Source organism: Streptococcus sp. SS4 (assembly GCF_030440125.1).
Classification (GTDB): Bacteria; Bacillota; Bacilli; order Lactobacillales; family Streptococcaceae; genus Streptococcus.
The window spans coordinates 57,672-112,488 of the sequence record NZ_JAQFJM010000007.1 but is presented as its reverse complement, the minus strand read 5'-3'; the positions used below and the strand labels follow the sequence as shown (position 1 = coordinate 112,488).

The window sequence follows — 54,817 nt, the reverse complement described above, 5'->3', positions numbered from 1 at the left end:
ATGATAACATGAAGTCAAGGAGTTCTTATGACTATTAAAGATAAACTAGCTCGTTACGAGCCGAAGCCACTAGGGGAGAAAAGACGCTATGCGGTGCTTTTACCCCTGATATATGATGTAAAAACTGATAAGTATCACATTCTTTACCAAGTACGAAGTGAGTATATTTCTCAACCAGGTGAGGTCTCTTTTCCTGGTGGGCGTGTCGAAAATGGTGAGACTTTTCAGGAAGCTGCTATACGAGAAACTTGTGAAGAATTAAACCTAGTTCCTGATCAAATTGACATTTGGGGAGAGCTTGATTATCTGATTCATCAGGGGAGAACCATCCATTGCTTTGTTGGAAATATAAATATAGAAAATTGGGAGGATATTCATCCAAATGAAGAGGTGAAACGGTTGTTTACAGTTTGTGTTGACACTTTGTTGACAGAGGAACCGATTTATTATAAAGTTACTTCTACCTTGAGTGATGCGAAAGATTTCCCATTTTTCCTGGTAAAAAATAGAGAAAAATACAATTTTGGGTATAGTGAACGTCATATTCCTTTTTACAGAAACTTGACAGAGAATATATGGGGGATGACAGCTATGTTTACACATAGATTTACAGATATTTTAAAAGGCTTAGAGTAAAAATAAAAGATCAACGGTAATATGTTGATCTTTTTGTTATTAGTTAGATTGTTTACAAGGTGTTAAAAAAATAAAATCTATTTCTGATATAGGAGTTTAGATTATTGATAAATAATATAAAACGCAATCAACTTTTAAATTGATTGCGTTCTGTTTAGTTTTATTCTTTTCCATAAAGGTAACGACTAGCAATTAACCAAGTAGCAATATACATTATCACGTTAACCAAAAATGCGACAACGATGACTATATTCCAATCATGGGATAAATTAGTAGTTACAATCCCCATAATTGTTGTACCAAAAAGTCCACCAATCTGTTTGTTTGCGTTTAGAGTTGCACCAGCAATTCCAGATAATTCTTGACCAGCAGCTTCCATAAGAATGGTTGTAGTTGCTGGAGTTAACACCCCGATACCTAGACTCATTAAAGAAAATAAAGGAATTAGGATGTATAGTTGAATTTCATGAAAAAGAACTCCAATTCCAAAAATTCCTGCTGCTCCTACAATGGCAAAAATAATTGAGACAGTAGCGAGGCTTCCCACGGAAAATCGTTTTACAGCACGTGCGTAAAATAAATTACCAATAATTAAGACAATCATTCCTGGTAGAATGAGGAGTCCAGAAACCATTGAGGAAAGGTTTAAATAAGTTTGAAAATAGAGTCCTAGCACCAAAACAATGCCATATAGTGAAATGTTAACTACTAAACCTAATAGATTAGAGACAATAAACTTAGCATTTTTTAATAGTTGGTGGGGAACAATAGGTGCTTTACTTTTTTTATCGTGGACTACTAAACCAATAGCAAATAATATAAATAGGAGAAGAAACAATAAAAGATTTGAGTTACTATAACCATATTGATTCCCTTCAACAAGGTAAATAACTAGACTTCCGATAGTTGTAACCAGAAATATATTACTAAAGATGTCAATTCTGGTCTTTAGATTGGCAATATTATTTTTCACGAGAAGTAATATTGAAATTACTGTCAAAATTCCAAATGGAATATTGACCAAGAAAATACCCCTCCATCCGAAGTAGTTAATAATTAGTCCACCAATAAAAGAACCAGTACCGGTTGCAACAGAAATAATTGCTGTCCAGATTCCTAACATACGTGCTCTTTTAGTAGAATCGGGGTATGAAATGAATAAAAGTGCTAATGAACTTGGCATGAACAAAGAAGCACCGAAACCTTGAATGAATCTAAGTATAATTAATGTTTCAATATTTGGTGAAAAAGAGCACCCTAACGAGGCAAGTGTAAAAATTGTCATTCCAATTAATAAAATTCTTTTAGCACCATATTTTGTTGTTAAATTTCCTGAAAGTAGGAGCAAAGACCCTAAAGCTAGTGTATAGGCATTAATAATCCAAATGGATTGCTCTAATGAGACGCTCATAGCTGTTTCAATATGAGGCACTGCAAGAACAACTCCAGTTGTATCTAGGACCGCCATAATGTATCCTAGCGAAAGAATAAAAAGTAGATAAGCTGGTGCTTTTGTATTTGTTTTTTTCATCAAGCTTCCTCCGTTATTTCATCAAACCAATTTTCATTTATCAATCAAAAGCAATATGTTTAACTTTCTGAAAATATTTTACTTGAGTATATCCAGTACCAAAGTATCTTCCATCAGGACTACCGAGAATATCTTCAATACGGTCAAACTTAGTTATAATATCCATAGGAATTTCTCCCTTCAAGTGATATAATTAACTTATCATGTAATTATTTATGAAACAAGAAGGGAAAAAAAGTATAGTAACTATCAAAAAAGGAGGAAACGAATGGAGACTTGCAAGATGCAACCTTTGAAAAAAACAATTTGTCCAGCAAGAAGGGTCTTGAATTTACTAAAGGGTAAATTTACTCTTGAGATTTTATCTGAAATTATTGATGGTAATATACATTATGGTAGTCTTCTGCGTAGTGTAGAAGGTATTAATCCTAGAATATTAGCGCAACGGTTACATGATTTCGAGCAAGAAGGCATTTTATCAAGAAAAGTTTTACCGACATCGCCTCCACAGGTTGAATATAAAATGACAAAAAAAGGTATTGCTCTAAGAAGCATCGTTGAAGAAATGAAAAAATGGGAGCAAACTTATAGTAATTAGATTGAATTTACATAATTTATTACTAATATTTTTCTATAAATAGAAAATGTAATTCTGAAAGATTTGGTAACCTTGTTAATCAAGGCAACGTAAAACACTAGTTCAAATGTGTGACTAGATTTTTTTGGCTCTATAATTTTTGTCTTGGGTAAAACCATAGGTAAGAACAGTCAAAATAAAAAATCATCTAAATAGTTGTGTGAATTTTTGGTATAGATTAGCTCGATTCAATGATTTTAGGGTAAGATTCACACCATTCAGATGAAATAAGTTGAGATTGATTGGAATAACGCTTTCAGAAAAGTGTATAGACCCTTGATATTAAAGGCTTTTGATTTTCAGTCAAACAGAAGTTGTTAAAACCAGAACTAAAAAAGCCCATAAAGCAAGTTGATTTTCAAAATGTTAAAAGACGCTCTAGTTTTATGACTAACTAGAGCGTCTTTTATTTGGTTATCCTATTCAATTTTTCAAACCTAAAAAGGTAGAGAAAAAAGTAGAGATTTCATTAATTTATGCTGCAATATACTGAAATTCAAAAATTTAAGAATCGCATAAAATCAAGGTTTCTCGTCTTAACTGACGTGTAGTGAATAACTACTTAACCTCAGTAAGGAATACTTAAAATCTATTTTAGTTGCTAGAAACCTTATTAAATCAACGTTTAAGGGTTGTTGATTTTGATAAAACTATCAAAGGTTGCCAAAAAGGTTGCCACAGATTTAAGAGGTCAGCTCAGCTATTTTGTTTAAATAGATATCGACCGCCTGTGTTTGATTCTTGGGAGCAAGTTCAGCATAAATGTCCATTGTAGTCTTGATTGATTTGTGTCCCATCCGAACTTGTAATTCTTTCCAATTCATTCCAGCATTCAACATCATGGATGCGTGAGTGTGGCGGAATAAGTGAAAACCATAATCTGGCAGACTAGCTTCACGCAATCGCTTTTTGAGTGTTGCACGTTCGTTTCTGTCGCACATATAGTTACCATAAATAGTAGGAAAGATTAACTTACTTTTTGGAAGATTATTTTTCTTGAAATAGAGATTCATTTCATCGTGGAAATTTTGAAGCTCTTCAATGATTTGGTACGGAACAGCTATTCGTCTGTTAGCTGAATCAGATTTTGGTGTGTTTTTACAAACGACTTCGCCTTTCAAACCTAATTTTGGTTTTGCATTTTTCCAAACAAGTGTTTTACTAACTAGTATTTCGGAATTATCAAAATCAAGGTCATAGATAGTCAATGCTAATAGTTCATTGATTCTCATACCTGAAGCAAGTAAACTATCGCAAATAACTTTAAATCGGCGATTAGCCCTAGTATTAGTCAGACTATCAACGATGCTTAACCAAGTAGATAAATCCTCATCATGAAGGACCATAATACGTTTTTGGTTGCTTTTGGGCTTTGGCGGGATTTTGATAGACTGAGCGGGGTTAAATTTGAGTTCAAAATGTGTTATTCCAAAATCAAAAATATCACTTAATTTATGGGCAATAGCTCCAAAATCTTTAGCTGAACCCTTTTCAGCTCTCTTTATACCTGCATCCACAGATTCTTTAGATTTTTTTGCTAATTGGTTGATCCAAGTCTGTATATCTGACGAGGTAATTTTTTCAGGTTGATACTTTCCGAATCGTGGTAGTATATAGGTGTCAAGATAGTTTCTAACTCGGTTCAGTGTATTATCTGAACTAACCCATGTCTCATAATTTGAAAACCAAAGTTCTGCTAAGTCTGAGAAGGTAGCAACATTGAAAGTTTCTTTCCTTGTTGAGTCATTTTCTTCAAAGTCAATTTTAGCTTGAATAATTTTACGGTCTAAAGAACGTAAGGTTTTAGCGGTAATAGTTGTTTTGACTGGTTTTCCAGTTTTAGAATCAAGTCCTAAGTAGATACTTTTAGCTGAATAACTAATTTCGCCATTGTTCTTTATTCTCTTTAAAACACTTTTCCCTTTATGGATAATTTTTTCTGTATTCATGGTTGCTCTCTTCAATCAATCGAAGAATGAAAAAAGCTAAAATAGATTGTATCGCTCACTTTCTTTTTTGATACTCTTATTTTAGCATATTTCGCTTCTAGTCACAGCTTAGAAATTCGATGACATCACTGATACTGTAATATACTGTTCTAGTACCCTCAATGGGTGGTTCTAGTCGCTTTAGACCCTTGTTTTCCCACGATTTAAGAGTATTGGGAGAAATGCTCAGTAGGGAAAGAAGTTCTTTTTGCGTATAGATACCTGACTTACTTTTTTCGTTATTTAAGTGCTTCAGTAATTCAATGATGCTATGAAGCATGTGTTCAATTTGCTTTAATTCAAAATAATTTTTGGACATACTAGTCTCACTTTCTTTACTGCATGGAATATGAGATAATGGCAATAGGGGTAAGCTACTGCCTATCTCTTCTAATCTGCAACATCACTCTTTTGCTTCTTGGCGGAATCTTTAGGAGTGATGTTGTTTTTTTGGTAAAAGATTTGGAAGGCATCTTCAAAAAAATCTTCATAATTAAGTTTCTCAAGTTTCCTACCAAATTTATTTAACCATATCCTTACATCTGGGTTGGGAGTGTAGTTGGTCTCATACTCTTGAATTAGTCTAATGATAAAGTGATTACGGGCTTGTGTTCCCCAGACTTCTTCAATTTTCTTCAAAAGAGGGTAGAAACCGCTACCTTTCATCAAATATGAAATCGTTGCGAGTAGGTCGTTGTTTCGAGAGTTCAAAGATTCAAGTTCTGGAAAGCTCCCGAATCCTTTAAGCAAGTCACTAGTGAATGGTAAAGACTGACCAGTCTTGGTGTCATGAAAACAATACTTGTCAATCATTTTATTAACAATGAGCTTGCTCAAATCTTGAGGGCTATCAATATCAAGAAGTAAGGCTAGTATTTGATTGCTATAAGTTCCTTTGTAAGAAGCTTCCATACGGATCCAAGAATTGCAATACTTAGTTAAGTGCATATAGCGACCTTGATTATCTAATTGTTCCTGATACTTGTTATAGATACGCAAAAGAGCACTTACATTCTTTTTCTTACTTCCTACGTAGACGGTCTGAGCCTCGCCGTTTACTTCTTGAGCGCTGACATTGGAAACATTTTTACGTCCTTTGTGATTGGTAATGATATATTGCTTGTCTTTTAGTCCTTGATAAAGACTATTTACTGACATTGGATAATTAAAGTAATCAACAGCAAGGTCGATACGTGATAGACGCAGATCATAGTAGTCAACATACAGCAGTTGTGCTATATTGTGGACGTCAATCAGTTCACTATAATAGTCTTGATAGGTGGCTTTATAGTGAGATAAAGCTGATGCTGAAAATTTTAAGATGATACCCATAATAAAATTAGTTTGATGCCATGCAATCGCAAAATAATAGGGGAGATGCTGAAAGGTAAAGCCGTCTGTATAGCCTGCTGGTGGCGTTTTTAAGGGAGCATATTCTCCAAAAAGAGCTGGTAAAGATAATTTTTCTGCTATTGTCTCAGCAAGTGATAAAGCTATCTGCTGCCAATTATCTGGGTACTCTCCTACAGTGTCTTCTGTAGGTTTAATAACAAACGTTACTTCATCAACACTAGTCATAATAACTGGATTATGGTCATTGTCTTTTTGAAGATATTTTTCAATGGCATTTTGATAAATCATAATTTACCTCTTTCTATCCGTCTAAAGTGTGATAGTTAACTGGGCGATCAGTTTTTGTTTTAGCTAACTTTTGTTATACTGAATAGCGAAATTCCTATATTTTAATTATTCCACTATTTCAAGGAATAAGCACCCTAAGTTTTATCAAGTACGAAAAGACTTGATTTGAGAGCTTTTTAAAGTAGAGAGAAGTTCTTTCCCTAAAGTGGGATTTCTAAAGCAAAGAATTTAGGTGACAATGGAACGGGGGTTATTACATGTCCCCCGTATAACAGCCAGCTAAAGCTGGCGAGGCTGTAAGCCTGTTCCTCCGCTTTGAGGGCTACGGGGCAACAGCCTCTTCGTCAAGAAAATAGCGGTCTGAACGTTCAACGGCTTCCCGAATTAGTTTTTCTAAGGGGGGCATGTTGTAACTTGGCACAAGTATATGGCGACTTTCTTGACCGTCAATCTTCATGTAACCGACACCTCTGGAGTTGTTTCGCAGAACATAATCTTTTTCATCAGAGAAGAGCATGGCAACTGTCTCTTTAGATAATTTGCCTAGTGCGATAACTGTACCTATGGAATCACGAGATAATCCCAAACTTGCTTTATGGGCATCTTGTTGGGAAATAATGACGTAAATCAAAAAGGAGCGTCCTAGTTGGATAAGGCGAGTATAGTCTTTAATGGCTTGTTCACGTTCTTTTTTATCGAGGCTATTTTGCCACGCATTGAACTCATCAAAGCAAATCACGACAAATTCTCTGGACTTATCAATCCCCTTTTGTCGGTTTTCAAGAATTGATAATGCTAAAGTAAGGAGCTCAGAGACTTCTTCAAAACGCTTAAAACCTTTACATCCGTCTAAAAAGGCAAAATCCGAGTCAGCCTTGTAGTCGCCGATTAGGAACGTGGCTCTTGGGTAGGTGTGAGCAAAGCGAGCCAATAATATTTTAGTCGCAAAAGTCTTACCTGACCCACTGGAACCTACCAAAAGAGCGTGGGGTACACGCTCAACAGGTATATCCCAGAAGAAATGGTTCCCATAATCAGCTAGATTTTTATCAAGAAAACATTTCATCTGTTAGTCCCTCTAATTTGAGTTATAAGAAAAGTAGATTTCTAAATTCAAGTAATACTGATTGTTATACCGTAATCGTTTTCCGAATTGAGGGCTTACAATTAGCATTTGCCCTTTATCTGACCAAGTTCCATAGGTAGCAGACTCTGCTAAGTATTTACTAAACTGTGCTAAAAAAACCTGACTAAGATAATTCATATCCTCGGCTTCAAGTTTCTTCCCGATCATAATAGGGAAGCGTACTAGATGACTGTCTTGATTTGGTGAGCTAGTTAAATACTTGACATAACGGCTGTCAAAAAGTAATTTATTTTTTGATACACTACTTGTCATCTCAATTACTTGTTCAAGGTCTTCTATGATTACAGGCAGGTTTAACCGCAGGATTGTGGCTTGTTTTTGCTTCTCCTGAATGTCGCTAATCTTTAGCATCAGATAGAGAAATCCAGCAAATAAGATAATTAACAAAGAAATAATACTCATAAAAGTTCCTTTCTAAAGAAAGGGGAAAATTTTCCCCATTTCTTAAACCAGTTCAATAAAAGCAGACTTAGCTTTTACTGAAAGCGCAGCACGATTTCCATTGGTATAGGCGTTGATAGAAACATTCTCAAGAACAATTTCTACTTTCTCATCAAATAAAGATGTAAAGTCCGATACATTAACTGTATCAACTTTGATATTGGTTTGACTAAAGCGTCCCTCTGGGGTACGTGCTCCAATAGTTAGTTGGGTTTGTCCAGTGTTGAGACCAGAAGTAAAATCCTTTACTTCTGATGCACCGATTAGACGCCCCTGAATTGTAGTTTGTGTAGCCTCCATAAGCCACCTCTTTCTAACCCGTTTGGGTAAATAATAATGTGTGATAGCTATCTCACAATATTATTGTAGAAAATTAGACGATATTTTGTTACCTAACTTATGCCTTTGACTAATACATCTTGCTATAATAACTAAATGAAAGGGACTAACTTATTTTAAAAGAAAATGAAAGCGTTTTACCCTAAGCTGTGTAACATCTATTGAATTATTTTGACTTTGTATGTTAAGATGAAGCCATATATTTGACTAGGAGATATTTTTATGAAAACAAAAATGGAAGAACGTATGTTAGTAACTGTTACTTTAAACCTAATGCACCGATTAGAAGATTTTCAAGCTTTTAAGGAAAAAGAAAATATTAGTGGCGACTATAATGCTAAAATACTTTATATTGTTCGATATTTTCATGTATCTGATAAAACAGTAGAAAATTTGTTATCTGGAAAATATGTATCAAGGGCAAATTACTTAAGTATTTTTCCATCATTTGATTCTGAAACTTCAAATGAAGCTAATACACTGTTGGAAAATCTGGCTGAACAAATTACTAAAGAAATTGAAGAGGGAAATGAAGCGACTATAAAAGAAGTCGATGAAATCTTGTCTAATAAGCTAGATAAGCTTGACATGAGAGTGTTATCGAGGGAACTATTTTATGAATCAATGGAAAAATCTATTCAAAGTAGTTTAAATAGACTAAATAAACCAAGTAAAGGAACACAAGTTTCAGATTATTCTTGGAGTGTCTGGAATAGTTTCTTTTACAACTATATTTCTGAAAGAGATGACCTGTATCAAATCTTTTCTAAGTTTGACACTATATCGAAGTCTTTAGACTATCTCCCACTAGTTGAGAAGATTTTTGAGACAGAAGATAATCTTAGAGTTTTTGGCAACGTAGCTGAACGATTGGATTTCTTTAAAATGGTTGATGAATATGAGGATTGGGATAATTTAGAACAATACATAAAGTCAGTTCAAACACGAAATGGATTTGACAACTATCTAGAATAATACACACAAAAAGCCAAGTCGAAATGACTTGGCTTACTCTACTTGTTTTATGATACTTCTGAGAGCTTTTATTATCGGCTCTCTTTTTTCTTTGGGAAGATGTTCGATGTCTTCGATAAGTTGGTTAAATTCTGTCTCTCGTTGTTGCATTTCTACGTTAAAAAAGGTGTTAACATCAACATCTAATGCCTGCATAATCTTCTCTATAGTGTCTACCTTGACGTTTAGCTGTTTGCTTTCTAAACGGTAAATATAATTAAAACCAAGCTCAGCTTTTTCTGCTAGATACTCCTGTGTGAATCCTTTTTCCAGTCTTAGGTGTCTGATTTGCTTAGCTACAAATTCTTTTAAGCTGTTATTGTTAGTCATGGTGTCACCTCACTAACTATCATACAGATTTTTCTGTGAGAGTTACCACCTACAAAAGACTGAATTTATTTTTAAAACATATCACAAAAGTCTGTTTTTTATGATACAATCATATTGAAACAGTCTTTTAAGACAGTTAACTAAATAAGGAGAACGTTTATGTTTAAGAACGAAGTTAAAGGTCATGGAACAATTAAGAAGTTGCGTACGGGTGCAGTTGTATCTGTATTGACTCTATCAGTACTAGGTGGGGTATCTGTTGTAAACGCAGATGAAACAACCTCAACTGATGCTACTGTAAGTAATGTTGAAGTAGTTGCAAAAGATACTGCAGCTGAAACAACACCGGTAGCACAGCCTACAGAAGTTAAGGCTGAAACGGTAGCAGAAACACCTGTTGCTCCAACAGTAACCGCAGATCAAGTTGCTAACGCTAAAGTCGTAGCAAACCAAGCTAATCAAGCATTGAACGCTCAAGCTGATGTTGTTGCTAGTGCTGAAACAGCGGTAACAGAAAACAACAACACTGTATCTGATTTGGGTAATCAAATCACAGAAGTTGAAAAGATTACTCCTGAGGTAGTTGCCGAAGCTAAATCAGATCAGGCTAAAGCTAAGGAAACTCTAGATCAGGCTACGAAAGCTACGGCAAGTGCTGAGAATAGTCTTACTGATGCTACTAGCAAAGAAGCAACTCAAAAAGGTGTAGTTGCCAAAGCTGAGTCAAATGTTGAAAAGACTGCAAGTGCAGTTGCAGATGCTGAGAAGAAAGTAGAAGCTCTTTCAGCTACAACAGATACTGCTAAATTGGATCAAGACGTTAAAGATTTGACTGCAAAAGTCGCAGAAGATACTACTAATGTAAAATCTGCTAAGGACTCTCTTGAGGCAGCTAAGTTGTCTGTAAGTAACAAAGACCAAGCAATCAAGGATCAAAAATCTGTTGTAACTACTGCTGAGGGTACTGTTGAAAGCTCTTCTAAAGCGTATGATACTGCTAAAGGCAACCAAGAAGGTACTCAAACAGCTGAAAATTCAACTAAATCTGCTCTTGACGAAGCTAAGAAAGGTAAAGTTGTAACAGAAACTGTTAAAGCAGGTGAAGTTACAACTGTAACAGCCGATGGGGTATATTTGAACAAAGGTGTTGCTTATTCAAACTTTACAGAAACTAATGGTATCGTTACAAGCCAAGCTTATTTGGATGCAATCAAAGCCCTTGCTAAAGGTACAGGGTCTGTCCAAGCCGTTAAGGATGCAATCAAGAAGGGTGACGAAAATGGTAACAACCTAGCTATCGTGTCAGCTCCTACTTCATCTGCATATAATTCATGGGTTAAAAACATGGATTTCAACTTTGCTAACACAGATTCAGCAACTAAGTTGGATGTTAACAATTTGTCTGACAGCCAGTTGACTGACTTGGCATTGTTCTACACTGCTTTGCTTAACGACCTTCGTTTCAAAGTGGGTACTAACTTGGTAACTGTAACCGATCAAAGTGTCGCTGAAGCTAAGAAGACAGTAACATCTATCTTTGACAAGTTGTTCCCAGCTTACAAAGGCATGGATGGAGCTCAACTTGAAGCTAATGGTTTTTGGAATTCTATGTCAGACCCTAAGAATCCTTTGAAGTACACTGGTGTAAGCTTGCAAGATACAGTTAAGGGTATCGACTCTGAAGATACAACTGTTATTGGTCAAAAACCTGCTAATAATGTCAGCTATACAAACAATGACGGACGTAAACAGACTATGTTCGACTTGAAAGCTAAGATCTTTGCTAACTTGGGTAACCAACTCTATGGTACTTCAGGTATGGGGTATCTTGGTGAAGCTTACGGTGGTGTTGATGGCAAACGCTCTGACAACTTTGATCTAGCTTTGGAAGTTCTTGGTCTTAAGGGTACTTCTACAACAGCAGGTATTGATTTTGGATTCACAAACACTTACAATGGTATGATTGACCGTGCACCAAGCACTTACACTGTACTAGGTAATTCTTATGGTAAAGCTATCAACAATCCTTACCAAACACTTGAAAACCCTAAAGAAACTGTAACTCCAGTCTATAAAGACGTAGAACGTACTATTGTAGATGATGCAGCAGTTGCTAAGGCTCAAACAAACTATAATGCAGCAGTAAAAGCTAACCAAGACGCTAAATCTAAGGTAGCTACTGCAGAGACTGCTTATAACACTGCTAAGGAAGCTCTTGCTAGTGCTCAGAAACGTTTGGCTGATTTGGTAGGGGGTACTGTAGATATTCCAGCTCTTGAAAAAGCCTTGGCTGAAGCTCAAACTCAACTTGAATCAGATCAAGCCTCTCTTCAAACTGCTAAGGAGACTCTTGCTTTGGCTAAGGCTAGTGCAGCAGACAAGTCTAAGGCTTTGGAAGTAGCTAAGACTGAACTTGCTGAAGCTACGAAATCTAGCGAAACAGCCAAAGGGGTACTCGCTAAAGAAAAAGAAACTCTTGAAATTCTTGCTAAAGCTGTAGCAGTTGCTCAAACAGCTCTTACAGACGCTCGTACTAAACAAGACGTTGCTAAAACAAAATTCATTACTGCTAGTGTTAAAGCATCAGACCTTGCAGATAAATTGGCTAACAAAGAAAAAGTATTGGCTGATTTGAACTCTAAGCTTGCTGACGCTAAAGCTAAGTCTGTCAAACTCGCTGATGAACTTAATACTGCTAAAGAGCGTTATGAAACTCTTAAGAAAGACTCAAACGCTAAGAACGTAGAATACCTCCGTTTGGCAACTGTGAAAGCTGAACAAGATAAGGCTGAAGCTGAAGTTGCACGTTTGCAGGCTCTTAAAGATAAGGCGGATGCAATCGTTGCACAAGGTGGTGTTGTAGTACAGGTAGTTGACGCTGATGGTAATGTTGTAGATATCGTTGATGGTACGAAAGCAGTTAAGAACGCTGATGGCTCTATCTCTATCGAGGGTACTCAATACACTCTTAACAACGATGGGACTGTATCTAAGGTAGTTGTTCCAACTGCAGAAAAGGGGGTATTGGCTACTGGTGTTGTGAAGCAGGCAGGAGTGACACAAGTTGACGGTAAAACCACTTATTCACGTGTTGAACGTGCAAATTCGTTACCAAATACTGGATCACAAGAATCGTTACTTGGATTACTTGGTGCAAGCATGATAGCTGGACTAGGGGTAAGATACGTAGGGAAACGTAAAAGGAAGAATTAGGAGATAACTCGTGGCGATATTAATTCAGGAAGTCAGTGATGAACCAGGATGTGCAGGTTGTGGGTGCGTACTTGCGCTGATACCTTTAACGATTATTTATTTTAATAGAGATGCTATTATTACTGGCCTTATCTCTTTCTTAGGTGGACTAATGACAGTTGTAATCTGGATAATAGGAATTATAGTAGTATCTATTTTAGGTTACCATTTAATTAAGTATTTAATACAATACTTAAAAAATAGAAACAACTAAAAAGAAACTCTTCTTACATTAAAGTGTAGGAAGAGTTTTTGCAATATGTTATAATGTCCAATGTAGAAAAGTGAAGACGGTGGCTACTGTTTCTGAAAGTGAGTTGATGCCTATGGGCAATTCATCAAAATCTGACAGAAAGGAGGTGGCCTAGGTTGACCGCATTTGAAGTGGTGCAAACTATGTTAGCATTTGCAAGAAAAAGGAAAGAGGACAATAAGGTATACTTAATTGTCCTTTTTTATTTTACAAATGCAATGCACTCACAAAACCAATTCTTACAAAATAATATGAAAATCCATCCTTGTACGGACATGGAGCTGGCGCTGATGCCTCTCTAAGAACTTGAAAATCTAGAAGCATGCCAAACTCTTTTTTATTTCTTCGAAACATATCATTATAAGATAGCTTTAATTCTATCCGAATAAGATTTTGACTAGTATTTTCATCTTTTAAAAACAAATAATTAGGAAAATTGATGATGACATCTGCTTTTTCATCAACCAAAATATCTCCCATAGACAATGGCATATTTGAAGCAATATAAAGTTTGCTATCATCATCCCAGCTTACTTCTTCGATTTTTACACTATCCAATGAGACATCAACTGCTTCGCCTCTTCCCTTATTTTTTAAAAGTACATGAAAAGAAGTTATACATTTCATTTGTTCTTCAAAAGTTTTTTCTTTTTGCACTCTTAAAGAGTCATCATTAAAATACCATACTGGGAAACGAACACTTAATTCTCGATTTGCAATAAAATCGGAATATTCATTTTCTACTGAAGCAAGTTTTATGATTGGTTTATATTTAATTGCGTCATCCGCTTCTGATTGTTTAGTCTGATAATTCAGAGTCATAACAACACCAACCAAGGTAATAATACCACCTAACAATGAACCATAATAAGAAAGTAAGTCACCTGCTCCCCACTCAGCAGTAAATAATGGAGCTAAATACACTTTAAAGGAAAGGTTGATAAAGATAGGAACAATAACAACTAAGATAACACTTACAAGTATAATAATTTTTTTGTTTTTCATATCTATAATTTTATAACTTTTTTCTGCTTTAAACATCATAATTTTTTACTATTTTTATGTGCCATTTTCTCATGCTCTTCTTTCATCTCTTTAGCAAAGTCAAATGTTAGCCATAACGCTTCTTCCTGTGTTAGTTGCTTAACATGTCCCCATGTTCCATCTCTGGAATGTTCATAGTAGGGATATGTTCCGTGTTTATTTCGAAGGCTTAGCTCATGAATAATGCCATCTCTCACAACTTTCCCTAGAAGACTAGAGGATTTGTAATAATATCCATTTCCTAGCCAAACCCGTCCCAAGTCATCATAAGGAGTCGCTTTGTTTTCCTTAGGAGTTTTCTCTTTCTTGTCTTCTGACTTATCTTTTTTATCCAAATCAATCACTTCAAAGACTTCTAAAGTCTCAATATCCATGATAATTTCTAGATTATCTGACATCCCTGCTGTGTCCTTTCTTTAGTTTTAGGCAACGAAAAAAGAGAACGATTTTTCGTTCTCTTAAGTCATAAAGTATTTAATTTTACTTTTCCCGAAACTCTAGACACTTACCAAAAAATCCTAGAAAAAATCTAGGACTTTCTATTCTTCGATTGATGACTTTCTTTTTATATTTTCAAAAAAGGTTGCCAAAAAGGTTGCCATAGAACTGATTTCAAATGATTTATAGTGAAATTCAATGTTTCAAAAACCCTATGAAATCAAGCTTTTTCAGCGTGCACTGAAATGTAATGAAACCTTATTTAACTTCAGTAAAGATTACGTGTTTACGCAATTTTGGTGAGTATTTTTTCAATTGAAGACGGTCTGGAGTGTTACGTTTGTTTTTTGAAGTAAGGTACAAGCGTTCACCAGATTCTTTGTGTTCAAGTGTAATATTTACGCGCATGGTATCTCCCTTCTATTATTTAGTTGCGTTAGCTTTAGCGATTTTACGTCCTTTGTAGTATCCTTTAAGTGATACACGGTGTGAACGTGAGTAATCTCCAGTTGTTTCGTCAAATTGTACTGATGGAGCAGTCAATTTGTAGTGTGTACGACGTTTGTTTTTCTTCGCTTTTGAAGTGTGACGTGCAGGTACTGCCATTTCTTTATTTCCTCCGAATTAATATTTATGTTCTTGATTTTAAATCAACTATAACAGAATAACATATCTTTTTTGTAAAGTAAAGTTACTTGACAAAAAACTTTCCAAGAAATGATATAGTTAAAAACTATATCATGCGATAACAAATACATATTTCACTGCTATAGCAGCAAGTGCTAGAATAGGCTTATTATTACATTAAGTGAAAGCATAAAAAGGAGTAAATAACTATGAGTAAAGTTCATTATCATTTTGATCATGTTGGTTCTTACCTTCGTCCACAAGCTTTAAAAGAAGCACGTGAAAAATTTGCCAATGGTGAGATTTCGCAAGAAGAATTGTTGAAAGTACAAGATGAATTGGTTAAGGAATTGGTTCATCATGAGGTAGAAAATGGTCTTCAAGTAGTTTCTGATGGTGAATTTGGTCGTTCTTGGTGGCACCTTGATTTCCTATGGAACCTAACTGGTTTTGAATCTTACCAACAAGAAGATTCATATAAATTCCATGGAGCTAAGACACGTACAACCAATGTTCGTATCAATGGTAAGATTGCCGAAAATCCTAATCATCCTTTCTATCGTGACTTTGAATATCTTAAATCAGTGACTCCTGAAGGAATTACTCCAAAAGTAACTATTCCAAGTCCATCACTCATCATTAACCGTGACCACCGTAGTGATCTTTATGCAGATTACTATGATTCATGGACAGATTTTCTTGATGATTTGGCAAAAGCTTACCATGATACCATCCAACATTTCTACGATTTGGGTGCACGTTATGTACAGTTGGATGATACGACTTGGGGTTATTTGATTCAACAGTTTGAGAATGAAAAAAATAATCCTGAGAAAACAGCTGAGTTGGCAAAAATTGCTGAGGATGATGTATACACTATCAATAAAGCCTTGGAAGGTCTTCCAGAAGATTTGACTTTGGCTACTCATATTTGTCGTGGAAACTTTAAATCAACTTATCTTTTTGAAGGTGGCTATGATTCAGTAGCTAAATATCTTGGGAAATTGAACTATGATATCTTCTTCTTGGAATACGATGATGCGCGTTCAGGTAGCTTCGCACCACTTCCAACGATTTGGAATAACCGTGATCATGTTGAATTGGTGCTTGGTGTGATTACTTCTAAGGATCCAGCTTTGGAAGATGTAGATGCTGTCATCGCTCGTATCCATGAAGCGGCTGAGCTTGTACCACTTAAGAACCTTGGTATCTCAACTCAATGTGGTTTTGCATCAACTGAAGAAGGAAATATCTTGACTGAGCAAGACGAGTGGAATAAATTACAATTGATTAAAACAATTACTGATAAAGTTTGGTCATAATAGAAAAAATGCAGAGAACAGGCTCAGCTTGTTCTCTCTTTTTATGAGTATAGAAAGGAAGTGTCATGAACTATAAAGAGACAGGACAGAAGATTTTAGATGCTGTAGGAGGAAAGGAGAAAGTTCAGAATCTTGTAAACTGTGCTAAACGTTTATGTTTTACCTTAGCGGATGATAAAGTTGTTCAAACTATCTAAGGTATTGTGAGTTTGGCTAAGAGTGGTGGCCAGTATCAAGTTGTTGTTGGGAGTGATGTACCAAATGTATACCGTGCCTTGGAAGGCTTATTAGACCTAGATGAAGTGTCTAAGGAATCATCGGAAAAACAAGACAGAACTCCTCTTCAAAGCTTTTTAGCCCTTATTTCTGGGATTTTCACACCAATCTTACCGGTAATTACAGCAGCAGGGATGATCAAAGCCGTTTTGTCTCTTTTGGTTGTCTTTAAGGTAGTAGCTGTAGATGATGTTAACGATCAAGTTCTTAATTTTATTAGTGATGCTGGATTTTATTTTTTACCTGTATTTTTAGGTGCTTCAGAAGCTCGATAGTTTAAGACAACCGCTCAATTGGGGATGTTGATTGGTGCTATTTTATTACACCCAACTTTTACGTAGATTGTGACAACTGCCAAGGAATCAGGTCATGGCGTCTCTTTCTTTAGTATTCCCCTTACATTAACTTCTTACTCATCAACGGTTATTCCTGTTATTTTGGCAGTTTGGTTTATGAGTTATGTGGAGCGCTTTGCAATTAAAATTTCATCAAAGACTGTTAAATTTTTCTTGGTGCCTATGATTACGACCTTGATCACTGCAAACGTAACACTTTTGATTTTAGGTCCAGGTACTTTAGCTTCGAATGTGGCTCAGGGGGGAGTAGCCCTTGCTATTGCTTTAAAAACTAAGGATACCAATAAAAAAGCTCTGGCTTCATCTGCTGGAATTACTGCAATTTGTGGGATTACGGAACCGGCTCTTTATGGGGTAACTTTGCAAAATAAAGCTGCCTTCATAGGATCTATTGTTGCAGGGGGAGTAGGTGGCTTCTTCCTTGGTATTTTAGGTGCGAGAAATTTTACAGGTGGTCCCCCAGGTCTCTTGACGATTGCAGCCTATATCGGTGAAGATACACTTAAATATTTTTACACAGCTATTGCAGGTCTTGTAATTTCTGTTGTGGTCTCTCTTATTGTGACCTTCGTTCTTTATAAAGAAGATTAATGATTGTGGCAGGCCGAGAGGTCTGTTTCTTTCTTACGTTGAAAAAACCTCTACCATTTCCCAAAAGCTATGTAAATTATGATAGAATAGAGTGATTATATCTGTAATAACGGAAAAGGAGGGCAGGTCTATTTGAGACCTGTATCATCATTATGAAACTTCAAAAACCTAAGGGAACGCAGGATATTTTACCTGCTGATAGTGCTAAATGGCAGTACGTAGAAAATGTTGCACGTGAAACATTTAAAAAATATAATTATGGTGAAATTCGTACACCTATGTTTGAACATTACGAGGTTATTTCACGTTCAGTAGGTGATACAACTGACATCGTTACTAAGGAAATGTACGATTTTCATGATAAGGGAGACCGTCATATTACACTTCGTCCAGAAGGAACAGCACCGGTTGTACGCTCTTATGTAGAAAATAAACTCTTTGCGCCAGAGGTTCAAAAACCCGTTAAAGTTTATTATATTGGATCAATGTTCCGTTATGAACGTCCTCAAGCAGGACGCTTGCGTGAGTTCCACCAACTTGGTGTAGAGTGCTTTGGATCAAAAAATCCAGCCACAGATGTTGAAACCATTGCTATGGCCTACCAACTCTTTAATACGCTTGGCATCAAGGAAGTTACTCTTCATTTGAATAGCCTTGGAAATACCGAGAGTCGTCTGGCTTATCGTCAGGCCTTGATTGACTACTTGACACCAATGCGTGATACTTTATCAAAAGATAGTCAACGCCGTTTGGATGAAAATCCTTTGCGAGTACTCGATTCAAAAGAAAAAGAAGATAAGGTTGCAGTTGAAAATGCACCCTCTATTCTTGATTATTTAGATGACGAAAGTCAAGCGCACTTTGACGAAGTGCGTGCCATGCTCGATAGTCTTAACATTCCTTATGTGATTGATACTAATATGGTACGTGGTCTTGATTACTACAACCACACGATTTTTGAATTTATTACCACTATTGATAAGTCTGAATTGACAATCTGTGCGGGCGGTCGTTACGATAGTTTAGTTGAATACTTCGGTGGTCCAGAAACAGCTGGTTTTGGTTTTGGACTTGGTTTAGAACGCTTGCTTTTGGTTCTTGATAAACAAGGTATTGAACTTCCGGTGGAAGAAAGTCTAGATGTTTACATTGCAGTACTTGGTTCAGGTGCTAATGGTAAAGCTCTTGAGTTAGTTCAAGCAATCCGCTATCAAGGATTTAAAGCTGAACGTGATTACCTTGGACGGAAGATTAAGGCACAATTCAAGTCAGCAGATACCTTCAAGGCCAAGACTGTTATCACATTAGGTGAGAGTGAGGTGGAGTCAGGTCAAGTTAATGTCAAAAATAATTCTACTCGTGAGGAAGTTACTGTAAGTTTCGAAGAGCTAACTAAGAACTTTGCAGCAGTCCTCAAACAGTTAGAAAAGTAGGGGGCATATGATTAGTATAGTTGATATGCTCAAACGGAGTGAAAAGTTTAGTTTGGCTTTTGATCGTAGTATGCCTATTCGTTTCCAACAACAGTTTTGGCAGTTGATTGCTTTTCTTGATAAGCATGAAATTACTTGGTTTAATGATGAGCCTGCAAGTGATCATGCGATGTGTCAGCAATTACTTGGTCAAGTTTGGCGTCAAGATTGTCAAGATGTAGTCTTGAGTTTTGAAACTCAGGAACGTTATTTGGGATGGCAGGTAGACGAGGAAACTGATGAACTTAGTGTTATCATTGAAGATGTTTACGGTTTCCGCTGGAATAGTTTACTTGACTTAGAAACAGCTGATTATCGTTTTGAAGAGTTTGAAGAGTTTGCTGAAGATTACGTGGATACTAGTGATTTGTTGAAACAATTTGGCAAATAGTTTGATAAAAAAGAAAGTCTATTAAAATTCTAACCTGAAATGGGTGGGGTTTTGATGGGCTTTTTGCTATAATAGTTAAGACTAAAAAATTAACGAAAGAAGTGTATTTATGGAACGTTCTATGTATGCCGGACGTGTTCGTAGTGAACACATCGGAACTACTATTACTTTGAAAGGTTGGGTATCTCGCCGTCGTAACCTCGGAGGTTTGATTTTCATCGATCTTCGTGACCGTGAAGGTTTGATGCAGTTGGTTGTTAACCCTGAGAATGCGGATGCAACTGTGGTTGAAACAGCTGAGAGCTTGCGTAGCGAATTTGTTATTGAAGTAACAGGAACTGTTGAAGCGCGTGAACAAGCTAATGATAACTTGCCTACAGGTGCTGTCGAACTTAAAGTTGAAGACCTTAAAGTCCTTAATACTGCCAAAACAACACCATTTGAAATCAAAGATGGTGTTGAGGCTAGTGATGATACACGTATGCGTTACCGCTACTTGGATCTTCGTCGTCCAGAGATGTTGGAAAACTTTAAGCTCCGTGCAAAGGTAACTCACGCCATCCGTAATTATCTTGATGACTTGGAATTTATCGATGTTGAAACACCAATGTTGACAAAATCTACACCAGAAGGTGCTCGTGATTACTTGGTTCCAAGCCGTGTTAGCCAAGGCCACTTTTATGCTCTTCCGCAAAGTCCCCAAATCACTAAACAATTATTAATGAATGCTGGTTTTGACCGTTATTATCAAATTGTTAAGTGTTTCCGTGATGAAGATTTGCGTGGAGATCGTCAACCTGAGTTTACACAAGTTGACCTGGAAACCTCATTCCTTAATGAGCAAGAAATCCAAGATATTACTGAAGGATTGATTGCTAAGGTCATGAAAGAAACTAAAGGTATTGAAGTTACACTACCATTTCCACGTATGTCTTATGATGATGCCATGAATAACTATGGTTCTGACAAGCCAGATACACGCTTTGACATGCTTTTACAAGACTTGACAGAGGTTGTCAAGGGGGTGGACTTCAAAGTGTTTGCTGAGGCACCAGCTGTTAAGGCAATTGTTGTCAAAGGAAATGCAGACAAATACTCACGTAAAAGCATTGACAAGTTGACAGAGTTTGCCAAACAATTTGGCGCTAAAGGTCTTGCTTGGGTTAAGATGACTGACGGAGCTCTAGCTGGTCCAGTTGCTAAATTCTTGACAAGTATTGAAGAAAAATTGACAGGTGCTTTACACCTTGAAGAGAATGATCTAGTTCTTTTTGTAGCAGATACTCTTGAAATTGCTAATAACACACTTGGTGCTTTGCGTAATCAGATTGCTAAAGAACTTGACATGATTGACAATACTAAGTTCAACTTCCTTTGGGTTGTCGATTGGCCAATGTTTGAGTGGTCTGAAGAAGAAGGACGCTATATGTCTGCTCACCACCCATTTACTTTGCCAACAGAAGATTCTGTAGCAGAGCTTGAAGGTGATCTTTCCAAGGTTCGTGCTGTGGCTTATGATATTGTCTTGAATGGCTATGAGCTTGGTGGGGGTAGTCTACGTATCAATCATAAAGACCTACAGGAACGTATGTTGAAAGCCCTTGGCTTCTCTGAAGAATCAGCCTACGAGCAATTTGGATTCCTTCTTGAAGCTATGGACTATGGTTTCCCACCACATGGTGGTTTGGCTATCGGTCTTGACCGTTTTGTTATGCTTCTTGCAGGTAAAGATAATATCCGTGAAGTGATTGCCTTCCCTAAAAATAATAAGGCATCAGATCCTATGACTCAGGCTCCAAGTCTTGTGGCTGATAAACAGTTGGAAGAACTTGCCCTTCATGTAGATTTAGAAAATGAATAAAGCACCTCTTCATAAACATGTTAAATTTGTAGCGAAAAAGTCTGCGAAGAGAATGGGCGTTTTGCAGGCTGTTCGTAGTATTTCCCGTGAAAAGTATACTGAAAAAGTCTCAGCGTCTTTACTTTATGGGCTCTTATCGTCAATCGCTGTTAATTTCTTTTTTCAACCTGGACATGTTTACTCCAGTGGAGCGACAGGTTTGGCACAGGTTTTATCGGCATTGAGTGTTAGAACTTTGGGCTTTGAGATACCAGTATCATTGACTTTCTACGCGATTAATATCCCTCTCTTGATTTTGGCTTGGTATAAGATTGGCCATAAATTTACTATCTTTACCTTCATTACAGTAACGATGAGTTCCCTTTTTATTCAGGTGATGCCACATGTAACCTTGACAGAGGATCCTTTGATCAATGCTATCTTTGGTGGTTTGGTCATGGGCACAGGGATTGGTTTCGGTTTAAAATCTCGTATCTCTAGCGGAGGGACGGATATCGTTAGCCTCACTATTCGTAAGAAAACAGGCCGTGATGTTGGTAACATCTCCTTGATTGTCAATGGGATTATCATGGTTTTTGCGGGCATTCTTTTTGGTTGGAAATACGCTCTCTATTCAATGGTTACGATTTTTGTTTCTAGTCGAGTAACGGATGCGATTTTTACTAAACAAAAGAAAATGCAGGCTATGATTGTTACAAGTAATCCAGATCCAGTTGTACGAATGATCCAGAAGAAACTCCACCGTGGAGTAACGTTGATTAATGATGCGGAAGGAACATATAATCACGAAAAGAAAGCCGTATTATTGGCGATTATTACGCGTGAAGAGTATACTGACTTCAAGCATTATATGAGAAAAGCAGACCCTAAAGCATTTGTCTCCATTGCAGAAAATGTACATATTCTAGGTCGTTTTGTTGATTTAGATGACTAACAAAAAAAGGAAGTTGACGAACGTTAGCTTCTTTTTTGTTGGATAGAATTCTTGACGAAATGCTTGCTTGACTTTACAATATCAGTATGATTAGATTTTTAATTCCAACCGCAAAAGAATTGAAGGCCAGTAAGGAAGTTCCGTCTCAAAAATTATCTGAAAAGAGTGCGGCTATCCTAACTGAAATGGCAAAATTATCCACAGATGAATTGTCCACAGCTTATAAAATAAAGCCTGAGCAGGCTGAGAAAGAAAAGCAGCGCTGGGCTGCGATTTTGTCTGGAGAAGCGAAGAACTATCCGGCTGTCGAGCTTTTTAATGGACTGATGTATCGTCACATCAAACGTAGTGACTTATCCACATGTGAAATAGATTTCTTAGGTCAACAAGTATTTATCACATCTTCTTTGTATGGAATCATTCCCGCTTTTTACCCGATTCAAGAACATCGTCATGACTTTCATACGAAGATTAAGGTTAATGGTCAGTCCTTAAAAAACTATTGGCGTGCTGAATATGATCAATTTTTAGAGGAGAGTCAAGCTCCAGTTGTTTCTTTACTTTCAAGTGAATTTGAGGATGTTTTTAGTCCAACTCTTCGTAAGCAGTTATTCACGGTTAGTTTTATGGAAGACCGCAATGGGGTTCTTAAGACTCACTCTACGATCTCCAAAAAGGCAAGAGGGGCTTTTTTGACAGCTGTTATGGGGGAGAATTGTCAAACGATTAATGCTTTACGAAAATTGTCTTTTGATGACTTTAACTATCGTGAGGATTTATCCTCTAACAATAAGCTAGTTTTTGTTAAAATCGTTTAAAAAAGTCTGAGTTATCAACTCAGACTTTTTTATAGCATATCTTTACGATCGACTTGTTCATAGTTAGTTTGACCGTCATTTAGTTTGTCCCAAATAATGACTGCTCCTTGATCAAGAGATTTTTTGACATCAATAATACGTTGATTAGATGATCCTCGAAACTGGAGCATAAGATTCTTTTTAGTGATGTCAAAGCGGCCGTCAACGAGAATATCAACGAGTTGAAGAAGTTTTAGTTTATCAGGGGTTTCAAGCATCAACTCCTCCCAAGTATACCCAGTCCAAGACCAGATATCCTTTTCCGGGAGTTCCTTACGAATGCGTTTGACTAAGGGAATGAGAATTCCTGTGTTTAGGAAGGGTTCACCACCAAGTAGCGTGAGACCTTGTACGTAAGGTTGAGCTAGGTCAAGCATGATTTGTTCTTCAAGTTCTTTGGTATAGGGAATTCCTGCCTTAAAGGACCAAGTGGCAGCGTTATAGCATCCCTCGCAATGAAACATGCAACCAGAGACGTAAAGGGAGTTACGTACGCCTTCACCATCAACGAAATTAAAAGCTTTGTAGTCAATAATGCGTCCTAGGCTAAGCTCTTCAGACTTCCATTCCTGTGGTTTTGGTGTATTCCATGTCATGATTCTACTCCAAATCTATCCAATAGCGCTCAGTTTCATGGCGAATGTCCTCCAACTGACCACCGTTGGCCAATATAACAGCTTGGCTAGCAGGATTCTTGATACTACAAGTGACCAGAACACGATGAATATTCTTTTCTTTAGCTATTTGTAAGCCTTGACGGAGAGATTCTTTCGCATAACCCTTTCCTCGTTCGGATGGACGGATGGAGTAGCCGATATGGCCCCCTTTTTCTAGTAAGTAGTCATTTAATCGGAGACGAAGGTTGAGAAAGCCAAGAGCCTGGCCTGCTTCGTCAAAACTAACCAGCTGGATAGCAGGAACCCAGTTTTCAGGAATATTGAGTCCCGCTTCCGCTTGAAGATTTTCTTCTAGCCACTCTTCATAAACAAAATTGTTGGCGTTCCAAAATCCACCATCATGAGCAGCTTGCTCCCTTTCAAATTCAGCCATCATCTCTAAGATAGCTTCTTTATCTGTTTGACTTGGACGGCGTAAAATCATATTACTTCTTCTTTCCAGCTTTTTTCAAAAGGGCTTGGACACGTGCTTTTTTATCATTTTTGATGGTTGCATTTTTTTCGTGGTAACGTTCCACTTGTTGCATACCTTTATAATCTAATTGATATTTTCCCATAATATTCCTTTCTAAAAATGAAATAAGCAAAGCAGTTGGAAGGTATCATCCAGCTGCTTCTAGTTTATTATAATGTATTCTAGGTCTTATTAAAGGTGTTTACCTTCATATTTTATGGTTGAACCGTTCATGTGTTTGACTCGAGCAGAGATTTCTTTGTGGCGTCCTTTAACCATTGGGCGTGCCTGTGGATTTCCTAGATAACCGCAAGTACGTTTGACAACATCAACTGTTTTAGGATCTGTGTTGCCACAGTTAGGACACATGAATCCACGTTCTGTTGGGGTGAAGTCCCCTTCAAAGTCACACTTGTAGCATTTATCTATTGGAGTATTCGTTCCAAGATAACCGACACGGTCATAAGCAAAGTCCCAGACAGCTTCGAGTGCTTTAGGGTTTTGCTGGAGGACTGGATATTCACAATAATGGATGAATCCACCAGTTGCGCCAGCTTCTGGGTAAGCTTTTTCGAATTCTAATTTTTCAAATGGTGTTGGATTTTTACGAACATCGTAGTGGAAAGAGTTGGTATAATATTCTTTATCTGTGATATCAGTCACGACACCGAATTTTTCAGTATCCAAACGACAGAAGCGATCAGTCAAACTTTCTGATGGTGTTGAATAAACAGAGAAATGATAATCATATTCGTCAGACCAACCTTCACAAGCATTTTTCATAGCTTTTACGATATTTAAAGTAAATGCCTTGGCTTCTAGATTTGTCTCCCAGTCACTACCATAAAAAACAGATGCTACTTCATAAAGCCCAATATAACCAAGTGATACGGTTGCACGACGATGTTTGAAGAGTTGATCTACATTGTCGAATTTACCTAGACGTTGGCCAAAGGCCCCATACTGATAAAGTATAGGCGCATTAGCAGGTGTAGCTTCTTTGACACGTTCAACTCGATAGACGAGTGCATCTTTGGCAATTCCCATTCTTTCTTCAAAAATTTCCCAAAATTTATCTTGGTCTCCCTTAGATTCTAGGGCAATTCGAGGAAGATTAAGGGTTACAACCCCCAGATTCATTCGTCCAGAATTAACTTCAACACCATTTTCATCCTTCCACCCCTGTAGGAAGGAACGACATCCCATAGGAGCCTTGAAGGAACCCGTCAATTCAATGACTTTGTCATATGATAGGACATCCGGGTACATACGCTTTGTGGCACATTCAAGAGCTAGTTGCTTAATATCGTAGTTAGGTGAGTTAGGCTCTAAGTTAAGTCCACGTTTTAAGGTAAAAATCAGTTTAGGGAAAATAGCTGTACGGTGTTCGGAGCCAAGTCCTAAAATACGAACTTGTAGGATAGCCTTTTGGATTTCACGCTCAAACCAGCTTGTTCCCAAACCGAAACCTAGAGAGGTAAAGGGAGTCTGTCCATTTGAAGTGAAAAGCGTATTAATCTCATATTCAAGAGATTGCATAGCATCGTAGATATCTTTACGCGTTTTGGCGCGTGCATAATCTTCACGTTTTTCTTCAGCTACCCACTCTTTAGCATCAGCTAAATGTTTTTTGTAGTTAAGTTTTGCGTAAGGAGCTAAAAACTCATCGATACGGTCAGCAGTACAGCCACCATATTGACTAGAGGCAACATTTGCGATGATTTGTGAAATTTGTGCAGTTGCAGTTTGAATGGATTTAGGACTTTCAACTTCAGCGTTACCAATTTTAAAACCATTTGCCAACATGCCTTTGAAGTCAATCAAACAACAGTTGGTCATAGGTGTGTAGGGGCTATAGTCTAAATCGTGGAAATGGATATCTCCCTTTTGATGAGCATTTGCCACGTGTGGAAGAAGCATCTTAAGTCCTACAGATTTTCCAACAATTCCTGCGGTTAAATCACGTTGTGTATTGTAAAGGTCGCTATCTTTATTAGCATTTTCATGAACAACAGCTTGATCTTTATTAACAAGTTTACTGATGGTGAAATTGATGTCAGTAGCCTGAGAACGCTCAAAATCACGTTTGGTACGATAGTTAATATATTCTTGAGCGATAGTATATTCGTTAGCTTCGAGTAACTCGTGCTCTACAATGCTTTGGATTTCATATATTTTGATATTTTGAGTGAAGCGGTCATTGATTTCAGCAACAATACGGTTGGCAATTCCCTCCAACTTTGCTTCAATTAAGGGTGTGATAGGTGTAATAGCTTCACTCGCTTTGAGAATAGCTTCATATATTTTACTTGAATCAAAGACAACCATACGACCATCACGTTTGATGACTTTGATATCAGGGTTGATTGTAACCTTTTCTTTTTCTAATGTAATCATCTAAAAATCACCTCGTTACTAATTATAGCACTAGGCAAAAAAAAATCAATATATTGTGGTATATTTTTATTCCAACCACTATATATTGATTTTTTGACCTATTTTAGGACATAAACAGTGTATCGTTTAACGCCTTTTACAGGGGCCTTTTTATAGTTTTTTGAAAGTGTAGATTTAACCTCAGAAGGTAGTTGTGTATCCTGTTGGACAACGATATATTGTGCTGAATCTTGGATAATAGTATCCGAAAGAGCTTTCTGATGACTAGATTTAGCTGTGTTAAGTTCTGGAAGAACAAATTGTGAGGCTGCTTTACGACTGCTTTCCAAATAAATCTTTGCTGAGGAATCGTAAACGTAAATCGTTTCATCTTTCTTGGTATTTTTAGAGAGGTAATTTGCAACAGTACTACGTTCAGTATTATTTCCTAAATTAAATAGGAACATAATGATTGGTATCGCAAAAGCGAATGCAAAGACTGCAATAGGTAAGAAGTAATTACGACTAAGGAAGATACCAAAAACTTTAAGTGTGTGAATCTGGTTACCATTACGACGTCGGTGAGAAGTTCGCTCTGCTCTCTTTTTAATAGCATCATCTAAAGAAAGTGCTGTTAAGACTAGACCATAAGGTACGATATTGAGCATACTGTAAAGTCCAAAGCTTTGAGAGAATAAGCTGTAAACCACTGTAAAGATAAAACTAAGGAGCAGTACCCACTTGATGCTCTTATCTTTAGCCTCGCCAAGAAGGTGGTTGCTTGTAGTAAGTGCACCAATAAGTAACCCAGAGCCTAAAACAGCAAAGCTTTGATAGGCTAACGTAAGTAGAAAGTCATTTTTTTCTACAGCGAGTTGTGTAAAGTTGTAAACCAAAACTTGGTTAATATAGTCCGATGTAATTTGTAAATTAAGGATAAAGTAAAGACATAGATACAATACTAGAATATTACCAAAAACAATACAAAGAACTTGATAAAAACCACGAGCAAAGTGTTTGTTGACAAGGTTGTAAACGAAGATTGTCACAAGTGACAATATCCAGAAAATAAGAGTTCGAGCTTCAAAGAGGGCCCCGGCAGTTCCAGCAAAGCCGTAAAGAATAAAGGCTTCGTCACGACTATGACCCGCAAAGTAACGAGTTAAGAAGAAGATTGCACCTAGGACAAAAGGCATAGCAAATTGGATAGGGTAAAGCCCACCAAAACCAAGTGTTCCATTAGTGATATAGAAAATAATACTAATTAGAGTGGCAATTTCCTTCTTACTTGTCATGTGCATGACAGTCTTGTAAAGGTAACTACCAGAAAGATAGTAGGCGAGGAATTGTATAGGAATTAGCCAAAGCGTTGATCCTAAACGGAAAGCCAGAGAAACCAGGAGGTAATAAAAGAATCCACCTGTCGCAAAAAAGTCAGAGTAAGGTAAGCTACCATTGGCAAACATTTTTGCAATATAAAGGTTTTGAGACTGTATATTATTGGCAAAGTCTGTAAAGCAGGGAACTGATATACTAAAAATACTTAAGATCAAACTGAAAATCAGGATATGACCTTTATGCTTCCATGGAAGTGAGATCTTAGTTTTTTTCTCTATTTGAGAAGAATCTGATTCTTCGGTATGTCCTTGAATTGTCACTTCAATCTTTTCGGATTGACTATCTTGTGTATGAGATCGATGGTGGCTTCGATGATAACCTTGGTAGCCACTTGAATCTACAGTATTGTCTTCGTTGTATGGACTCACAATTAAACTCCTTTGTTGACATTTGGAAAGTTATAAATAGAAGGGTCTTGCCTCCTAATTGTCTTATTTAAAGTATATCAGATAATACCATTTAGTCAATTTTCCTCTAATTTCTTACATTTAATAAAAAATATCTAAAAAAGAGACTGAGATACAATATCCCAATCTCTTTTTAACAAGCTATTTCTTTGCCTATGGCATTGAATATATTTAGTTTTCGTCGATAAAGCTATTGAAAACTTCTTCGATCATATCCCATTCAGCATCTGAATCTTCAGGGATTGGTTGAAGGTCGCCTTCAGTACCGTCTTCATTTTCAGTGAATGAGTATGCTTGTATTTCGATTTCTCCATTAGCATCTTCTTCAGCACCAGCTGGTACTAAAAGAACATAGTTTTTACCAAATTCTTCGCGTCCATCAATAGTCAACAAGATTTCAAAAAGTGTTTCATTTCCTTGTTCGTCTACTAAAGTGATGACTTCATGATCATGGTTGTGGTCGTGATTGTGTGACATATTGTTCTCCTTTTTGAAGAGAGCGCTGAATAGTGAGGAAAATCTAGTATATTTGCTTGTCAGTTTACTAGATTGTCACCTGACTATTAGGTCTCTATTACACTTTCTTAAAACATTCGATCGAGGTAGTTTTGTAGAATAAGTTGGGCAGCTAATTTATCAATAACTTTTTTACGTTTTCCACGGCTGACATCTGCTTGTTCAACTAACATACGCTCGGCTTGAACAGTTGTCAAGCGCTCGTCTTGGTAATCTACAGGAATTCCAAAGATTTCCTTGATTTTGTCACCATAGGCTTTGCTTGCCTCAACACGTGGTCCTTCAGTGTTATTCATGTTTTTAGGAAGACCAACAACAAATTTTTCTACCTTATATTCTTTAACGAGCTCGCCTAGCCGGTCGAAACCAAACTCTTCAGCCTCCTCGTCAATTTTGATAATTTCAACGCCTTGGGCCGTAAAACCGAGGGGGTCACTAATCGCAACTCCTACTGTTTTTGAGCCAACATCAAGTCCCATTACTCGCATTAGAGGTCAATTCCATTTCCTTTAAGATAATAGCGAACGAGTTCTTCAACGATTTCATCACGTTCGTATTTACGAATCTGGTTACGGGCGTCATTATAACGCGGAACATAAGCAGGGTCACCGCTCAGAACATAACCGACGATTTGGTTGATAGGATTATAACCTTTCTCAGCCAACGAACGGTAGACATTTGTCAAAGTATTACTGATTTCATCTTTGCTACCGTCGTCTAGGTTGAAACGAACAGTTTCATCTGTAAATCCCATACTGACACCTTCTTTCTATAAGAATTATCTGTTAGTTCTTTATTATAACATAAGTATACCCAAAAGGGAAAGATGATGAATAAAAAAAGAGACGACTAAAGTCATCTCTCTTAATATCCAATAAGATTAAACGCGTTCAACTTTACCAGATTTAAGCGCACGAGCTGAAGCCCAAACTTTTTTAGGTTTACCATCAACAAGGATAGTAACTTTTTGAAGGTTAGGTTTAACGGCACGTTTAGTTTTGTTCATAGCGTGTGAACGGTTGTTTCCAGAAACAGTTTTACGTCCTGTAAAGTAACATACTTTAGCCATTTCGTGTTTTCCTCCTAGGTAGAATTTATTACGGATGTGCTAGCACCACATACCAAAACATTCTATCATAAGAATTTAGGTTTGACAAGAACTATTTATGATTTCTTTTTGTAACAAAATAGTATATGCTTATTATAATAAGAAAAAATCAGTTAAAAAAGGAGAGAAGATGCCAGATAATCTTGCTCTACGCATGCGTCCACGTACAATTTCAGAGGTGATTGGTCAGAAGCATCTGGTTGGTGAAGGTAAAATTATTCGCCGTATGGTAGAAGCTAATATGCTATCGTCAATGATTCTCTACGGGCCACCAGGAATCGGGAAGACCTCAATAGCTAGTGCTATTGCAGGAACAACAAAATTTGCTTTTAGAACCTTTAATGCTACAGTTGATAGCAAGAAACGCCTGCAGGAAATTGCGGAAGAGGCTAAATTTTCAGGTGGCTTAGTTCTGCTCCTAGATGAGATTCATCGTTTAGATAAAGCTAAACAAGACTTTTTATTACCACTCTTAGAGAATGGTAATATTATCATGATTGGGGCTACAACGGAGAATCCGTTTTTTTCTGTAACACCAGCCATCCGTAGTCGTGTACAAATATTTGAGTTGGAACCACTCTCTAACGAGGATATTAAGGAAGCTATCCTAGGTGTTTTAGAGGACAAGGAGCGTGGTTTTGACTTTGATGTCCAGTTAGATGATGATGCTCTAGATTTTATTGCTACGGCTACTAATGGTGATTTACGTTCGGCTTATAATTCGTTAGATCTAGCTGTCATGTCGACGCCAGCTTCAGAAGATGGGCTTCGCCATATTACTTTAGATACAGTGGAAAATAGTTTACAACGTAGCTATATCACCATGGATAAAGACGGTGATGGACACTATGATGTGCTCTCTGCTTTGCAAAAATCTATTCGAGGCTCTGATGTTAATGCCAGTCTTCATTATGCAGCGCGTTTGGTTGAAGCAGGAGATCTCCCTAGTCTAGCGCGGCGCTTGACTGTGATTGCATACGAGGATATTGGTTTAGCTAATCCTGATGCGCAAGTTCACACGGTTACAGCTTTGGAAGCTGCACAGAAAGTAGGTTTCCCAGAGGCGCGTATTTTGATAGCCAATGTAGTTGTTGACTTAGCTTTATCTCCCAAGTCGAATTCGGCTTATATGGCTATGGATGCTGCCTTGGCAGACCTTAGAAAATCAGGAAATTTACCGATTCCTCGTCATTTGAGAGATGGACACTATGCTGGAAGCAAGGAACTGGGCAATGCACAAGATTACAAGTATCCCCATGCTTATCCCGAAAAGTGGGTCAAGCAACAATACCTTCCAGATAAATTAAGAGGTGTGAATTATTTCCAACCCAATGAAACCGGGAAATATGAAAGAGCTCTTGGAGCTAATAAAGAACGGATTGATAAGTTATCTAGGTAATACGAGAGGAATCAACGAAAACGATTGCAAAAAAATTGATTTTTCCTCTTGCAATAATTTTCAAAAGTGGTATTATAAAAACATAGAAATTGCTGTGGTATACGAATCCACATATAAGTGTTGACCGACTAATTTTTGTATTATCGGGAGACAGAGGTCTATTAACAGTGTGCAGGCTGGCTCACCCAGAAGCAACTGAAGTTAGTAGCGAGTCGCCCACCTGCTTTTTTACGTCGCGGGTTCAATACAAACCGTGGATCATCGGTACCAATACAGCATCCAGCCTCCTTAGCTCAGTTGGTAGAGCAGTGGACTCTTAATCCATGGGTCACAGGTTCGAGCCCTGTAGGGGGCATCTAAATCAACAGGAAAAAGCCTTGATTTATAAGGCTTTTTTGCTTGTCTATAACTGATTTGCCCCATCATTTGCCCCACATTTTTTTATGAGCAATCTTTCCAGACATCTCTAATTTGATTAAATTCTTCAAAAATTTTCTCTTCTAAAGTGTGTCCATATACTTCTACTAACATTGAAATATCTTTATGCCCTAGAATTTTTGCAATAACTCCAAGGTCAAATCCTTTGTGCCAGAGGTAGCTTCCATAGGTATGACGTGCTCCTTTTGTCGTGATAATTGGATAAATATCTAATTCATTTAAAAGAACACTCAAAGCTTTATTGACACTTGCAATATCTGGTACCAAGTGAATATATCCATAATGCTGAAAAATCATTTTATACCTATTCTTGATTCCTAGCTCTTTATTAGCCTTCTCCTGTTCAATTTTTAGGTCTTGTAATATCTTAATACATTCTTCGTCTATCGGTACCATCCGAATAGACGTTTTGTTTTTTGGAGGGACAAATTTATGAGAAAGGGTATTAAACCTCCTATATGTTTTTAGCAGTCCTCTGTCAAAGTCAACTTCATTCCAAGTTAACGCTATTAACTCTCCAAACCTCATGCCTGTTTTTAATAGAAAATAGATGATATAAGGAACAATTGAACGTTGGTAATCAAATTTTTTCTTTACTGCTAAAAGTAAATCCAGATAGTCCCTTTCTGTATGTAAATATTTCTCTTCTGTCATCTGTTGTTCTTTGGATGAAAATAACTCGACATGTTGTGTAAAATCATCAATTAGAACTTTGTCGGCAATTGCCATTTGGATGCTCTGATGAATCCCAGTATTCAATCTACCAAGAAAATTTCTACCAACTGTTTGTCCATACTTATTCATAATTCTTTGGTATTCACTCGCACGAATTTGAGTGACTTTTTTATTTCCAAATAATCTTTCAATTGTGTTTTTACGGAGAAGATATTTTTTCTTTGTCTCTTCCGACCTACTACTCGGTAGAATTTTTAGTTCAAGCCATTCTTGATACAGATCTACAAGAGAAATATCTCTAGAAATTCTTTTTCCTAAACGAAGTTCTTGCAGAATCGGTTCAGCTTCTGACTCTGCAAGTTTTTTTGTTTTAAAACCGCTATTATGAACAACAGTTTTCCCTTCGCTACGAATTTCATAGGTCCATAAATTACTATCTCCTCGCTTTCGATAACGAACACTTGCCATATTACGCCACCTCAGTTCCTAGAATCTCATTTACAACACTTTTTGGAACAACCATCAAACGTTTGCGATTATAAAATGTATAGCCTCGTGAGACAAGTAATTCTCTTGCCTGATGGATGATATCATTTGCAGTGTGAGGGCGATAGCCCATTTCAATTAATTCTTTGTTGCTAATTAAATTATGATCCATAGTTATCCTCCTTATTGATTTTCTAAAGTCAGAAACTCACCTACAAGTAGTTGTAATTCTGTATTTAATTTAGGGAGATTCTGTATTAATACTTCTTTTAATTCTTCCGCAAATTGGTTCGTTTCTTCTCTCAATAGTTTGCGGACTCTTGTTTTTTTCTTTTTGATGCTATCTGATTTTAAATTTGGAAAAGCCAATGACAACAGTTCAGGATTGTTGACAAAGATAATTGTAAATGCTCTTTGCTCCACTCGAATATGATCTAGCTTATAAAATCCGAAATTATCAAGTCGATTCATAATATCTTGGACCATCTCCTCACCAATCGCTTTGGTTCTGAGTTGGAACTCCAATCTCCACCAAAACGGATTTACACCCAAATCTAGCTTCTCTTCGCGCTTGTGAGCAATGATTTCTTTGTTCTTATCATATAACCTAACTTGTACATTACTACCGCTAGAACCCCAATATTTCGTCTCTAATTCGCCCCCTCGACCATAGAAGACCTTATGGGTAACACCACCTTTAATATGTTGCAAATTAACGATTTCAGGCCTGTTGAAAATGTCAAATGCCAAATCAAAACGAGACAAACGTACCGTCAATGAATTCAATCTGGCAAAGTACATTAATTGCCTCCAAACTTTCATTCCATCAAATTCTTTTAAAGTATTAGGATTGAAATCAATTCGAATCAATTGTTCACCTCCATAAGTGGATAATTGGAAAAATATAATATTGATTGAATCATACTCATTAAAATCCTTAGCTAAAGTAAAGACATCATCTCGCACGTTATCATGTATTTCAAATGAGTCAACTCTTGTACTTATTGCCTGTTTCAGATTTTTGAAAATTCGTCTTAGGGAACCAGTGTCTGTATCCCAGATAACCGTTAATCTATCAATACTGACATCTAACCTCTGTACTAATTCTCCTATTTCACATCGTTCTTGAATGCTTCTTAAATCTTGTATAGAAACCAACAAAATTGTCCCCCCTTCTTTTAGATTTTTTAGGCCTCAGAAACACCGTCAAATCAACGTTTGATCGTTCCGTCGTTCTTTGGACGTTGTCCTAAGTGTACCTTTTTGCTGGCTGTTAGAATAGCCAGCTTTTGCTTGGCTAGAAATTGTCTGGACGGCAGCCTGCAGGACTTCGCCTGACTTCCCGTCAGGCTCGTCCCTTGCCCTTGTCCACACAATTTCTAGCTCCAAGGCTTCGAATAGTCATCAGTCATAGTCATAGTCATAGTCTCGTCCTCAAATTCCTCCTCACTCACTATTCCTAAACATATGAGTTATTTGTATCGTTTATAACTTATTTGTAAGTTATAAATATATTTTATAAAAAATATTTTGAGTAGTCAACTAAAAACTTGATTTGTAAGTTTATAGGTGATAGAATAAGTTTAAAATACAACATAGGAGTTTATCATGACCTTTATTATTCAAAATTTTGGACCCAATTTGGCACGACTACGCATAGAAAAAGGAGTAAGTCAAACTCAACTTGCGGAAGATTTAGGAATCGGTAAACAGTCCATCTCTGATTACGAAAAACAAAAAAGCTATCCTACCTTTGCAAATTTGGATAAGATAGCAGAATATTTTAATGCAACTCCAACCCAACTATTTGGAACTAGTAAAGAGATTGAGTTAGAAAAGAGTGTTCTTGAAACTAATGAATACTCTGATAAAGTAAGTGAAATCTTAAAAGCTGTCAAATACATCGAACATTTTCTAGAAACAGATGGACAGTACTTAGAGGATTTACTTTACCTAACAAGAGGCAACCAACTATACACAGAAGATGGAGAAGAGTTGTATATGGATCCAACTTCTCCGAAAAGAACATTTCATAACCAATATGAACCTGGTTTTATTGTAGCAAGAGATAAATCCCCACTAGAACTCTTAATTGAAAATAAGGACCTATTAGATTAAAAAAAGCGAGGATATGTACTGATCCCAAAAGTTAGATTTTCTCTGTCTAACTTTTGGGGTGCAGTACATTTTCAACTCTCTTATTTATTTTCTTATCTCACATAATTACTTCACATATCCAGGCTCATCAAATTCATTTTTTTTTCAATAACATATGCCACATTTGCATCCTTATTGGTCAAAGAACATATATCTATTGAACTACAAAAGCTCTCTGACCGCAAAATTCCGTTAATTTACAACCTTATTCCTACTTTCTATTTTACTTTTCTGACAGATAAGATTATAATAAGAAGTATTTATTTTCGGAGGTTTTTATGTCATTTCTATCAAAAAATTGGGCAGGACTGTTAGCCTGTCTTATCATTTCTATCATCTCTTGGGTTTTAGGAGGCTTTCTGCCTGTTGTGGGAGCACCTGTTTTCGCCATTTTTATCGGAATGATTCTCTACCCCTTTCTCACTCCCTATAAACAACTGGATGCTGGTTTGACTTATAGCTCCAAAAAATTGCTTCAGTATGCTGTTATCTTGCTTGGGTTTGGACTCAATATCTCACAAGTTTTCGCAGTTGGAAAATCTTCCCTTCCTGTCATCCTCTCGACTATTTCTATCGCTTTAATTATTGCTTTCTTTTTCCAACGATTTTTTAACATGGATACAAAGCTAGCTACCTTGATTGGGGTAGGCTCTTCTATCTGTGGCGGTTCTGCCATTGCAGCGACTGCTCCTGTTATTCACGCCAAGGAAAAAGAAGTAGCCCAAGCCATTTCTGTTATCTTTTTCTTCAATGTCTTGGCAGCTCTTATCTTTCCAACTCTAGGTTCTTGGCTCCATCTCTCCAACGAAGGTTTTGCTCTCTTTGCGGGTACTGCGGTCAACGATACTTCCTCTGTAACAGCCACAGCTAGCTCCTGGGATAGTCTGTATCATACCAATACTCTAGAATCTGCAACCATTGTCAAACTGACTCGTACCTTAGCTATTATCCCTATTACTCTCTTCCTCTCCTATTGGCAAAGCCGTCAACAAGACAACAACCAAGGAGTAAAGCTTAAAAAAATCTTCCCCGTTTTCATTCTCTACTTCATCCTAGCTTCTCTGCTAACTACCGTCCTTACTTCTTTTGGTGTTAGCAATAGCTTCTTTTCACCTCTCAAACAGCTCTCCAAATTCCTCATCATCATGGCTATGAGTGCTATTGGTCTCAAAACTAACCTCGTTGCTATGATCAAATCCAGTGGAAAATCCATTCTTCTTGGAGCCCTTTGCTGGATCGCTATCATCCTGACTAGTCTTGGCATGCAATTACTCATCGGTATTTTCTAAGAAAAAAGGGAGCCTAAAGGCTACCTCAGAACGTAGACAAACGTCATTTTTGGCGTTTGTCTTTTTGTATCTTCAAAGATATTTTGTCTTATCATCTACTATTCCATCCAAAAATCTGATTTAAAGCAAAATAAAAAGGGATATTCCCTATCCATTTCGATAATTTTTTCATTACCCATTCTTCATTATCAATCATCAAACACTCTGCCTGTGAGTTGGTACATGAGGTAAATGTGCTCCAAGGTTTTGACAATTCGCGTCACATGAAGTTATTTAAGCATCTCCTTTTCTCTCATTACCATTTTCTGTTATAATAAATTGTACTTCTAGAATAGAAAGGTCTTAAGATGGCAACTCTTATTAAGCATAAACGTGTAGAATTTTCAGAACTATTTTATGACCTAGTGTTTGTTTTTGCAATTTCAAAAGCAACTGCTTTAATTCACCCTATTCATAACGGTGTTTTGGCTTGGGACTCTTTACTTGATTTCTTCATCTCTGTCATGGTTATCATCAATTCCTGGATGATTCAAACCATTTATACCAATCGCTATGGAACAAACTCGTTATTTAACATGGTAATCATGTTTATCAACATGGGACTTATGCTCTTTATATCCAATATGATTGGATACAATTGGCAACAATGGTACTATCATACCTGTTGGGCTGTTGGCACATTAACCCTTACCTTATTTTTTCAATATTTGGTTCAGTTTTTTAGAGGATCAACCGATAGTGCTGATCGGGAAAGTATCAAAGGTTTTCTATGGTTGACAGGTCTACAAAGCTTAGGAGTCTATCTGGCAGCTCTTTTTCCTATTTACGTTGGAGTCTATATCTTTATTGCTAGTATTCTGCTAACATTTATTGTGCCAATTTTCTTGATTACTAAAGATGAGCATTTCCAAGTAAATCTTCCCCATTTAATCGAGCGCGTCTCCCTTCTTGTCATTATTACGTTTGGAGAGATGGTTATTGGGCTAGTTAACTTCTTTACAGTTGAGAATTTCTCGATATATTCGGTTCTTAATTTCGTTATCATGCTTTCTCTGTTCTTGTTTTATTTTGGTGAATTTGACCATGCTATTGACGAAGGATCCAATCAAAAGGGATTATTTATAATTTATAGTCACTATCCTATTTTCATTGGGCTTATGTTGATGACAGTTTCGATGGGTTTTCTTCTGAATCCTGAGGCTAATCTTCTCGTTGCAATCAGCTTCTTTTATATCGGAATTGGCCTCTTCCAAGCTGCTGTCCTAGCAAATGGGCCCTATAACAAAAACTATCTTCGCTATTCGAAAAGTTACTACTGTGCTCAAGCGACACTCTATCTGGCTGCCTTGATTCTCTCTTTGGTTTTCGCTTCGAATCCTACAATAGTGCTGAGTATTGCAACCATCTTCGCTCTAGCTATAGCCATTCATTTTATTTATTTTTATGTGACACAGAATAAAAAATATTCCAAATCTAACTGGGGGTTCTTTTAATGAGTTTATAACATAAAAAAGCTTTGGGAACCAAGGCTTTATATGATATCAATCACCGACCACGAAAATGTTTAGCTTACAGAACTGCTAGTGAAGCTCTAGAGGATGAGTTCGAGTAAATGTTGCACTTATTCTTGCAATTTATCATTTACTTGATGCACGAACTCGATATTTTTTTCGTTAATTTGTTTTTGCCCCACTTTTGCCCCATTTTTAAATCCTGACATTGAAAATACCTAAAAGTATTTCCCTAAAATCAGCTATATTTCAACATTTTTGTTTATTTTCAATATGAAAAGTTCTTACAAATTCATGTAGGGGGCATCTTAATATCGGAAAGAGACTTGCTTGTAAGTCTCTTTTTTATTTTTCTAAGAAAGAACTCACTTTAAACAGAACTTTACGTGTTTATTTGTCTAAACGAGAGTTGTTCCCAATGATAATTTCTTCTAAATATATGCTTTGTGTTATGATAATAGTCAAGAAACAGAATTGAAAAAGGAGACATGAGTTGAAAATTGCAATCATTGGCTATAGTGGTTCTGGAAAGTCGACTTTGGCAAATTTTTTAGGTCAACACTACGATTGTGAGGTACTTCATTTAGATAAAATTCATTTCACATCAAATTGGCAAGAGCGAACAGTTGATGAAATGACTGGCGATATATCAACATTTATGCTACAAAGTGATTGGATTATTGAAGGGAATTACTCGGCCTGTCTTTATGAAGAACGTATGAGGGAAGCTGACTGTATTGTCTATTTCAACTTTAACAGAGTTAATTGTCTCTATCGGGCGTTTAGGCGTTATTTAACATATAGGGGAAAGACACGTCCTAGCATGGCAGAAGGCTGTAATGAAAAATTTGATTTTACATTTGTGAAATGGATTTTATTAGACGGACGTTCTCAAAAATATGTAGAGAGATATAATGCAGTTGTTAAAAATTATTCTGACAAGACAATTATTTTAAAGAATCAAAGGCAGTTAAATGATTATATGAAGCAGGTTAAATAGCTGATAGTTATACATAATAAGCAAGGTTAAAAAGATATAGTAAATAACTAGTTGCAATCTTAGCTATAACTGTCAGAATATTTTGTAAGAAGCGCTTTCAACGTTGAACAAATAGACTTTTTTCTGCTATAATAAACTGTAACGCAAAACTTGTGGGTGAAATTCCCACCGTGAAGTTTTTCAAGAAAGGTGGGGACAGCCTCGTAAAGGTGGAGCTGTCCGTTATCAAAATAATATGACATCAGTAGTTGTTGTGGGTACCCAGTGGGGTGATGAAGGTAAAGGGAAAATTACAGATTTCCTAAGTCAAGATGCCGAAGTGATTGCACGTTATCAAGGTGGAGACAATGCAGGTCACACGATTGTTATCGATGGTAAGAAATTTAAATTGCACTTGATTCCATCAGGTATTTTCTTCCCAGAGAAAATCTCTGTTATCGGGAACGGTGTAGTGGTCAATCCTAAATCACTTGTCAAAGAGTTGGAATATCTTCATGCAGAAGGTGTGTCAACAGAGAGCCTTCGTATTTCTGACCGCGCACACGTTATTTTGCCGTACCATATTAAACTTGATCAACTGCAAGAAGCCGCCAAAGGTGACAATAAGATTGGTACAACTAACAAAGGTATTGGTCCTGCCTATATGGATAAGGCTGCGCGTGTAGGTATCCGTATTGCAGACCTTTTGGATAAAGAAATCTTTGCTGATCGTTTGAAAACGAACTTAGCTGAGAAAAACCGTCTTTTCAGTAAGATGTATGAAGCTGAAGAATTATCATTCGATGAGATTTTTGAAGAATACTACGCTTACGGACAACAAATTAAGCAATATGTCACAGATACATCCGTTATCTTGAATGACGCTCTTGATGCAGGTAAACGTGTCCTCTTTGAAGGAGCTCAAGGGGTTATGCTTGATATTGACCAAGGTACTTACCCATTTGTAACGTCATCAAACCCAGTTGCGGGTGGTGTTACAATCGGTTCTGGTGTTGGTCCATCTAAAATTAATAAGGTAGTTGGTGTATGTAAGGCCTATACGAGTCGTGTTGGTGATGGTCCTTTCCCAACTGAGTTATTTGATGAAGTTGGTGAACGCATCCGTGAAGTTGGTCATGAATATGGAACAACAACAGGACGTCCACGTCGTGTAGGATGGTTTGACTCAGTGGTGATGCGCCATAGTCGTCGTGTATCAGGTATCACAAACCTCAGCTTGAACTGTATCGATGTTCTCTCAGGTCTTGACACTGTAAAAATTTGTGTAGCTTATGACCTTGATGGTGAGCGTATTGATCACTACCCAGCTAGTCTTGAGCAACTGAAACGTTGTAAACCAATCTATGAAGAATTGCCAGGTTGGGAAGAAGACATTACAGGTTGCCGTAGTTTAGATGAGCTTCCTGAAAATGCTCGTAATTATGTTCGTCGTGTTGGTGAATTGGTAGGTGTACGTATCTCTACTTTCTCTGTAGGACCAGGACGTGAACAAACAAACATCCTTGAAAGTGTTTGGTCAAATATCTAAAGCCAACAAAAGGAGAATCTAGGAAACTAGGTTCTCTTTTCTCACGCCTTAAACATATAGATTAATATGAATATTGCAACTGTTAAAAAAGGTGACTAATTTTTCGATATGATTAGGAAAGAAACCTTTCTATTTGATTAGTTTTTCGGTATAATATGGATTGATTAAATGAAAATTAATGAGAACCTACTTTCATGATTTAAAAGTGTGTTCATAATTTTGACGAAGAAAATAAGTGAGCAGATCTCTTAATAGTTTTGGGCAAGAGGTGAATAATGAATAAGATTGTATTTGTTTGTCTGGGGAATATTTGTCGTAGCCCAATGGCAGAATTTGTGATGAAAGAGCTGGACCAAGAAAAGTCTTTGCATATCGAAAGTCGCGCGACATCTTCATGGGAGCATGGAAATTCAGTTCATCAAGGAACCCAAAAGATTTTAAGAGAATATGCTATTTCTTTTGACTCGTCCAAGGGCTCACAACAGATTAGTCAGGCGGATTTTGAGTTCTTTGATCTAGTTGTTGGAATGGATGAGTCAAATGTTGAGGATCTTCTACAGATATCTGCAGGGCGTTATGACGATAAAATCAAGCTTTTCAGACCTGGTGGAGTTCCGGACCCATGGTATACAGGTGACTTTGAAGAAACATACAAATTGGTAACTGCAGGTTGTCGAGACTGGTTACAGTGGATTAAGGATAGACAATGAATTTTAAACAACTAAAGGATTTTGATTTTAAAAATATTGATATTGACCGAAAACAATTTGAGCGTATTACAGTAGGGGTTATTATTTTATGCGCCCTGTCCTTGTTTTTGGTGACTATAAAAACGCAACATTCTATCAAGATTGATGGGACTAAGATTGCCTATAAAGGTCAGATACAGAACCATCGTTTGAATGGTCATGGAACTTTGACCTATGATAATGGTGATACCTATACGGGAGAATTTAAGAATGGTTCCTTTAATGGTCAAGGAACCTTCAAATCTCATGAGGGTTGGATTTATCAAGGAGAGTTCAAGTCTGGTCAAGCCGATGGTCAAGGAAAATTGACTACTGAAAATAAGGTTACCTACAAAGGAAAATTTAAACAGGGGATTTTTAAAGGATGAGAATTAACTGGTTTTCTTATATTCGTGTGACAGGACTTCTTTTGGTTCTGATTTATCATTTCTTCCCAAGTATTCTTCCTGGGGGCTTCATCGGTGTTGATGTCTTCTTTACCTTCTCAGGGTATTTGATTACAGCACTTTTGATTGATGAGGTATCTAGGACGCATCGCATTGATTACCTTGGTTTTATGCGACGACGCTTCTACCGGATAGTACCACCACTTGTGTTGATGGTTCTTATCTGCACCCCTTTGGCACTCTTGGTTCGAAATGATTTTATTGCAGGTATTGGACGTCAAATCACCTCTGTTATCGGTTTTGTAACTAACTATTATGAGATTTTGACCGGGGGAAATTATGAGAACCAGTTTAACCAGCATATTTACCTCCATACATGGAGTCTGGCTATTGAGGTTCACTATTATATTCTTTGGGGTGCCTTGCTTTGGTTCCTAGCTAAGCGTGTTAAACATCAAAATCAATTTAGAAGTCTAGTCTTTATGGTATCTCTTGCCTGCTTTATGGTGAGCTTCCTATCAATGTTTATTAGCGCTTTCTTTGTTGATAGTTTTTCTCGCTTATATTTCTCATCAATTACGCATGCCTATCCATTCTTCCTAGGTTCTCTCTTTGCGACACTTTCAGGTGTGTATGAAACGACCGCTAGGTTCAAGAAAAATATACGCCTTTGGACTCTGAAAAAGACAGTCCTTTATATGGTAGGAAGTTTTGCTTTGCTCGTATTGTTGGGCTTAGTCCTTCATTTTGAGGAACGCATCACCTATCTATTTGGTTTTGTTTTAGCTAGTTTGTTCACGGCTGTTATGATTTACTCTGCCCGTGTCCTCCATGAGAAATTGCCTGGAAAATCAGAGCCTGCTCTTATTAGTTATTTGGCAGAGATTAGCTATAGTGTCTATCTTTTTCACTGGCCACTATATATTATCTTTAGTCAATTGACCAATAATATTATCGCAGTCATTCTGACAACGATTCTGTCAATTGTTTTTGCAACACTTTCCTACTATATAATAGAGCCATTTATTGCAGGAAGAAAGGCCAGTCTCTTTGGAATAGATTTAGACTTGACGCCGTACCGACATATTGTGCTTTATGTTTTTAGTGGTCTTACTTTAATTACAGTGCTTATTTCTCTCTTTGCGCCAGCTGTAGGGAACTTCGAGAAAGATTTAGAAGCTAATGGTTTGTCGCAAGCTCAGACTAAGATGAAATTAACGCGTACCAATGCGGAAAACAGTCAGGCTACTTCATTTGGTGTGAATAAGGGAGTGACAGTTTTAGGGGACTCCGTAGCTCTTAGATCAAAAGATCAGCTGGAATCAAGTATTGATAATGTCGCTATAGATGCAGTTGTCAGTCGTAACCTATCAACAATCAATGATTTGCTTAAAGATTATGCGGATAGTAATGCTCTTGCTAAGGATGTTGTCATTGCTGGTGGTGTTAATGAGATTGACGACTATAAAGGCGTTATTAATAAAATCATCAAGAATTTACCTAAGGGTCACCATATTATCTTTGTGACACCATATAATGGTAGTAAATCTGGTAATGAGGCCCAATCTTTGATTCAGTTACGTAAGTATGAGTTAGAGATGGCTAAGAAATACGACTTTGTGACGGTTGCTGACTGGTATCAAGTGGCTAAAGAAAATATTTCTATCTGGAATGGTACAGATGGGGTTCACTTTGGATCTGATAGCGACTCTATTAACCGTGGTGCTAAACTCTATACTAAGACAATTAAAGAAGCTATAGAGAAAGCTGATAAGGCACCAGTTAAGGGTGGTAAGAAATAATCAAAAGAGAAGGCAAGTCTTGTCTTCTTTTTTATGGACAAATTTTGACTGCATTTTTTGTTTTGTGCTAAAATAAGCCTATGGCAAGAATATTAGATAATGATTTACTAGGAGATGAAGAGTATGTTGAGCGTACCCTTCGTCCTCAGTACTTTAAGGAATATATTGGTCAAGATAAGGTTAAGGACCAATTAAAGATTTTTATAGAGGCAGCTAAACTTCGTGATGAAGCATTGGATCATACTCTTTTGTTTGGTCCTCCAGGTTTAGGGAAAACGACCATGGCTTTTGTGATAGCTAATGAGATGGGCGTCAATTTAAAGCAGACGTCTGGGCCAGCAATTGAGAAGGCTGGAGATCTGGTTGCCATACTAAATGACTTGGAGCCAGGTGATATCTTATTTATTGATGAGATTCATCGAATGCCTATGGCAGTGGAAGAAGTACTTTATAGTGCTATGGAAGATTACTACATCGATATCATGATTGGTGCAGGTGAAACAAGTCGTAGTGTTCACCTAGAGTTACCACCGTTCACTTTAGTGGGTGCAACCACACGAGCAGGTATGTTGTCAAATCCATTGAGGGCTCGTTTTGGGATTAATGGTCATATGGAATATTATGAGTTACCAGATTTGAAGGAAATTATAGAACGCACTTCAGAAATCTTTGATATGACTATAACACCTGAGGCTGCCCTAGAGTTAGCACGTCGTAGTCGTGGAACGCCACGTATTGCTAACCGCCTACTTAAGCGTGTGAGAGACTATGCACAAATTATGGGTGATGGCATCATTGATGATAAGATTGCAGACAAGGCGTTGACTATGTTGGATGTGGACCATGAAGGACTAGATTATGTCGACCAAAAAATTCTCCGAACCATGATTGAGATGTATGGTGGTGGACCGGTTGGTCTAGGGACCTTGTCAGTTAATATTGCTGAAGAGCGAGAAACGGTAGAAGATATGTATGAACCCTATCTAATTCAAAAAGGATTTATTATGCGAACACGAACAGGACGTGTTGCAACGGTTAAAGCCTATGAACACATGGGGTACGACTACACTAAAGAAAGTTGATAAAAAATCCATCGAAGGTGGATTTTTTTGTTTAGTCAAAAAGAAAATAAAGAAAAAAGAAAAAAACTTAAAAAATCCCTTGCAATGAGTGGGTTCTTTTGTTATTATATTATGGTGCTGTAAATACAGCACTTAGCTATGATACAAGAGGTTGCGACACGCCTGGTTGCACTGCCACGCAATCCGTGTTGGTTTTCTTGAGGAGCTAGCCTATTATCTTAAATAGACGAAAGAGGAGAAAAAATGGCAAACAAAAAAATTCGTATCCGTTTGAAAGCTTACGAACACCGTACGCTTGATACAGCGGCTGAAAAAATCGTAGAAACTGCAACTCGCACAGGTGCAACAGTTGCTGGACCAGTTCCACTTCCAACTGAACGTAGTCTCTACACAATTATTCGTGCGACTCACAAATATAAAGATTCTCGCGAACAATTTGAAATGCGTACACACAAACGTCTTATCGACATCATCAACCCAACTCAAAAAACAGTTGACGCTTTGATGAAACTTGATCTTCCAAGTGGTGTGAACGTAGAAATCAAACTTTAATTTAAAGTTTGATTCAATGAGCATAAAAAACGCTCGTTAAAAACTTTTTTGAGCATAAAAAACGCTCATAAAAAACTTTTTGAAAAAACAATAAAGTAAAGGAAATATTTTCTCATGACAAAAGGAATCTTAGGGAAAAAAGTGGGAATGACTCAAATCTTCACTGAAGCAGGTGAATTTATCCCTGTTACTGTCATCGAAGCTACTCCAAACGTTGTGCTTCAAGTTAAAACTGTTGAGACAGACGGTTACGAAGCAGTTCAAGTTGGTTTTGACGACAAACGCGAAGTATTGAGCAACAAACCTGCCAAAGGCCACGTAGCGAAAGCTAACACAGCTCCTAAGCGCTTCATTCGTGAATTCAAAAACATTGAAGGCTTGGAAGTTGGATCAGAAATCACTGTTGACACATTCGAAGCTGGAGATGTTGTTGACGTAACTGGTACTTCAAAAGGTAAAGGTTTCCAAGGTGTTATCAAACGCCACGGTCAATCACGCGGACCTATGGCTCACGGTTCTCGTTATCACCGTCGTCCAGGTTCAATGGGACCTGTTGCGCCTAACCGTGTTTTCAAAAACAAACACTTGGCAGGACGTATGGGTGGCAACCGTGTGACAATTCAAAATCTTGAAGTTGTACAAGTTATCCCAGAGAAAAACGTTATCCTTATCAAAGGTAACGTACCAGGTGCTAAGAAATCTCTTATCACTATCAAATCAGCAGTTAAAGCTGCTAAATAATAAGAAAGGAGAAATCAGTTAAAAATGGCAAACGTAAAACTATTTGACCAAACTGGTAAAGAAGTTAGCACAGTTGAACTTAACGACGCTATCTTCGGTATCGAACCAAACGAATCAGTAGTATTTGATGTCGTAATCAGCCAACGTGCTAGCCTTCGCCAAGGTACTCACGCGGTTAAAAACCGTTCAGCAGTATCAGGTGGTGGACGTAAACCATGGCGTCAAAAAGGAACTGGACGTGCTCGTCAAGGTTCTATCCGCTCACCACAATGGCGTGGTGGTGGTGTTGTCTTCGGACCAACTCCACGTTCTTACGGATACAAACTTCCACAAAAAGTTCGTCGCCTTGCATTGAAATCTGTTTACTCAGCTAAAGTTGCAGAAGATAAATTTGTAGCAGTTGAAGCTCTTTCATTTGCAGCTCCAAAAACTGCTGAATTCGCAAACGTTCTTTCAGCTCTTAGCATCGATTCTAAAGTACTTGTTATCGTTGAAGAAGGAAACAAATTCGCTGAAATTTCAGCACGTAACCTTGCAAACGTAACTGTTGCAACTCCTGCAACTGCAAGCGTACTTGACATCGTAAACGCAGATAAACTTCTTGTTACTAAAGAAGCTATCTCATCAATCGAGGAGGTTCTTGCATAATGAATTTGTATGACGTAATCAAAAAACCTGTTATCACTGAGAAATCTATGATTGCTCTTGAAGCAGGAAAATACACTTTCGAAGTTGATACACGTGCACACAAACTCTTGATCAAACAAGCAGTTGAAGCTGCATTTGAAGGTGTTAAAGTTGCTAGCGTGAACACTGTAACTGTTAAACCAAAACAAAAACGTGTTGGACGTTACACTGGTTTCACTTCAAAAACTAAAAAAGCTATCATCACTCTTACAGCTGATTCTAAAGCAATCGAGTTGTTTGCAGCTGAAGCTGAATAATCAAAGGAGAAATTAACGTGGGTATTAAAGTTTATAAACCAACGACAAATGGCCGTCGTAACATGACTTCTTTGGATTTCGCAGAAATCACTACAAGCACTCCTGAAAAATCATTGCTTGTTTCTCTTAAGAACAAAGCTGGTCGTAACAACAACGGTCGTATCACTGTACGTCACCAAGGTGGCGGACACAAACGCCACTACCGTTTGATTGACTTCAAACGTAACAAAGATGGCGTTGAAGCAGTTGTTAAAACAATTGAGTATGATCCAAACCGTACTGCAAACATCGCTCTTGTACACTACACTGACGGGGTTAAAGCTTACATCATCGCACCTAAAGGTCTTGAAGTAGGTCAACGTATCGTTTCAGGTCCAGATGCGGATATCAAGATTGGTAACGCTCTTCCACTTGCAAACATCCCAGTTGGTACAGTTATCCACAACATTGAGCTTCAACCAGGTAAAGGTGCTGAACTTATCCGTGCCGCTGGTGCTTCTGCTCAAGTTTTGGGTCAAGAAGGTAAATACGTACTTGTTCGTCTTCAATCAGGCGAAGTTCGTATGGTTCTTGGTACATGTCGTGCAACTATCGGTACTGTAGGTAACGAACAACAATCACTTATCAACCTTGGTAAAGCCGGCCGTAATCGCTGGAAGGGTATTCGCCCAACAGTTCGTGGTTCTGTAATGAACCCTAACGATCACCCACACGGTGGTGGTGAAGGTAAAGCACCAGTTGGACGTAAAGCGCCATCTACTCCATGGGGTAAACCTGCGCTTGGTCTTAAAACTCGTAACAAGAAAGCTAAATCTGACAAACTTATCGTTCGTCGTCGTAACGAAAAATAATTTAGTCGCTTAGCACATAACATCCGCCAACTCGGTAGCATTTCTTAGTGCAAGCCGCTGTGGTACATTCAATTTAAAGGAGAAAACTACAAAATGGGACGTAGTCTTAAAAAAGGACCTTTCGTCGATGAGCATTTGATGAAAAAAGTTGAAGCTCAAGCAAATGACGAAAAGAAAAAAGTAATTAAAACTTGGTCACGTCGTTCAACGATTTTCCCAAGTTTCATCGGATACACTATCGCAGTTTATGATGGACGTAAACACGTTCCTGTTTACATCCAAGAAGACATGGTAGGTCACAAACTTGGTGAATTTGCACCAACTCGTACTTACAAAGGTCACGCAGCTGACGATAAGAAAACACGTCGTTAATAGGAGGAGGACACAATGGCAGAAATTACTTCAGCTAAAGCAATGGCTCGTACAGTGCGTGTTTCACCTCGTAAAACACGTCTTGTTCTTGATCTTATCCGTGGTAAGAACGTTGCTGATGCAATCGCAATCTTGAAATTCACTCCAAACAAAGCAGCTCGCATTGTTGAGAAAACTCTTAACTCTGCTATCGCTAACGCAGAAAACAACTTTGGTTTGGAAAAAGCTAACTTGGTAGTATCTGAAACATTCGCAAACGAAGGACCAACAATGAAACGTTTCCGTCCACGTGCGAAAGGTTCAGCTTCACCAATCAACAAACGCACAACTCACGTAACAGTAGTTGTGTCAGAAAAATAAGGAGGTAAACTCGTGGGTCAAAAAGTACATCCAATTGGTATGCGTGTCGGGATCATCCGTGACTGGGATGCGAAATGGTATGCTGAAAAAGAATACGCAGATTACCTTCACGAAGATTTGGCAATCCGCAAATTCATTCAAAAAGAACTTGCAGACGCTTCAGTTTCAACTATTGAAATCGAACGTGCTGTAAACAAAGTTATTGTTTCACTTCACACTGCAAAACCAGGTATGGTTATCGGTAAAGGTGGATCAAACGTTGACGCTCTTCGCGCTCAACTTAACAAATTGACTGGAAAACAAGTACACATCAACATCGTTGAAATCAAGAAACCTGATTTGGACGCTCACCTTGTTGGTGAAACAATTGCTCGCCAACTTGAGCAACGTGTTGCTTTCCGTCGTGCACAAAAACAAGCTATCCAACGTGCAATGCGTGCTGGAGCTAAAGGAATCAAAACTCAAGTATCAGGTCGTTTGAACGGTGCAGATATTGCCCGTGCAGAAGGATACTCTGAAGGTACAGTTCCACTTCACACACTTCGCGCTGATATCGATTACGCTTGGGAAGAAGCTGACACAACTTACGGTAAACTTGGTGTTAAAGTTTGGATCTACCGTGGAGAAGTTCTTCCAGCTCGTAAAAACACTAAAGGAGGCAAATAACAAATGTTAGTACCTAAACGTGTTAAACACCGTCGTGAATTCCGTGGAAAAATGCGCGGTGAGGCTAAAGGTGGTAAAGAAGTATCATTCGGTGAATACGGTCTTCAAGCTACAACTAGCCACTGGATTACAAACCGTCAAATCGAGGCTGCTCGTATTGCCATGACTCGTTACATGAAACGTGGTGGTAAGGTTTGGATTAAGATCTTCCCACACAAATCATACACTGCTAAAGCTATCGGTGTACGTATGGGTTCTGGTAAAGGGGCACCTGAAGGTTGGGTAGCACCAGTTAAACGTGGTAAAGTAATGTTCGAAATCGCAGGTGTTTCTGAAGAAGTTGCACGTGAAGCGCTTCGTCTTGCTAGCCACAAATTGCCAGTTAAATGTAAATTCGTGAAACGTGAAGCAGAATAAGGAGAAGACATGAAACTTGAAGAAATCAAAAAGTTTGTTGCTGAGCTTCGTGGCTTGTCTCAAGAAGAGCTTGCTAAAAAAGAAAACGAACTTAAGAAAGAACTTTTCGACCTTCGTTTCCAAGCTGCAGCAGGTCAACTTGATCAAACTGCCCGTTTGAACGAAGTGAAAAAACAAATTGCACGTGTTAAAACTGTGCAATCTGAAATCAAATAATAGATTGGGAAAGGAGCAATTCTAATAATGGAACGTAATCAACGTAAAACCCTTGTTGGACGCGTAGTATCTGACAAGATGGATAAAACAATCACAGTTGTAGTTGAAACTAAACGTAACCACCCAGTCTATGGTAAACGTATCAACTATTCTAAAAAATACAAAGCACATGATGAAAACAACGTTGCTAAAGAAGGCGATATCGTTCGTATCATGGAAACTCGCCCACTTTCAGCTACAAAACGCTTCCGTCTTGTAGAAGTTGTGGAAGAAGCTGTTATTATCTAATAAAACTAAAAGGAGACAATTGAAATGATTCAACAAGAAAGTCGCTTAAAAGTTGCTGATAATAGCGGTGCTCGTGAAATCTTGACTATCAAAGTTCTTGGTGGTTCAGGACGTAAATTCGCTAACATCGGCGACGTTATCGTTGCAACTGTTAAACAAGCTACACCAGGTGGAGCTGTTAAAAAAGGTGATGTTGTTAAAGCTGTTATCGTTCGTACAAAAACTGGTGCTCGCCGTCCAGACGGTTCATACATCAAGTTTGATGATAACGCTGCAGTAATCATCCGCGATGACAAAACTCCTCGTGGAACTCGTATCTTTGGCCCTGTTGCACGTGAATTGCGTGAAGGTGGATACATGCGTATCGTATCTTTGGCGCCAGAAGTACTTTAATCTGAATTAACACAAACTTAGTCCCCTGAAATGTTCAGGGTGCCCATTAGGGCGTAAGAAATAATAGGAGAAATACTCAAATGTTTGTAAAAAAAGGCGATAAAGTTCGCGTTATTGCTGGTAAAGACAAAGGAACTGAAGCAGTAGTTCTTAAAGCTCTTCCAAAAGTAAACAAAGTTGTTGTTGAAGGTGTTGCAATCATCAAAAAACACCAAAAACCATCAGCTGAAAACCCTCAAGGTGCTATCGTGGAAAAAGAAGCACCAATCCACGCTTCAAACGTTCAAGTTCTTGACAAGAACGGTGTAGCTGGACGTGTAGGTTACAAAGTTGTTGACGGCAAAAAAGTTCGTTACAACAAAAAATCAGGCGAAGTGCTTGACTAATCACGAAGGAAAGGAGAAAGTATTAAATGGCTAACCGTCTTAAAGAAAAATACACTAACGAAGTAATTCCAGCTTTGACTGAAAAATTCAATTATTCTTCAGTTATGGCTGTGCCAAAAGTTGATAAAATCGTTATCAACATGGGTGTTGGTGAAGCTGTAAACAACGCTAAAACTCTTGAAAAAGCTGCTGCTGAGTTGGCACTTATTTCAGGTCAAAAACCATTGATTACTAAAGCTAAGAAATCAATCGCTGGCTTCCGTCTTCGTGAAGGTGTAGCGATCGGTGCTAAAGTTACCCTTCGTGGTGAACGCATGTACGAATTCTTGGATAAATTGGTATCAGTATCACTTCCACGTGTTCGTGACTTCCATGGTGTTCCAACTAAATCATTTGATGGACGTGGTAACTACACACTTGGTGTTAAAGAACAACTTATCTTCCCAGAAATCAACTTCGACGATGTTGATAAAGTACGTGGTATGGATATCGTTATCGTAACTACTGCTAACACTGACGAAGAAGGTCGTGAATTGCTTAAAGGCCTTGGAATGCCTTTTGCAAAATAATCTAGGAGGTAAATAAATTGGCTAAAAAATCAATGATTGCTAAGAACAAACGCCCTGCGAAGTTCTCTACGCAAGCTTACACTCGTTGCGAACGTTGTGGACGTCCACACTCAGTTTATCGCAAATTTAAACTTTGCCGTGTTTGCTTCCGTGAATTGGCTTACAAAGGTCAAATTCCAGGTGTTACCAAAGCTTCTTGGTAAAAACAAGGTACATTTAAGTTAGTTTCACCTAATTTGAATGTATTTAACACAATCTGAGCCTAGCTCAATCATTAACTAGCAAGTGAATTATTCAAACTACTAGTAAGAGGAGAAAATATAAAATGGTTATGACTGACCCAATTGCAGATTTCTTGACACGTATTCGTAACGCTAACCAAGCTAAACACGAAGTACTTGAAGTACCTGCATCAAACATTAAAAAAGGTATCGCTGAAATCCTTAAACGTGAAGGTTTCGTAAAAAATGTTGAAGTTATCGAAGATGACAAACAAGGTATCATCCGCGTATTCTTGAAATACGGACAAAACGGTGAACGTGTTATCACTAACTTGAAACGTATTTCTAAACCAGGTCTTCGTGTTTACTCTAAACGTGAAGATGTTCCTAAAGTTCTTAACGGACTTGGAATCGCGATCATCTCTACTTCAGAAGGTCTTTTGACTGATAAAGAAGCTCGTCAAAAGAACGTTGGTGGAGAAGTTATCGCTTACGTTTGGTAAGAAGTTGATACTAAGCACTTATCTCAATGATTTGTGCGAGTTTCGTTGATTATATTCTATGAAACTCATCCCCGTGAAAACTAGTCACTTTGTGGCTTGATAATCTAACAGGAGAATTAAATACTATGTCACGTATTGGTAATAAAGTTATTACTTTGCCTGCTGGTGTTGAAGTAACAAACAACGATAACGTTGTTACTGTTAAAGGACCTAAAGGCGAACTCACTCGTGAGTTTAACAAAAACATTGAAATCAAAGTTGAAGGCAATGAAGTTACACTTCACCGTCCAAACGACTCAAAAGAAAACAAAACAATCCACGGTACTTCTCGTGCAAACTTGAACAACATGGTTGTTGGTGTTTCTGAAGGTTTCAAAAAAGAACTTGAAATGCGCGGTGTCGGATATCGTGCGCAACTCCAAGGAACAAAACTTGTTCTTTCAGTTGGTAAATCTCACCAAGACGAAGTTGAAGCTCCAGATGGTATTACTTTTGAAGTACCATCTGCAACTTCAATCGTTGTAAGTGGTATTAACAAAGAAGTTGTTGGTCAGACAGCAGCTTACATCCGTAGCCTTCGTTCACCAGAACCTTACAAAGGTAAAGGTATCCGTTACGTTGGTGAATACGTACGTCGTAAAGAAGGTAAAACTGGTAAATAATAGGATTCTATCCTTATGGCAATTCTTTGTGGATTGTCACTTTACCAAAAGCTCTCATGAGCTAGCATTATAATTAAGAGGTGAAAATTGTGATTTCGAAACCAGATAAAAACAAACTCCGCCAAAAACGCCACCGTCGCGTTCGCGGAAAACTCTCTGGAACTGCTGATCGCCCACGTTTGAACATTTTCCGTTCTAATACAGGCATCTACGCTCAAGTTATTGATGACGTAGCGGGTGTAACGCTCGCAAGTGCATCAACTCTTGATAAAGAAGTTTCTAAAGGAACTAAAACAGAACAAGCCGTTGTTGTCGGTAAACTTGTTGCTGAACGCGCAGTAGCTAAAGGTATTTCTGAAGTGGTGTTTGACCGCGGTGGATATCTCTATCACGGACGTGTTAAAGCTTTGGCTGACTCAGCTCGTGAAAACGGATTGAAATTCTAATAGGGAGGACACTTAATAATGGCATTTAAAGATAATGCAGTAGAACTTGAAGAACGCGTAGTTGCTATCAACCGTGTTACTAAAGTTGTAAAAGGTGGACGCAACATGCGTTTTGCTGCTCTTGTTGTTGTTGGTGACCGTAATGGTCGCGTAGGATTTGGTACTGGTAAATCTCAAGAGGTTCCAGAAGCTATCCGTAAAGCAGTTGAAGCAGCTAAGAAAAACCTTATCGAAGTTCCTATGGTTGGTACAACTATTCCTCACGAAGTTCGTTCAGAATTTGGTGGAGCGAAAGTATTGTTGAAACCAGCTGTTGAAGGGGCTGGGGTTGCCGCTGGTGGTGCAGTTCGTGCCGTCATCGAATTGGCTGGTGTTGCTGATGTAACATCTAAATCACTCGGTTCAAACACTCCAATCAACATCGTTCGTGCGACTGTTGAAGGATTGAAACAACTTAAACGTGCTGAAGAAGTTGCGGCTCTTCGTGGCATCTCAGTATCTGACTTGGCATAAGAAAGGAGATAACAATGGCTCAAATTAAAATTACTTTGACTAAGTCTCCAATCGGACGCAAACCAGAACAACGTAAAACAGTTGTTGCTCTTGGACTTGGTAAATTGAATAGCTCAGTTGTTAAAGAAGACAACGCTGCTATCCGTGGTATGGTCAACGCAGTATCTCACTTGGTAACTGTAGAAGACGTTAAATAAAAATTGATTTAAGTCGTGAGGGTTACCTCGCGACTTAAACTGAATTTCATGTATAGGCGAGTTTCTAATCAAGCTACCTTACTTGATTAGAGGCGCTAGCATTTTACAAAAAGAGGAGAAAATAATAATGAAACTTCATGAATTGAAACCTGCTGAAGGTTCTCGTAAAGTCCGCAACCGTGTAGGTCGTGGTACTTCATCTGGTAACGGTAAAACTTCAGGCCGTGGTCAAAAAGGTCAAAAAGCTCGTAGCGGTGGTGGCGTACGTCCAGGATTCGAAGGTGGACAAACTCCATTGTTCCGTCGTCTTCCAAAACGCGGATTCACTAACATCAACGCTAAAGAATACGCACTTGTAAACCTTGATCAATTGAACGTCTTTGAAGATGGTACAGAAGTAACTCCAGCAGTTCTTAAAGAAGCTGGAATCGTTCGTGCTGAAAAATCAGGCGTTAAAGTTCTTGGTAACGGCGAATTGACTAAGAAATTGACTGTTAAAGCAGCTAAATTCTCAAAATCTGCTGAAGCAGCTATCACTGCTAAAGGTGGTTCAATCGAAGTCATCTAATGAGGGGTAACTCATTATGTTCTTTAAACTATTAAAAGACGCATTGAAAGTCAAAAACGTTCGTAATAAGATTTTATTTACAATCTTCATTATTTTCGTTTTTCGTGTAGGGACTCATGTAACAGTTCCTGGTATC

Annotated in this window: 72 protein-coding genes, 1 tRNA gene and 1 other RNA gene (1 of these 74 running past the window's edge); 48 read left to right on the top strand and 26 right to left on the bottom strand. The window is 37.7% G+C overall.

The window, feature by feature from the left end:
* The first annotated feature begins 27 nt into the window (after positions 1-27).
* Positions 28-636, top strand: a complete 609-nt coding sequence (locus tag PCY16_RS07550; RefSeq protein WP_195413432.1) for a CoA pyrophosphatase — start codon at positions 28-30, stop codon at positions 634-636.
* 160 nt (positions 637-796) lie between these two features.
* On the opposite strand, the gene PCY16_RS07545 is transcribed toward PCY16_RS07550, so the two are convergent.
* Both PCY16_RS07545 and PCY16_RS07540 read right to left on the bottom strand, forming a co-directional pair.
* Positions 797-2,167 (bottom strand): MFS transporter, encoded by a 1,371-nt coding sequence (locus PCY16_RS07545; protein WP_107372457.1) that lies wholly within the window; start codon positions 2,165-2,167, stop codon positions 797-799.
* A gap of 40 nt (positions 2,168-2,207) precedes the next feature.
* Positions 2,208-2,333: a hypothetical protein gene (locus tag PCY16_RS07540; RefSeq protein WP_021144850.1), complete on the bottom strand. Its 126-nt coding sequence runs from the start codon at positions 2,331-2,333 to the stop codon at positions 2,208-2,210.
* Between the two features lie 102 nt (positions 2,334-2,435).
* Here PCY16_RS07540 and PCY16_RS07535 point away from each other — a divergent pair, with 102 nt between their 5' ends.
* Positions 2,436-2,765: a helix-turn-helix domain-containing protein gene (locus tag PCY16_RS07535; protein ID WP_080611097.1), complete on the top strand. Its 330-nt coding sequence runs from the start codon at positions 2,436-2,438 to the stop codon at positions 2,763-2,765.
* A 722-nt stretch (positions 2,766-3,487) separates the two neighbouring features.
* Here PCY16_RS07535 and PCY16_RS07530 read toward each other — a convergent pair.
* The 6 genes from PCY16_RS07530 to PCY16_RS07505 form a co-directional block, all read right to left on the bottom strand.
* Positions 3,488-4,753: a site-specific integrase gene (locus PCY16_RS07530; RefSeq protein ID WP_049528214.1), complete on the bottom strand. Its 1,266-nt coding sequence runs from the start codon at positions 4,751-4,753 to the stop codon at positions 3,488-3,490.
* 97 nt (positions 4,754-4,850) lie between these two features.
* Entirely contained in the window at positions 4,851-5,111 is a 261-nt protein-coding gene (locus PCY16_RS07525) for a MerR family transcriptional regulator (protein WP_049528216.1), read from the bottom strand.
* Between the two features lie 71 nt (positions 5,112-5,182).
* The gene (locus PCY16_RS07520; RefSeq protein WP_049528218.1) at positions 5,183-6,433 is read right to left on the bottom strand and encodes a replication initiation factor domain-containing protein; all 1,251 of its coding nucleotides are present in this window, start codon (positions 6,431-6,433) and stop codon (positions 5,183-5,185) included.
* Positions 6,434-6,755: 322 nt separating this feature from the next.
* Complete coding sequence (locus PCY16_RS07515; protein ID WP_070576110.1) at positions 6,756-7,499, bottom strand: type IV secretory system conjugative DNA transfer family protein; 744 nt, start codon at positions 7,497-7,499, stop codon at positions 6,756-6,758.
* Between the two features lie 12 nt (positions 7,500-7,511).
* Positions 7,512-7,982 carry a hypothetical protein gene (locus PCY16_RS07510; protein WP_049528225.1) on the bottom strand — a complete coding sequence of 157 codons (471 nt, stop codon included), beginning with the start codon at positions 7,980-7,982 and terminating at the stop codon, positions 7,512-7,514.
* Between the two features lie 42 nt (positions 7,983-8,024).
* Positions 8,025-8,321, bottom strand: a complete 297-nt coding sequence (locus tag PCY16_RS07505; RefSeq protein ID WP_049528228.1) for a hypothetical protein — start codon at positions 8,319-8,321, stop codon at positions 8,025-8,027.
* A 261-nt stretch (positions 8,322-8,582) separates the two neighbouring features.
* On the opposite strand from PCY16_RS07505, the gene PCY16_RS07500 reads away from it, so the two are divergent.
* Positions 8,583-9,335, top strand: coding sequence for a hypothetical protein (locus PCY16_RS07500; RefSeq protein WP_049528231.1), 753 nt, complete (start codon positions 8,583-8,585; stop codon positions 9,333-9,335).
* Between the two features lie 33 nt (positions 9,336-9,368).
* Here the strand turns inward: PCY16_RS07500 and PCY16_RS07495 are convergent, their stop codons facing one another.
* Positions 9,369-9,704: a helix-turn-helix domain-containing protein gene (locus tag PCY16_RS07495; protein WP_049528233.1), complete on the bottom strand. Its 336-nt coding sequence runs from the start codon at positions 9,702-9,704 to the stop codon at positions 9,369-9,371.
* A gap of 159 nt (positions 9,705-9,863) precedes the next feature.
* On the opposite strand from PCY16_RS07495, the gene PCY16_RS07490 reads away from it, so the two are divergent.
* Complete coding sequence (locus tag PCY16_RS07490) at positions 9,864-12,917, top strand: SEC10/PgrA surface exclusion domain-containing protein (RefSeq protein WP_049528235.1); 3,054 nt, start codon at positions 9,864-9,866, stop codon at positions 12,915-12,917.
* Between the two features lie 10 nt (positions 12,918-12,927).
* Entirely contained in the window at positions 12,928-13,170 is a 243-nt protein-coding gene (locus tag PCY16_RS07485; protein ID WP_049528239.1) for a hypothetical protein, read from the top strand.
* A gap of 246 nt (positions 13,171-13,416) precedes the next feature.
* Here PCY16_RS07485 and PCY16_RS07480 read toward each other — a convergent pair whose 3' ends face one another.
* From PCY16_RS07480 to rpmF, 4 genes are all read right to left on the bottom strand, one after another.
* Positions 13,417-14,214: a hypothetical protein gene (locus PCY16_RS07480; RefSeq protein ID WP_049528245.1), complete on the bottom strand. Its 798-nt coding sequence runs from the start codon at positions 14,212-14,214 to the stop codon at positions 13,417-13,419.
* A 35-nt stretch (positions 14,215-14,249) separates the two neighbouring features.
* Entirely contained in the window at positions 14,250-14,651 is a 402-nt protein-coding gene (locus PCY16_RS07475) for a hypothetical protein (protein WP_049528242.1), read from the bottom strand.
* A gap of 298 nt (positions 14,652-14,949) precedes the next feature.
* A complete protein-coding gene (gene rpmG, locus PCY16_RS07470) occupies positions 14,950-15,099 on the bottom strand; it encodes a 50S ribosomal protein L33 (RefSeq protein WP_002262412.1) in 150 nt (49 codons plus the stop codon).
* Between the two features lie 15 nt (positions 15,100-15,114).
* Entirely contained in the window at positions 15,115-15,297 is a 183-nt protein-coding gene (gene rpmF, locus PCY16_RS07465) for a 50S ribosomal protein L32 (protein WP_002892130.1), read from the bottom strand.
* Positions 15,298-15,527: 230 nt separating this feature from the next.
* Between rpmF and PCY16_RS07460 the strand changes: the two genes are divergently transcribed.
* The 9 genes from PCY16_RS07460 (at position 15,528) to yaaA (ending at position 23,339) form a co-directional block, all read left to right on the top strand.
* Positions 15,528-16,640 carry a vitamin B12 independent methionine synthase gene (locus PCY16_RS07460; RefSeq protein ID WP_195413431.1) on the top strand — a complete coding sequence of 371 codons (1,113 nt, stop codon included), beginning with the start codon at positions 15,528-15,530 and terminating at the stop codon, positions 16,638-16,640.
* A gap of 65 nt (positions 16,641-16,705) precedes the next feature.
* A complete protein-coding gene (locus PCY16_RS07455; protein ID WP_229056610.1) occupies positions 16,706-16,837 on the top strand; it encodes a PTS transporter subunit EIIB in 132 nt (43 codons plus the stop codon).
* 6 nt (positions 16,838-16,843) lie between these two features.
* Entirely contained in the window at positions 16,844-17,191 is a 348-nt protein-coding gene (locus PCY16_RS07450) for a PTS beta-glucoside transporter subunit IIABC (RefSeq protein ID WP_070576098.1), read from the top strand.
* Between the two features lie 69 nt (positions 17,192-17,260).
* On the top strand, positions 17,261-17,863 hold the full coding sequence (locus PCY16_RS07445) for a PTS beta-glucoside transporter subunit IIABC (RefSeq protein WP_229056608.1): 603 nt from the start codon (positions 17,261-17,263) through the stop codon (positions 17,861-17,863).
* A gap of 152 nt (positions 17,864-18,015) precedes the next feature.
* Complete coding sequence (gene hisS, locus PCY16_RS07440; RefSeq protein WP_145517063.1) at positions 18,016-19,296, top strand: histidine--tRNA ligase; 1,281 nt, start codon at positions 18,016-18,018, stop codon at positions 19,294-19,296.
* A 7-nt stretch (positions 19,297-19,303) separates the two neighbouring features.
* Positions 19,304-19,726, top strand: a complete 423-nt coding sequence (locus tag PCY16_RS07435) for a hypothetical protein (RefSeq protein ID WP_070576091.1) — start codon at positions 19,304-19,306, stop codon at positions 19,724-19,726.
* A gap of 109 nt (positions 19,727-19,835) precedes the next feature.
* A complete protein-coding gene (aspS, locus tag PCY16_RS07430; protein WP_070576088.1) occupies positions 19,836-21,587 on the top strand; it encodes an aspartate--tRNA ligase in 1,752 nt (583 codons plus the stop codon).
* The gene (locus PCY16_RS07425) at positions 21,580-22,521 is read left to right on the top strand and encodes a YitT family protein (RefSeq protein WP_002892117.1); all 942 of its coding nucleotides are present in this window, start codon (positions 21,580-21,582) and stop codon (positions 22,519-22,521) included. Before aspS ends, PCY16_RS07425 begins: the two co-directional genes overlap by 8 nt.
* An 86-nt stretch (positions 22,522-22,607) precedes the next feature.
* Complete coding sequence (gene yaaA / locus PCY16_RS07420) at positions 22,608-23,339, top strand: peroxide stress protein YaaA (protein ID WP_301354463.1); 732 nt, start codon at positions 22,608-22,610, stop codon at positions 23,337-23,339.
* Positions 23,340-23,368: 29 nt separating this feature from the next.
* Here the strand turns inward: yaaA and nrdG are convergent, their stop codons facing one another.
* From nrdG to rpmB, 9 genes are all read right to left on the bottom strand, one after another.
* Positions 23,369-23,974: an anaerobic ribonucleoside-triphosphate reductase activating protein gene (gene nrdG / locus PCY16_RS07415; RefSeq protein ID WP_195413429.1), complete on the bottom strand. Its 606-nt coding sequence runs from the start codon at positions 23,972-23,974 to the stop codon at positions 23,369-23,371.
* Between the two features lie 4 nt (positions 23,975-23,978).
* A complete protein-coding gene (locus tag PCY16_RS07410) occupies positions 23,979-24,479 on the bottom strand; it encodes a GNAT family N-acetyltransferase (protein WP_107372416.1) in 501 nt (166 codons plus the stop codon).
* A gap of 1 nt (position 24,480) precedes the next feature.
* Positions 24,481-24,612, bottom strand: a complete 132-nt coding sequence (locus PCY16_RS07405; RefSeq protein ID WP_267472570.1) for a hypothetical protein — start codon at positions 24,610-24,612, stop codon at positions 24,481-24,483.
* A gap of 89 nt (positions 24,613-24,701) precedes the next feature.
* Entirely contained in the window at positions 24,702-26,906 is a 2,205-nt protein-coding gene (nrdD, locus tag PCY16_RS07400; RefSeq protein ID WP_195413428.1) for an anaerobic ribonucleoside-triphosphate reductase, read from the bottom strand.
* Between the two features lie 98 nt (positions 26,907-27,004).
* On the bottom strand, positions 27,005-28,651 hold the full coding sequence (locus tag PCY16_RS07395; protein ID WP_195413427.1) for a hypothetical protein: 1,647 nt from the start codon (positions 28,649-28,651) through the stop codon (positions 27,005-27,007).
* 210 nt (positions 28,652-28,861) lie between these two features.
* Positions 28,862-29,167 carry a DUF1292 domain-containing protein gene (locus tag PCY16_RS07390; RefSeq protein ID WP_002887079.1) on the bottom strand — a complete coding sequence of 102 codons (306 nt, stop codon included), beginning with the start codon at positions 29,165-29,167 and terminating at the stop codon, positions 28,862-28,864.
* A gap of 107 nt (positions 29,168-29,274) precedes the next feature.
* Positions 29,275-29,694, bottom strand: coding sequence for a Holliday junction resolvase RuvX (gene ruvX / locus PCY16_RS07385; RefSeq protein ID WP_002887078.1), 420 nt, complete (start codon positions 29,692-29,694; stop codon positions 29,275-29,277).
* The gene (locus tag PCY16_RS07380; RefSeq protein ID WP_002885737.1) at positions 29,694-29,960 is read right to left on the bottom strand and encodes an IreB family regulatory phosphoprotein; all 267 of its coding nucleotides are present in this window, start codon (positions 29,958-29,960) and stop codon (positions 29,694-29,696) included. Before PCY16_RS07380 ends, ruvX begins: the two co-directional genes overlap by 1 nt.
* Positions 29,961-30,086: 126 nt before the next feature.
* The gene (gene rpmB, locus PCY16_RS07375) at positions 30,087-30,275 is read right to left on the bottom strand and encodes a 50S ribosomal protein L28 (RefSeq protein WP_002885786.1); all 189 of its coding nucleotides are present in this window, start codon (positions 30,273-30,275) and stop codon (positions 30,087-30,089) included.
* A gap of 169 nt (positions 30,276-30,444) precedes the next feature.
* On the opposite strand from rpmB, the gene PCY16_RS07370 reads away from it, so the two are divergent.
* From PCY16_RS07370 to PCY16_RS07360, 3 genes are all read left to right on the top strand, one after another.
* Positions 30,445-31,713, top strand: coding sequence for a replication-associated recombination protein A (locus PCY16_RS07370; protein WP_037598551.1), 1,269 nt, complete (start codon positions 30,445-30,447; stop codon positions 31,711-31,713).
* A gap of 86 nt (positions 31,714-31,799) precedes the next feature.
* Positions 31,800-31,995: non-coding RNA, 6S RNA (gene ssrS, locus PCY16_RS07365), on the top strand.
* A tRNA-Lys gene (locus tag PCY16_RS07360) sits at positions 31,996-32,068 on the top strand. It begins immediately after the preceding RNA gene.
* An 86-nt stretch (positions 32,069-32,154) separates the two neighbouring features.
* Here the strand turns inward: PCY16_RS07360 and PCY16_RS07355 are convergent.
* Genes PCY16_RS07355 through PCY16_RS11245 form a run of 4 tightly spaced genes read right to left on the bottom strand, consistent with a single transcriptional unit; the run spans position 32,155 to position 34,701 of the window.
* The gene (locus tag PCY16_RS07355; protein WP_014635152.1) at positions 32,155-33,294 is read right to left on the bottom strand and encodes a site-specific integrase; all 1,140 of its coding nucleotides are present in this window, start codon (positions 33,292-33,294) and stop codon (positions 32,155-32,157) included.
* A 1-nt stretch (position 33,295) separates the two neighbouring features.
* Positions 33,296-33,484, bottom strand: a complete 189-nt coding sequence (locus PCY16_RS07350) for a DUF3173 domain-containing protein (RefSeq protein WP_002903611.1) — start codon at positions 33,482-33,484, stop codon at positions 33,296-33,298.
* An 11-nt stretch (positions 33,485-33,495) separates the two neighbouring features.
* Positions 33,496-34,473 carry a replication initiation protein gene (locus tag PCY16_RS07345; RefSeq protein WP_014635151.1) on the bottom strand — a complete coding sequence of 326 codons (978 nt, stop codon included), beginning with the start codon at positions 34,471-34,473 and terminating at the stop codon, positions 33,496-33,498.
* Positions 34,474-34,518: 45 nt separating this feature from the next.
* Positions 34,519-34,701: a hypothetical protein gene (locus PCY16_RS11245; RefSeq protein ID WP_041826713.1), complete on the bottom strand. Its 183-nt coding sequence runs from the start codon at positions 34,699-34,701 to the stop codon at positions 34,519-34,521.
* A gap of 219 nt (positions 34,702-34,920) precedes the next feature.
* Between PCY16_RS11245 and PCY16_RS07340 the strand changes: the two genes are divergently transcribed.
* The 31 genes from PCY16_RS07340 to secY all read left to right on the top strand — a co-directional run.
* Positions 34,921-35,430: a helix-turn-helix domain-containing protein gene (locus PCY16_RS07340; protein WP_014635150.1), complete on the top strand. Its 510-nt coding sequence runs from the start codon at positions 34,921-34,923 to the stop codon at positions 35,428-35,430.
* A 317-nt stretch (positions 35,431-35,747) separates the two neighbouring features.
* Positions 35,748-36,758, top strand: a complete 1,011-nt coding sequence (locus PCY16_RS07335; protein WP_014635149.1) for a YeiH family protein — start codon at positions 35,748-35,750, stop codon at positions 36,756-36,758.
* A gap of 347 nt (positions 36,759-37,105) precedes the next feature.
* A complete protein-coding gene (locus tag PCY16_RS07330) occupies positions 37,106-38,251 on the top strand; it encodes a low temperature requirement protein A (RefSeq protein ID WP_014635148.1) in 1,146 nt (381 codons plus the stop codon).
* Between the two features lie 511 nt (positions 38,252-38,762).
* Positions 38,763-39,269 carry a DNA topology modulation protein gene (locus PCY16_RS07325; RefSeq protein WP_070576064.1) on the top strand — a complete coding sequence of 169 codons (507 nt, stop codon included), beginning with the start codon at positions 38,763-38,765 and terminating at the stop codon, positions 39,267-39,269.
* Between the two features lie 235 nt (positions 39,270-39,504).
* A complete protein-coding gene (locus PCY16_RS07320) occupies positions 39,505-40,797 on the top strand; it encodes an adenylosuccinate synthase (protein WP_014632520.1) in 1,293 nt (430 codons plus the stop codon).
* A gap of 275 nt (positions 40,798-41,072) precedes the next feature.
* Positions 41,073-41,507, top strand: a complete 435-nt coding sequence (locus PCY16_RS07315) for a low molecular weight protein-tyrosine-phosphatase (protein ID WP_195413426.1) — start codon at positions 41,073-41,075, stop codon at positions 41,505-41,507.
* A complete protein-coding gene (locus PCY16_RS07310) occupies positions 41,504-41,914 on the top strand; it encodes a hypothetical protein (RefSeq protein ID WP_195413425.1) in 411 nt (136 codons plus the stop codon). Before PCY16_RS07315 ends, PCY16_RS07310 begins: the two co-directional genes overlap by 4 nt.
* A complete protein-coding gene (locus PCY16_RS07305; protein ID WP_014635144.1) occupies positions 41,911-43,734 on the top strand; it encodes an acyltransferase family protein in 1,824 nt (607 codons plus the stop codon). The genes PCY16_RS07310 and PCY16_RS07305 overlap by 4 nt, the downstream gene beginning before the upstream one ends.
* Before the next feature lie 80 nt (positions 43,735-43,814).
* Positions 43,815-44,816, top strand: a complete 1,002-nt coding sequence (gene ruvB / locus PCY16_RS07300) for a Holliday junction branch migration DNA helicase RuvB (protein WP_002892095.1) — start codon at positions 43,815-43,817, stop codon at positions 44,814-44,816.
* 243 nt (positions 44,817-45,059) lie between these two features.
* On the top strand, positions 45,060-45,368 hold the full coding sequence (rpsJ, locus tag PCY16_RS07295) for a 30S ribosomal protein S10 (RefSeq protein WP_002885653.1): 309 nt from the start codon (positions 45,060-45,062) through the stop codon (positions 45,366-45,368).
* Between the two features lie 114 nt (positions 45,369-45,482).
* A complete protein-coding gene (gene rplC / locus PCY16_RS07290; protein ID WP_002885755.1) occupies positions 45,483-46,109 on the top strand; it encodes a 50S ribosomal protein L3 in 627 nt (208 codons plus the stop codon).
* Positions 46,110-46,133: 24 nt separating this feature from the next.
* Positions 46,134-46,757: a 50S ribosomal protein L4 gene (rplD, locus tag PCY16_RS07285; RefSeq protein ID WP_195413424.1), complete on the top strand. Its 624-nt coding sequence runs from the start codon at positions 46,134-46,136 to the stop codon at positions 46,755-46,757.
* Positions 46,757-47,053 carry a 50S ribosomal protein L23 gene (locus PCY16_RS07280; protein ID WP_002887066.1) on the top strand — a complete coding sequence of 99 codons (297 nt, stop codon included), beginning with the start codon at positions 46,757-46,759 and terminating at the stop codon, positions 47,051-47,053. The genes rplD and PCY16_RS07280 overlap by 1 nt, the downstream gene beginning before the upstream one ends.
* 17 nt (positions 47,054-47,070) lie before the next feature.
* Positions 47,071-47,904 carry a 50S ribosomal protein L2 gene (gene rplB / locus PCY16_RS07275; protein ID WP_002887065.1) on the top strand — a complete coding sequence of 278 codons (834 nt, stop codon included), beginning with the start codon at positions 47,071-47,073 and terminating at the stop codon, positions 47,902-47,904.
* Positions 47,905-47,997: 93 nt separating this feature from the next.
* A complete protein-coding gene (gene rpsS / locus PCY16_RS07270; RefSeq protein WP_000533765.1) occupies positions 47,998-48,276 on the top strand; it encodes a 30S ribosomal protein S19 in 279 nt (92 codons plus the stop codon).
* Between the two features lie 15 nt (positions 48,277-48,291).
* The gene (gene rplV, locus PCY16_RS07265; protein ID WP_002887063.1) at positions 48,292-48,636 is read left to right on the top strand and encodes a 50S ribosomal protein L22; all 345 of its coding nucleotides are present in this window, start codon (positions 48,292-48,294) and stop codon (positions 48,634-48,636) included.
* 12 nt (positions 48,637-48,648) lie between these two features.
* Positions 48,649-49,302: a 30S ribosomal protein S3 gene (gene rpsC / locus PCY16_RS07260; RefSeq protein ID WP_002885727.1), complete on the top strand. Its 654-nt coding sequence runs from the start codon at positions 48,649-48,651 to the stop codon at positions 49,300-49,302.
* A 3-nt stretch (positions 49,303-49,305) separates the two neighbouring features.
* On the top strand, positions 49,306-49,719 hold the full coding sequence (gene rplP / locus PCY16_RS07255; protein ID WP_000960950.1) for a 50S ribosomal protein L16: 414 nt from the start codon (positions 49,306-49,308) through the stop codon (positions 49,717-49,719).
* Between the two features lie 9 nt (positions 49,720-49,728).
* Complete coding sequence (gene rpmC, locus PCY16_RS07250) at positions 49,729-49,935, top strand: 50S ribosomal protein L29 (RefSeq protein ID WP_002885754.1); 207 nt, start codon at positions 49,729-49,731, stop codon at positions 49,933-49,935.
* A gap of 27 nt (positions 49,936-49,962) precedes the next feature.
* Positions 49,963-50,223 carry a 30S ribosomal protein S17 gene (gene rpsQ, locus PCY16_RS07245; protein ID WP_002885836.1) on the top strand — a complete coding sequence of 87 codons (261 nt, stop codon included), beginning with the start codon at positions 49,963-49,965 and terminating at the stop codon, positions 50,221-50,223.
* A 24-nt stretch (positions 50,224-50,247) separates the two neighbouring features.
* Entirely contained in the window at positions 50,248-50,616 is a 369-nt protein-coding gene (rplN, locus tag PCY16_RS07240; RefSeq protein ID WP_002885711.1) for a 50S ribosomal protein L14, read from the top strand.
* Between the two features lie 80 nt (positions 50,617-50,696).
* Positions 50,697-51,002 carry a 50S ribosomal protein L24 gene (gene rplX / locus PCY16_RS07235; RefSeq protein ID WP_002885874.1) on the top strand — a complete coding sequence of 102 codons (306 nt, stop codon included), beginning with the start codon at positions 50,697-50,699 and terminating at the stop codon, positions 51,000-51,002.
* A gap of 26 nt (positions 51,003-51,028) precedes the next feature.
* Complete coding sequence (rplE, locus tag PCY16_RS07230) at positions 51,029-51,571, top strand: 50S ribosomal protein L5 (protein WP_002887058.1); 543 nt, start codon at positions 51,029-51,031, stop codon at positions 51,569-51,571.
* 17 nt (positions 51,572-51,588) lie between these two features.
* Positions 51,589-51,774 (top strand): type Z 30S ribosomal protein S14, encoded by a 186-nt coding sequence (locus PCY16_RS07225; RefSeq protein WP_001085699.1) that lies wholly within the window; start codon positions 51,589-51,591, stop codon positions 51,772-51,774.
* Between the two features lie 122 nt (positions 51,775-51,896).
* The gene (gene rpsH / locus PCY16_RS07220) at positions 51,897-52,295 is read left to right on the top strand and encodes a 30S ribosomal protein S8 (RefSeq protein ID WP_002885642.1); all 399 of its coding nucleotides are present in this window, start codon (positions 51,897-51,899) and stop codon (positions 52,293-52,295) included.
* 125 nt (positions 52,296-52,420) lie between these two features.
* Entirely contained in the window at positions 52,421-52,957 is a 537-nt protein-coding gene (rplF, locus tag PCY16_RS07215; RefSeq protein ID WP_195413423.1) for a 50S ribosomal protein L6, read from the top strand.
* An 89-nt stretch (positions 52,958-53,046) separates the two neighbouring features.
* Positions 53,047-53,403 carry a 50S ribosomal protein L18 gene (rplR, locus tag PCY16_RS07210; protein WP_002885810.1) on the top strand — a complete coding sequence of 119 codons (357 nt, stop codon included), beginning with the start codon at positions 53,047-53,049 and terminating at the stop codon, positions 53,401-53,403.
* 18 nt (positions 53,404-53,421) lie between these two features.
* The gene (gene rpsE / locus PCY16_RS07205) at positions 53,422-53,916 is read left to right on the top strand and encodes a 30S ribosomal protein S5 (RefSeq protein WP_002885626.1); all 495 of its coding nucleotides are present in this window, start codon (positions 53,422-53,424) and stop codon (positions 53,914-53,916) included.
* 14 nt (positions 53,917-53,930) lie between these two features.
* A complete protein-coding gene (gene rpmD, locus PCY16_RS07200) occupies positions 53,931-54,113 on the top strand; it encodes a 50S ribosomal protein L30 (RefSeq protein ID WP_002885773.1) in 183 nt (60 codons plus the stop codon).
* Between the two features lie 127 nt (positions 54,114-54,240).
* Positions 54,241-54,681 carry a 50S ribosomal protein L15 gene (gene rplO / locus PCY16_RS07195; RefSeq protein WP_002885849.1) on the top strand — a complete coding sequence of 147 codons (441 nt, stop codon included), beginning with the start codon at positions 54,241-54,243 and terminating at the stop codon, positions 54,679-54,681.
* Between the two features lie 16 nt (positions 54,682-54,697).
* Positions 54,698-54,817 carry the start of a preprotein translocase subunit SecY gene (secY, locus tag PCY16_RS07190; protein ID WP_021144710.1) on the top strand. 1,176 nt of this gene lie beyond the right edge of the window, so only the first 120 of its 1,296 coding nucleotides appear in the window; its start codon is at positions 54,698-54,700; its stop codon lies beyond the right edge, outside the window.

Excerpts from the sequence above, each read along its gene's own strand:
- PCY16_RS07550 (WP_195413432.1), top strand. The coding sequence starts at position 28 with ATGACTATTAAAGATAAACTAGCTCGTTACGAGCCGAAGCCACTAGGG.
- PCY16_RS07545 (WP_107372457.1), bottom strand. The coding sequence starts at position 2,167 with ATGAAAAAAACAAATACAAAAGCACCAGCTTATCTACTTTTTATTCTT.
- PCY16_RS07540 (WP_021144850.1), bottom strand. The coding sequence starts at position 2,333 with ATGGATATTATAACTAAGTTTGACCGTATTGAAGATATTCTCGGTAGT.
- PCY16_RS07535 (WP_080611097.1), top strand. The coding sequence starts at position 2,436 with ATGGAGACTTGCAAGATGCAACCTTTGAAAAAAACAATTTGTCCAGCA.
- PCY16_RS07530 (WP_049528214.1), bottom strand. The coding sequence starts at position 4,753 with ATGAATACAGAAAAAATTATCCATAAAGGGAAAAGTGTTTTAAAGAGA.
- PCY16_RS07525 (WP_049528216.1), bottom strand. The coding sequence starts at position 5,111 with ATGTCCAAAAATTATTTTGAATTAAAGCAAATTGAACACATGCTTCAT.
- PCY16_RS07520 (WP_049528218.1), bottom strand. The coding sequence starts at position 6,433 with ATGATTTATCAAAATGCCATTGAAAAATATCTTCAAAAAGACAATGAC.
- PCY16_RS07515 (WP_070576110.1), bottom strand. The coding sequence starts at position 7,499 with ATGAAATGTTTTCTTGATAAAAATCTAGCTGATTATGGGAACCATTTC.
- PCY16_RS07510 (WP_049528225.1), bottom strand. The coding sequence starts at position 7,982 with ATGAGTATTATTTCTTTGTTAATTATCTTATTTGCTGGATTTCTCTAT.
- PCY16_RS07505 (WP_049528228.1), bottom strand. The coding sequence starts at position 8,321 with ATGGAGGCTACACAAACTACAATTCAGGGGCGTCTAATCGGTGCATCA.
- PCY16_RS07500 (WP_049528231.1), top strand. The coding sequence starts at position 8,583 with ATGAAAACAAAAATGGAAGAACGTATGTTAGTAACTGTTACTTTAAAC.
- PCY16_RS07495 (WP_049528233.1), bottom strand. The coding sequence starts at position 9,704 with ATGACTAACAATAACAGCTTAAAAGAATTTGTAGCTAAGCAAATCAGA.
- PCY16_RS07490 (WP_049528235.1), top strand. The coding sequence starts at position 9,864 with ATGTTTAAGAACGAAGTTAAAGGTCATGGAACAATTAAGAAGTTGCGT.
- PCY16_RS07480 (WP_049528245.1), bottom strand. The coding sequence starts at position 14,214 with ATGAAAAACAAAAAAATTATTATACTTGTAAGTGTTATCTTAGTTGTT.
- PCY16_RS07475 (WP_049528242.1), bottom strand. The coding sequence starts at position 14,651 with ATGTCAGATAATCTAGAAATTATCATGGATATTGAGACTTTAGAAGTC.
- rpmG (WP_002262412.1), bottom strand. The coding sequence starts at position 15,099 with ATGCGCGTAAATATTACACTTGAACACAAAGAATCTGGTGAACGCTTG.
- rpmF (WP_002892130.1), bottom strand. The coding sequence starts at position 15,297 with ATGGCAGTACCTGCACGTCACACTTCAAAAGCGAAGAAAAACAAACGT.
- PCY16_RS07460 (WP_195413431.1), top strand. The coding sequence starts at position 15,528 with ATGAGTAAAGTTCATTATCATTTTGATCATGTTGGTTCTTACCTTCGT.
- PCY16_RS07455 (WP_229056610.1), top strand. The coding sequence starts at position 16,706 with ATGAACTATAAAGAGACAGGACAGAAGATTTTAGATGCTGTAGGAGGA.
- hisS (WP_145517063.1), top strand. The coding sequence starts at position 18,016 with ATGAAACTTCAAAAACCTAAGGGAACGCAGGATATTTTACCTGCTGAT.
- PCY16_RS07435 (WP_070576091.1), top strand. The coding sequence starts at position 19,304 with ATGATTAGTATAGTTGATATGCTCAAACGGAGTGAAAAGTTTAGTTTG.
- aspS (WP_070576088.1), top strand. The coding sequence starts at position 19,836 with ATGGAACGTTCTATGTATGCCGGACGTGTTCGTAGTGAACACATCGGA.
- PCY16_RS07425 (WP_002892117.1), top strand. The coding sequence starts at position 21,580 with ATGAATAAAGCACCTCTTCATAAACATGTTAAATTTGTAGCGAAAAAG.
- yaaA (WP_301354463.1), top strand. The coding sequence starts at position 22,608 with ATGATTAGATTTTTAATTCCAACCGCAAAAGAATTGAAGGCCAGTAAG.
- nrdG (WP_195413429.1), bottom strand. The coding sequence starts at position 23,974 with ATGACATGGAATACACCAAAACCACAGGAATGGAAGTCTGAAGAGCTT.
- PCY16_RS07410 (WP_107372416.1), bottom strand. The coding sequence starts at position 24,479 with ATGATTTTACGCCGTCCAAGTCAAACAGATAAAGAAGCTATCTTAGAG.
- PCY16_RS07405 (WP_267472570.1), bottom strand. The coding sequence starts at position 24,612 with ATGGGAAAATATCAATTAGATTATAAAGGTATGCAACAAGTGGAACGT.
- nrdD (WP_195413428.1), bottom strand. The coding sequence starts at position 26,906 with ATGATTACATTAGAAAAAGAAAAGGTTACAATCAACCCTGATATCAAA.
- PCY16_RS07390 (WP_002887079.1), bottom strand. The coding sequence starts at position 29,167 with ATGTCACACAATCACGACCACAACCATGATCATGAAGTCATCACTTTA.
- ruvX (WP_002887078.1), bottom strand. The coding sequence starts at position 29,694 with ATGCGAGTAATGGGACTTGATGTTGGCTCAAAAACAGTAGGAGTTGCG.
- PCY16_RS07380 (WP_002885737.1), bottom strand. The coding sequence starts at position 29,960 with ATGGGATTTACAGATGAAACTGTTCGTTTCAACCTAGACGACGGTAGC.
- rpmB (WP_002885786.1), bottom strand. The coding sequence starts at position 30,275 with ATGGCTAAAGTATGTTACTTTACAGGACGTAAAACTGTTTCTGGAAAC.
- PCY16_RS07370 (WP_037598551.1), top strand. The coding sequence starts at position 30,445 with ATGCCAGATAATCTTGCTCTACGCATGCGTCCACGTACAATTTCAGAG.
- PCY16_RS07355 (WP_014635152.1), bottom strand. The coding sequence starts at position 33,294 with ATGGCAAGTGTTCGTTATCGAAAGCGAGGAGATAGTAATTTATGGACC.
- PCY16_RS07350 (WP_002903611.1), bottom strand. The coding sequence starts at position 33,484 with ATGGATCATAATTTAATTAGCAACAAAGAATTAATTGAAATGGGCTAT.
- PCY16_RS07340 (WP_014635150.1), top strand. The coding sequence starts at position 34,921 with ATGACCTTTATTATTCAAAATTTTGGACCCAATTTGGCACGACTACGC.
- PCY16_RS07335 (WP_014635149.1), top strand. The coding sequence starts at position 35,748 with ATGTCATTTCTATCAAAAAATTGGGCAGGACTGTTAGCCTGTCTTATC.
- PCY16_RS07330 (WP_014635148.1), top strand. The coding sequence starts at position 37,106 with ATGGCAACTCTTATTAAGCATAAACGTGTAGAATTTTCAGAACTATTT.
- PCY16_RS07320 (WP_014632520.1), top strand. The coding sequence starts at position 39,505 with ATGACATCAGTAGTTGTTGTGGGTACCCAGTGGGGTGATGAAGGTAAA.
- PCY16_RS07315 (WP_195413426.1), top strand. The coding sequence starts at position 41,073 with ATGAATAAGATTGTATTTGTTTGTCTGGGGAATATTTGTCGTAGCCCA.
- PCY16_RS07310 (WP_195413425.1), top strand. The coding sequence starts at position 41,504 with ATGAATTTTAAACAACTAAAGGATTTTGATTTTAAAAATATTGATATT.
- PCY16_RS07305 (WP_014635144.1), top strand. The coding sequence starts at position 41,911 with ATGAGAATTAACTGGTTTTCTTATATTCGTGTGACAGGACTTCTTTTG.
- ruvB (WP_002892095.1), top strand. The coding sequence starts at position 43,815 with ATGGCAAGAATATTAGATAATGATTTACTAGGAGATGAAGAGTATGTT.
- rpsJ (WP_002885653.1), top strand. The coding sequence starts at position 45,060 with ATGGCAAACAAAAAAATTCGTATCCGTTTGAAAGCTTACGAACACCGT.
- rplC (WP_002885755.1), top strand. The coding sequence starts at position 45,483 with ATGACAAAAGGAATCTTAGGGAAAAAAGTGGGAATGACTCAAATCTTC.
- rplD (WP_195413424.1), top strand. The coding sequence starts at position 46,134 with ATGGCAAACGTAAAACTATTTGACCAAACTGGTAAAGAAGTTAGCACA.
- PCY16_RS07280 (WP_002887066.1), top strand. The coding sequence starts at position 46,757 with ATGAATTTGTATGACGTAATCAAAAAACCTGTTATCACTGAGAAATCT.
- rpsS (WP_000533765.1), top strand. The coding sequence starts at position 47,998 with ATGGGACGTAGTCTTAAAAAAGGACCTTTCGTCGATGAGCATTTGATG.
- rplV (WP_002887063.1), top strand. The coding sequence starts at position 48,292 with ATGGCAGAAATTACTTCAGCTAAAGCAATGGCTCGTACAGTGCGTGTT.
- rplP (WP_000960950.1), top strand. The coding sequence starts at position 49,306 with ATGTTAGTACCTAAACGTGTTAAACACCGTCGTGAATTCCGTGGAAAA.
- rpmC (WP_002885754.1), top strand. The coding sequence starts at position 49,729 with ATGAAACTTGAAGAAATCAAAAAGTTTGTTGCTGAGCTTCGTGGCTTG.
- rpsQ (WP_002885836.1), top strand. The coding sequence starts at position 49,963 with ATGGAACGTAATCAACGTAAAACCCTTGTTGGACGCGTAGTATCTGAC.
- rplN (WP_002885711.1), top strand. The coding sequence starts at position 50,248 with ATGATTCAACAAGAAAGTCGCTTAAAAGTTGCTGATAATAGCGGTGCT.
- rplX (WP_002885874.1), top strand. The coding sequence starts at position 50,697 with ATGTTTGTAAAAAAAGGCGATAAAGTTCGCGTTATTGCTGGTAAAGAC.
- rplE (WP_002887058.1), top strand. The coding sequence starts at position 51,029 with ATGGCTAACCGTCTTAAAGAAAAATACACTAACGAAGTAATTCCAGCT.
- rpsH (WP_002885642.1), top strand. The coding sequence starts at position 51,897 with ATGGTTATGACTGACCCAATTGCAGATTTCTTGACACGTATTCGTAAC.
- rplF (WP_195413423.1), top strand. The coding sequence starts at position 52,421 with ATGTCACGTATTGGTAATAAAGTTATTACTTTGCCTGCTGGTGTTGAA.
- rpsE (WP_002885626.1), top strand. The coding sequence starts at position 53,422 with ATGGCATTTAAAGATAATGCAGTAGAACTTGAAGAACGCGTAGTTGCT.
- rpmD (WP_002885773.1), top strand. The coding sequence starts at position 53,931 with ATGGCTCAAATTAAAATTACTTTGACTAAGTCTCCAATCGGACGCAAA.
- rplO (WP_002885849.1), top strand. The coding sequence starts at position 54,241 with ATGAAACTTCATGAATTGAAACCTGCTGAAGGTTCTCGTAAAGTCCGC.